We start from the raw sequence: 54,437 nt of genomic DNA, 5'->3' as shown, positions 1-54,437 counted from the left end.
CCAGCCAGACATGCCAGTCATCGCCCGCTTCGTTAAAAAAGTAATTGGCGATGAAGACCCCGGCGATCGACAGATGAAACAGTCGCACCAACGGGTCCCACAGGCGCAGGGATTCGCCTGGCATCAACCTTTGATCTCAGTCTTCATGGCCTTTCCGGTGACGGGGTCGTGGTAGATCTCGACCTTGCGCTTGTCTTTGTCGAAGCCGTAGATCTCGTAGCAGTTGCCGTCGGTGACCTTGAACTTGCTGATCGTGTAGCCCTCGGCCTTGAGCTTGTCCTGGAAGGCTTTTTCGTCTTGCCATTGCGAGCGCTCGGCGGTGGTGCACTGCGGGCCGGCGAGGGCCAGGGGGCTGGCGAGGACGAGGGACAACAGCAGAATTTTGCGCATGGAAAAGCTCTCAGCAGATGTGGGAGATTTCACAGTGCTAAACCAACCTTAGTGCAACCTTAGTTGGCAACGCGCCGTAACATCTTTGCCGGGGGCGCTCCGCTGAAACCCGGCATGATTTCGCCGTTTCCTACAGAGATTTCGCAATGCGCCTACTCCTTGTCGAAGATGATCGCGCCCTCGGCCAGGGGATTCGCGTGGCCTTGGGCGCCGAAGGCTACACCCTCGACTGGCTGCAAGATGGCGTGGCGGCCCTGCATGCGCTGCGCACGGAATCGTTCGATCTGCTCCTGCTCGACCTCGGCCTGCCACGCCTCGACGGCCTCGACCTGTTGCAGCAACTGCGCGCCGAACAGCACGACTTGCCGGTGCTGATCCTCACCGCCCGCGACGGCACCGCCGAACGCATCGCCGGCCTGGACGCCGGCGCCGACGACTACTTGGTCAAACCCTTCGACGTCGAGGAACTCAAGGCCCGCGTGCGCGCCCTGTTGCGCCGCAGCCAGGGCCGTGCGCAACCGCTGCTGGAACACGCCGGCATCCGCCTCGACCCGGCCACCCAGCAAGTGGGTTATCTGAATGAAGAGGTCATCGTCACGCCGATGGAATACCAATTGCTGCACCAACTGATGGTGCGCCCCGGCAAAGTGGTGACCCGCGAGCGCCTGTCCCGCGCGCTGTACGGCTGGCAGGACCGGGTCGAGAGCAATACCCTGGAAGTGCTGATCCATAACCTGCGCAAGAAGTTATCCACAGAGCTGATCCGCACCGTGCGCGGTGTTGGTTATGTGCTGGTGCTCACGCCATGAGCTCGGTGCGTGCGCGCATCCTCATCCCCGTATTGGTCCTGATCCTGCTCGGCGACGCGCTGATCAGCTGGCTGGTGCTGCGCGACAGCCATCACGAAATCGAAGAAGTCTACGACGCCCAACTCGCCCAAAGCGCGCGCCTGCTGCAAGGCGTATTGCGCCAACGCGACCCTGGCGAAGCCGACTGGAACAGGTTGCATGAGGCCTTTGACCAGGCCATGAGCCGCGTGGGTGAAGAGGGCGTGGCCCATCCCTATGAAACCCGTCTGACCTTCCAGATCTGGCGCGCTGACGGCCAACTGCTGGTGCGCTCCGCCGAAGCACCGGTGCTGGCCGCACCGCCCGCGACCCTCGGCGCCCACGACCTGATGGACAACGGCAACGACTGGTGCGCGTTCCTCCTCGCCGATCCGCAGCAAGGGCTATTGATTTGGGTGGGCGAGCGCGATGACATTCGCCAGGACGTGATCCAGCGCATCATGCGCCACACCCTCTGGCCCACATTGATCGGCGTGCCGCTGCTGGCGGTGTTGATCTGGCTGGTCATCGGTTGGGGCTTCAAACCGCTGCGCGCCATGGCCCTGTCGATTCGCGGGCGCAATACCGACACCTTGCAACCGCTGCACTTGGCGCCACTGCCCAGCGACCTGGAACCCATGCAAACCGCGCTGAACCGGCTGCTCGTGCAAGTGGACGACCTCTTGGAACGCGAACGCCGCTTCATCGCCGACGCTGCCCACGAACTGCGCACGCCGTTGGCGATCCTGCGCATCCACGCACAAAACGCACAAAGCGCCGAGACCCCGGAGCAACGCCGTGAAGCCCTGGAGTTTCTGGTCAACGGCGTCGACCGCGCCACCCGCATCGGCAGCCAACTGCTGACCATGGCCCGCATCGAACCACAACTGAACAACCCGGTGCGCAGTCGTGTGCAACTGACCGAGTTGGTACGCGAAGAACTGGCCGAACTGGCGCCGCTGGCCATGGAAAAAGGCGTGGAATTGGTGCTGGAGGGAGAGGAAGAGGTGTGGGTGGAGACCGAGCCTGTTGCGCTGGCGATTGCGTTGCAGAATCTGGTGACCAATGCGCTGAATTTTTCGCCTGCTGGTAGCGAAGTGAAAGTGGTGATTGGTGCTGACTGCCTGAGCGTCGAGGACCAGGGGCCTGGGATTGATGAAGCGGAATTGGGGCGATTGTTCGAACGGTTTTACAGCCGGGGGAATGCCAACGGCGCGGGGTTGGGGTTGGCGATTGTGGAGATGATTGTTGGCAAGATTGGTAGTCGGCTGGCGTTGCGGAATTTGGAGCGGGGTGGGTTGTGTGCCCGCCTGGAATTCTGACCCTGTGGGAGCGGGCTTGCCCGCGAAGGCGGCGTGTCAGTCGATACACGTGCTGGCTGCTCCCCCGCTATCGCAGGCAAGCCAGCTCCCACACGTTGACCTGCGCCAGGCTCGGGAAACGACTGCACCACCAATCCCCTGTGGGAGCGGGCTTGCCCGCGAAGGCGGTGTGTCAGTCGATACACGTGCTGGCTGCTCCCCCGCTATCGCAGGCAAGCCAGCTCCCACACATTGACCTGCGCCAGGCTTTAGAAATGGCTGCACCACCAATCCCCTGTGGGAGCGGGCTTGCCCGCGAAGGCGGTGTGTCAGTCGATACACGTGCTGGCTGCTCCCCCGCTATCGCAGGCAAGCCAGCTCCCACACTTTGATCCGCGCCAGGCTCGGGAAACGGCTGCACCACCAATCAACGGTGGTAGCTGTCGAGGCCCGGTGAAGCGGGCGATAGCGGGCTGATCGAATTTGGCGTGTGGCTTTGGGGCTTCGTCGCAAGAGCGTGCGCATAGATCACGCCGTTGAACGTGTGGGTGCTGTTGTCGTAAAAGGTTTGCATGCGCTCAGGTGTGAGTTGAGGGTTAACTTTTTGCAGCAGGCCAGCGCCGTCGACCCATAAGCCGCTGTAGTAACTGTTTTCATCCGTTCTCACGTAGTCCTGTTTGTCGCTTTCATGGAGCGCGACCATCCAGAAGATTGGATCGGGGCGATCTAGGCGCGCGTTGGCTTCGCTGAAAACCTGGTTCCATGGTTGGCCGACTTTGGACAGAAGAAAGCGATACAGCGGCGTGTAATCAAAACCGTGTGGATGGTGACTGTGCATTGAGCTGCGGTTGGACTGTGCGACCTTTTCGCTTTTGGTGTTTCGTTCGTACCGATAAGCGCGGTAGCTGCCGTGGCACACGCCATGAGTGCGGGTGTTGACTGAACGGTAGAGAAGGGGCTTTTTCATGGTTGGCCTCATGGGGTCTTGGGTTGCTTGGGTGGTGGTGGCCAGGCGCCTTGGTAGCGGAAAGAGATTTGGTAGTCGAAGAGGGTTGGGTCGATCACGTGTTTGAAGTGTGGTTGGAGCGTTGTTATCCAGCTTGGAAGAACGTTGAACACGTCGGCATAGATCGCGGTTTCCTCGCTCAAATCCAGCGCCTCAAAAAAACTATCGCCATCGTCGATGTCTGCTGAGTACTCATCCGCCTTCAAGTCATTGCTGTGCTTTTCGTACCATCGCAATCTTATTTTCATGACCATTTTTTGCTTCCTCTTTATCTGTAAATTCGGCGTTCCGGTTTTGCAGGACCTCGACGCTCTGCGGTGTATGGATCAAATGCGCCAAGGTGTTCCAAATCACTGTTTCGATAGACTTCCAACTCTCCTTTCTTGGCATCCCACTCAAATATTTTCCTTCCCTTTGCGTCTATCCAGCGTTCACGTAAACCTCCCCCACCTTTTCTTGGTGTCACAGGCCTTTGGGGAATCAATCCTGGGAAGCCCGTTATGTCTTCGATTTGGGGGGCCGGGAAGTAATCGTGGTCTGGGTTTCTGAGCCCTTTGCGAGGTGTGTTAACAACCACATACAACGGCCCAACCCCCGACTCCACCGGGAACACCAGAATAAAATCCCGATACTCCGGCGGATAAACCGGGTTCACCAAAATCTGCGCTGCCTTCTGCGTCGGCGGATAAATCCAGATCACCGGTGCTTGTGGCGCCGCCTCCAACGCCGGGATTCTCAAGGTGTCCCCCGGATCAACCGCAGGCGTCCAGATCAGCTCTACTCCCTCGCCCAAATTGGCCACAAATCGATCACCACGGCTTTGGAACTGCACCACCTCGATCATCTGCCAGTCGGCATTGCGGCCGGTGTAAAACCCATAGCCCTTGAGCGTGCCGTCCTCCAACTGCTCGATATGCAACCGCATCTGCGAACGCGCCCGTTGCATTGAGCGCAATTGCTCGTCGGTGTAGAGCGCGCTATCGCCCAACGCTGCTGGCCACGCCAGCCCGACCAATCCCGCTAGCAACCCACTCGCTACCGTGCCAGCCGCAACAGCCGCCGACTCCACCACCACCGCCCGCAATGCCAACGATCCCAAGCCGACAGGCAGTGCACTGCCGCTGATTTTGCTCAAGGCAACCGTGCCTTGGTCATCCACCTCACGGCCGCCCAACAGGCTGAAATGGCCGTACTCCTCGATCAGCTCTAGTGGCACGTAACCGGTTGGATCGTTGTAGTGAATAAGCCCGTCGGGCAGTTGGCAGGGCTTGAGGAATACGCAGCCGGGAGGTTTGGTGGGGGCAGGGGTTGTGGGTGGGAGAGGGGCGAGCAAGTCGATGGGCGGCGAATAGGGCATTCGCTTCGGCTGCGGGGTCAGGATGCGGCGTTTGAGCTGTTCTTCTTCGGTGATGGGGTAGGCGCGTTCTGACATGGCCGACTCACTTCCTTGTGTGGGGGGAGTGAGGCTACGAGGGGCAAGCAAGCGCCTGGAATCAGTGTTGTTCGATGGTTTTTGTGGGAAAGGTCAGCTGGCTTGTCGCGACGTTGAAAGTACGTATTTGAGTTCTCTCATCTGCATGTGGAAGGCCTGTGCGCTTTGGCCTTCAGGCAAAACCTGCACACGAGTAGGACCGCTCTGTTTTCTGTCTGCGCCCCTCTTTGGCGACAGGGCGTTTGCTACGGTCGCGTGAAAAACACGCGATGGAAATACTGAATGCTGACCTTCAATACCCTATGGAAAAACCACCCCGAAATTTTCGGCGACGCAGCCCCGTGCAGAAGCAACGGCGCAAAGAATTTCAGCGATCAATGCGCGATCAATTTAGGCGTAGCACTGCGCAGATCCGGCGCCGATCTGAGCCGCTTAGTCGACGTGCGCTATTGTTGGCAGCACCCCAAGAGTGAGGGGCACGTACTGGCAGCTGAGGAAATGGCCAGGGCATTAAGCCGCGCTAATATTCCCGGTTTAAGGGCGGTTATTAAGTTGAAGCCCGAAGACTTTGAGGAAGTGCTAGCCGGGCAGCAGGGCGTTATCTTCTTCAAAGACTTCTGGAGGCGAGGGAAAGAGACGTTTGGCAATCGTAGTGGTGACCATATCGATCTGTGGAATGGGCGACGGTTGACGGATTGGCTGAGCTACCCGCGTATTCAGATGGGGTTTTCGATTGAGGGGACGTTTTCGAGCTATCACGATTCCCGGGAGATTTGGTTTTGGAGGGTTTTATGACGGCGGTTAAGGGGATTGGGTGTGTGGTGTTGGTGGTTGCGGTGGCGCTTGGGGTGTTCAACGGGGTAGTGGTGGCGGTGTCTACGTATTTTGGGCCGTTTTATGAGAGTGATGCGGAGCAGAGTCGGAATTTTGGGCTTTGGTTGGTGGGGAATGGGGTGGTGGTTGTGGGAGCGGTAGTGGGCGGGACGGTCTGGTATTACAGATGGTTAAAGAGGGCGCGCGGAGTCGCGGGGGAGTAGATCGGGGCCGAAATAGTTAGCTTCGTTTCGAATATTGCGTTTTTCGTTTATTTCGTCTAGCTTTGGCCTCAACTGAACTCAGCAACACTGGAGCCGAATCATGATCACCAACCCCCTCCCAAAAACCATCCCTCCGCTGGAAAAGGAAGTTGAAGCCGCCGTGCAAGGCCAGCGTGAACTCGCCTCATTGCTGTCGACAAAATTTGAAACTCAGCGCATCGACATCTTCGACAAAGAAGACAAGCCCCACACCCTCGTACTCCCTACTTCGGCGTTGCGTTTATTGGTCGACATCCTCGGAGAGCTCGCCATCGGCAATGCCGTCAAAGTCGTGCCCGTGCACGCTGAATTGACCTCCCAGGAAGCCGCCGACTTGCTCAACGTTTCACGTCCGCATTTGGTCAAGATGCTGGAAGAGGGCGCTATTCCTTTCACAAAAACCGGTCGGCATCGGCGCATTCGTTTTTCGGATTTGATGGCGTTTAAACAGCAGCGTGATGCGCAAAGTCAGGAGGCGATGGAGGCGTTGGTGCGGCAGGCTCAGGAGCTGGGAATGGGGTATGACTTATGAGGTGTTCGCCATTCACGGCTGTATACGACGCTTGTGTGCTTTACCCGGCGGCGCTGCGGGATTTATTGATGTGGCTGGGGTTGTCTGGCCTGTATCGGGCGCGATGGACCCGTCAGATTCATGAGGAGTGGAAGCGCAACGTACTCAAGAATCATCCGGACTTGACCCCGGAACAAGTGGATAATACTTCTGCGCTGATGGACAAGGCCATACCGGATGGGTTGGTAATGGGGTATGAGGGGCTGTGTTCTAGCCTGGACTTACCGGATCCTGATGATCGTCACGTCCTGGCGGCAGCGATTCGGAGTAAGGCGGAGGTCATCGTGACCTTTAATCTGAAAGACTTTCCGGCGCATGTGCTGGCGGCTTATGACATAGAGCCGATGCATCCGGATGACTTTATCTCGGACCTTTGGGATTTGGATCAGGCGGCGGTATTGGCGGCGGCGCAGAAGCAGAGGCGGGCGATGATGCGGCCGTCGGTAAACGCGGAGGGGTATCTTGAGATGTTGATGCGGCAGGGGTTGGTGCAGACTAGTAAGGTGTTGGGGCCTTATGAGGTGATGTTGTAGTTTTCATACGGAACTGGAATGTGTGTTGACCGATAGGATCTTCCTCAACTGGCGTATTAGATTCATAAAGTAGCTCGCGATTATTGTTCCAACAATAATCGCGAGTCATTGCGGCTTTACCGCCTAATATTTGTGTGCGTAATCCTTTTTGACTACACCAACGATGTAGCTATTTAAGCCGCGTCCCGCGACGGCAAGGCGGCTCAACTCCGCAACTTTGGCTGCTCCTGGGGCGGTCGCGTCATAAACATAATTTCTATACGTGCCAGTGGCAAACTGGACAGTAATTGTCCCCGCTCCCAGTTGGTAGGCCACCACATTTGAGTCCCCAGTTAGGTTTCTATACCGCTCCATTTCTTTGCCTCGTCGTAGGTGGCGGATTGCCACTTGCTGACAGTAGGTACAAAAAACGCAGAGCGTTTTTTTAGTGTAAGCAAATATGAAGCTAGGGAGTTCCTATTACCTGAGTCGTTAACAAACGTCTGAGGGAGTACGCGACCAATACTCTCACTCTCTTTGGTGTGAAATCTTTAGGCACAGTCTGTGGGTTCCGGAATGTGGCTTGCTGAGCTATTTTTTTGCCGTCACCGCAAATTCAGTGACCGGGCCTGATAACCCGTGGAACAATAGGCGCTCAAGCGTCTCCAGCACCATGCCGACGCTTTTTTTGCGTCCGCACATCCGTGTTATGGCGGCTGTGCGCGGGAGGCCTTCGGGCCTGCCGGGTTCCTATTGTCCCGGTTTATCAGCCTGCGCACAGCTGCCACCCTTTCGCCTGATAACGAATGTGGCAGCTTCTCGACACTAGGAGCTAAAGCAATGACCGTTTCTGATAGGCGATACCCACGCAACACTGCAATCCACACCCCCACCCCGTGCGGAGGTGCCCAATGATCAACCCACCCCTCAACAAAACCCTCGGCATCATCACCTTCTCCACCTGCGGTACACCGCCCAATCATCACCACCTATTCCGTATCAATGCCGGCGTCCCCATCCGCGAAGCCCTGGAGCATGCCTCCGAGTTGTTGCACTGCTCCAAACTGCTGGCACTGGACGCGGCCATGGACAAAAGCGCCGACCGCTATGCCTGGGCTGCGCATTATTTGGGGGAGATGGCGAAGGCGGTGGTGGATGATTTGGCGAATGGGATGTTGCCGAATGGGGTTGCTGGGGAGGATGGGGTTGTTGTGTAAGGCTGGAGACTGAGGGTGTGAGGTCGGGCGTCTTCGCGGGCAAGCCCGCTCCCACATTTTGATCCGGTGCATTCGTTGGATCGTGTAGGCAAAAAAAGACCTTGGGGCGCCAAGGTCTTTTTTTTGCCCGCTGATCAGGCCAGCAGGTGCTTGGAAATCAACCGTGAAATTTCCACAATCGAAGTCTTGCCGGTGAATTCAAACTTCACTTTCCCCAACGAAGAAAAGTAAATCTCCAACTCCGAATCCAGGTCAAACGTCCCGGATGTTTCCACCGAGTAGGCGACGATATTTTTGTACGGCAGCGACGTGAAGTCTTTCTTGCTGCCGGTAATCCCCTGCACGTTCACGGCGATGATGCGTTTGTTGGTGAAGACCACACCGTCGCGCATGGATTTGTACGCGTCGATCACTGTTTCGCCGTCCAGCAGCAAGGCCGATACGCGTTCGGCGTATTCGTTGTTTTGTTTGAGTTTGAAGAAGCCTTTGTTGTTGAAGTCGATCATTTGGTGGGCCTTGTGGTGAGTCAGTGGCGGAGCGTTATCGTTGACGTCCATCGCGGGCAAGCCCGCTCCCACAGGGGGACCGCGTCATTGGATGGCTTTTAGGTAGGCTTTTAGTGCGTCGAGGGGGAGTTGCAGTTCCTCCAGCGTAGTGGCTTGCTGCACGTTGGCGGACAGCTTTTGCAGCTCACGTCCCAACACCGTGTCAGCCCCACCCACCGCCTCCAGCGCCTGCCCCACACACTCATCCACCTTCCCCAAAACCCCAGCCAAATCTCCCTGCCGCACCAACAACCCAAACACCTCCCGGTCATACCCGTCCATCACCAGATCATCACGCAAAACCGGGCTGCCACCGTCCACCTCATGCACCAGCTTAAGTGCAAAAAGCGCCACAGCTTCCAGCGTCAATTCCATGGTCTCGGTTCCTCAACAGTCGGGGGGAGGGCGATGATCACTGTTCTTCAGCGCAAAAAACAACCCCGGCCGTCACCGCTCCAGGATCAATTCCACCCGACGGTTACGCGCGCGGCCTTCAGCCGTAGTGTTATCCGCCAGCGGCCGGGTGTCGGCATAGCCGATGGCGGCGAGGCGTGCGGGCTGGATGCCGTTGGCTTGCAGGTAGCGCACCACGCTGCCGGCGCGGGCGCTGGAGAGTTCCCAGTTGGAGGGGAAACGGGCGCTGCGGATGTCTTGGGTGTCGGTGTGGCCGGCGACGACTAGTTTGTGGGGGACGCTGTCGAGCACCGGGATCAGTTTGTGCAACACGGCCAGGCCGCCGAGGTTGAGGTCGGATTGGCCGGAGGGGAACAGGATTTCGCTGCTGATGCGAAAACTCACGCTGCTTTCATTGGTGACCACTTCGATGTCGTTGCCCAATTGATCCAGCGGCAGTTCGTTGAGCAGGTCTTGTGTCGTCGGTTTCGCGGGTTCAGGTTCAACGACCACAACCGGCTCAGGCGCGGCAACCGGCTCTGGCTCTACAGCCGGTACCATCAGCAACGCCCCCGGAACCTCCACCGACGTCAAACCCTTCATCGTAAACACCGGCGGCCCACTGAACTCGCTGCCATGCCGCGTACGCTCATGCCCCTTGCCCGCCAACGCCAGCATCGCCATGGTCACCACCAGCAGCAACGTCATCATGTCCAGGTACGTCATCATCCACGTCTCACCCGCCGCGTCCTCCACCGGCGGCGTGCCGCTGGCAATCGCAGCGGCCTGGATACGGGTAACAGGCCTCACGTGCGCGGTTTCCAACTGAGCCGCAGTGGCGCGCGCAAAGGCTCATCCCGCAGTTCATTCTGGTAATGCGCGACAAAGGATTTAAGCGTCTCGCGCATCAAGCCCGGGCTACGTTTATTGGCCATCATCGCCACGCCTTGCAGCACCATGTTCATCACCACCACGCGCTGTTCGGTGCGCCGCTCCAGCTTCACCGCCACCGGTTTGCACAGCAGGTTGGCGAGCAGCACGCCGTACAGCGTGGTCATCAGGCCCACCGCCATTTGCCGGCCGATGGTCACCATGTCGCCGTCGCCGAGCACGAACATCAGGTTCACCAACCCCACCAGCGTGCCGAGCATGCCGAACGCGGGGGCGTAGCTGGCCATCACGCGAAACAGCTGCGCCTCGGCATGTTCCTTGGCGCGCAGGCGGGCGATGCGCCATTGCAGCAGGTCGAGGATGTCGTCCAGCGGGGTCTTGTCGATCACCAACTGCACGCCGGAACGCAGGAAGGGATTTTTCACGCCGTCGAGCACGTCTTCCACCGCGCGCAGGTCGCCGTCGATCCACAGCCGCGAAAGGCTCACCAACTCGTCGATGTCTTCCTGGGTGTACTCACGCTCATGCCGCACCACGGTCTTGATCAGGCTGAAGATGCGCAGCACTTCGCGCAACGGGTAGCTGATGAAGGTCGCGGCAAAGGTGCCGACCACCACAATGCCCAGCGCCGGCAGGTCGACGAACAGGCCGGGTTGTTGCGCGCTGAACACCAGCAACACGGCCAGCAGTAGCAGGCTGGCGAGCATGCCGATCAGGGTTGAGGGGTTCATGCAGCACTCCAGTTGTGGGCCAAGGCGGGCTTTATAACGCGCGGGGTGCGGATTCAAATCGGCTAATACAGGCACTTTCCCTGGCGAAATCGGGGGGCTGCGCAAATTTTTTCAACGGCTGCCTAAAGACGGCTAATCGGTTCGCCGATGTTCGCTTTGTCTGTACGGCAACGGCGTGGAATGTCCTCGGCGCCGGGCCCGAACTCTGTCCCAAGCGGCTCACCCACGAAAGGAACTGCACCATGTCAGTCATCAATACCAACATCACGTCCATGATCGCCCAGCAAAACCTGAACTCCTCGGAGAGCAGCCTGAGCACCTCGATCGAGCGCCTGTCGTCGGGCCTGAAAATCAACAGCGCTTCCGACGACGCCGCAGGCCAGGCGATTGCCAACCGCATGACCTCGCAGATCACCGGTCTGTCCCAGGCCAGCAGCAACGCCAGCGACGGCATCTCCCTGGCGCAGACCACCGAAGGCGCGCTGGACCAGGTGAACGACAACTTGCAGCGCATCCGTGAGCTGTCGGTACAAGCGGCCAACGGCACCAACTCCCAGTCCGACCTGCAATCGATCCAGGACGAGATCACCCAGCGTCTCGACGAGATCGACCGTATCTCCTCGCAAACCGCATTCAACGGCGTGGACGTGCTGTCCAAAGACCAGACCATCACCATCCAGGTCGGCGCCAACGATGGCGAAACCATCGACATCAAGCTCAGCGAAATCAACGCCGACACCCTCGGCCTGAGCAGCTTCAACGTGAACGGCTACGACACCACCCTGACTGCTAGCACCCTGTCGGACTCCGCAGGCACCGCGATCACCTCGACCAACACCAGCTACGTCGACAAGTCCGGCACCACCGTGACCGGCGGCACCCTGTCCACCGACGCCGATGGCGACTACTTCCTGACCGTCGGCGGCAAGACCTACGCGGCCGAAGTGACCCTGACCACCGACGGCACCACCACCTCGGCGAGCATCAGCATCGACACCGACAACGCGGTGAGCAAGAAGTCCACCAACACCCTGACCACCCTCGACAACGCCCTGAACACCGTGGACTCCATGCGTTCGGACCTGGGTGCGGTGCAAAACCGCTTCGACTCGGCGATCACCAACATTTCCACCACCACCACCAACCTGACCTCCGCGCGTTCGGGGATCCAGGACGTGGACTACGCCACCGAAGTGTCGGCCATGACCAGCGCGCAGATCCTGCAACAAGCCGGTACGTCGGTATTGGCCCAGGCCAACTCGATGCCGCAACAGATGCTGTCGCTGCTGCAATAAGTACCCGCCGGTACAGAAGGGGCCAGCGCACGCTGAGCCCCTTTTTTTGTGCGCGCAATCCCCGCTAATCACCCCGCCAGGGCAGGCTTATCCGGGCTTTGCCAACAGTCTTGTCGCGCTAGCATTTGCCCCAGACTATTTATCCACAAGGCGAATGCCCGTTCATGCCCAACCCCCAGCGCCCCAAGACCCCACAAGGGTGGAAAGACCTCGGCAACCAACAACTGCACAGCGCACCCGAGCAAGCCCTGGCCAGTTTCGAGCAGGCCTTGCGCCTGCTGCCGAACGAGCCCCAGGCCCTGGAACTGGTGGCCAAGACCGCACAAAAGCTCGGCCAGGCCGATCGCGCCCTGGAGCTGGTGCTCAAGGCGCTGGCGATAGAACCGGATTTCGCCATCGGCCATCACCGGCTGGCCACGCTGTATTTCGAGAAAGGCCAGTTCGCCCTGGCGCTGGCGCATGTGCAACAGGCACTGGAACTGGCGCCGCAGGATTGCCGCATGCTGTCGCGCCAAGGCTTGATCCTCAACCGCCTGGAGCGCCACGGTGAAGCCATCGCGGTGTTCGAAAAGCTGATCGAACGCGAGCCCGGCGACTACAGCCATTGGAACAACGCCGCCAACCTGTACAAGGACATCGGCCAATTGGGCAAGGCCGACACCTACTACCAAAAGGCCGTGGCCCTGGCCAAGCGCAAGGACGTGCTGCCGTATTCCAACCGCCTGACGTCATTGCACTACGACCCCGAGCGCAGCCGCGACTACATCTTCGCCGTGTGCAAGGAATGGCAATCGCGCTTCGGCCCCAAAGTCGTGCCGCCGCGCCCCCAGACCGACAAAACCGCCAACCGCCGCCTGCGCATCGGCCTGGTGTCCGATGGCCTGCGCCAGCACCCGGTGGGCAATATGATTGTCGGCGTGCTGGAAAAGCTGCCGCGTCACCGCTTCGAACTGTTCGCCTACAGCACCAGCCAGGTCTGCGACCACCTGACCCGGCGCATCCAGGCCAGGGTGCAGCAGTGGCTGGCGATCAAGCACATGGACGACCAGGCCCTGGCTCAGCGTATCCGTGAGGATCACATCGATATCCTGATCGACCTGTGCGGCCACAACGCCGGCAACCGCATGGGTGCCATGGCCTTGCAGCCGGCGCCGTTGCTGGTGAAGTGGGTCGGCGGCTTGATCAACACCACGGGCTTGGACGCCATCGACTACCTGCTTACCGACCGCATCGAATCCCCCGTTGGCGAAGATGCCTACTACACCGAAAAACTCATTCGCCTGCCCGACGACTACATCTGCTACGACCCGCCGCCGTACACGCCAGATATCCGGCCGTTGCCCGCGCTGGCCAACGGTTACATCACCTACGGCTGCTTCAACAACCCGACCAAGATCAACGATCAGTTGCTGGCGCGCTGGGCCGAGGTGATGCGCGCCACGCCGGATTCACGCCTGCTGCTCAAGGGTGGCGCGTTCGGCAACCGCGAATTGCGCGGCCATGTACACGGCTTCATGGCGGCCCAGGGCATTGCCGAAGAGCGTGTGCTGATCGAAGGCCCGGTGGGCCACAAAACCCTGCTCGACACCTACAACCGCATCGACATCGCCCTCGACCCCTGGCCGTATTCCGGTGGCCTCACCACCTGCGAGGCCTTGCTGATGGGCGTGCCGGTGGTGACGTTCCCCGGCCCGACGTTCGCCGGGCGTCACTCGGCCACGCACCTGATTAACGCCGGGTTGCCGGAATTGGTGGTGCACAGTTGGGAGCACTATCAGCGGCGCGTGATCGAACTGGCCAGCGACCTCGACAGCCTCCAGCGTATCCGCAGCCACCTGCGCGAAGTGCTGATGGGCTCGCCGGTGTGCGACAGCCAGCGTTTTGCCAACCACTTCGATACAGCCATGCGCGCCATCTGGCAGCGCTATTGCGAGAACAAACCGCGCGCCGCGTTGACCTTGGACGCGCAAGGGCAGGCCCGTTTCGACGGCGACGACGCTGCCGTCGAACTGCACCACCCGGCCGCGCCGCCAGAGGACGAAGGTTTCCGCTTCACCTTCCAGGGCAAAGTCGTGACCCTCGACCACGGCGGTACGTTGATCGCCTCGGCGCAGTTCGTGGCCCTGCAAAAAATGGCGGCGTTTTCCACCGTCGCCTTCGACCCCGCCAGCCGCATCAGCAATGCGCGGCAACTGGCCCAACTCGGTGAGTTGCACTACTACCCCCACGCCGCGCTGGGCAGTGGCCAGCCGGCCACGCTGTATGCCTGTCTCGATCCAGGCATGAGCGCCACGCTGGCACCGCTGGCGACGGCAAACGTGCTGGCCAAACTGGCATTGCCGACCCTTAAGCTGGATGCGATCAACGGCCTGCCCGCGGTGGATTGGCTCTTGCTCGACAACCTCAACGACAGCCTCGCCGTGATCGAACACGGCCAGCGCAGCCTCGCCGAGACGTTGCTGGTGCAGGCCCGGGTCAACTTCGCGCCGACCCATGACCAGCAGGCCGATGTGGGCTTGATCAGCCGCTGCCTGGCCCGGCGCGGTTTCAGTTTTTACCGCTTGAACAACTTGCAGCATCAACCGCAGACCTCCCACCTGGTGTGCGCCGACGCGCTGTTTCTGCCGGATGCCACGCGCATGGCCGCGCTGTCGGATAACCAGCGCCTGAAACTGGCGTTCCTGTTGCACACGGTGTATGCCGCCCACGATGTGGCGGGTGAGCTGCTCAAGGCCATCGACGACGACCTGGCTGCCCAGTACCTCAAGCACTGCCAGAACCCGCAGCTGCCGGAATTGCCCCGCGAGCCCATGGAGGAACCCCAGGTCACCTTCCCGGCAGACGTCGCCGCGTACGTCAAAACCCTCTACACCCAGGCCTCGGTGATCCTCGAATACGGCAGCGGCGGCTCGACTCTGTTGGCGGCAAACCTGCCGGACAAAACCGTGATCTCGGTGGAAAACGACGCCCATTGGGCCGCAGACATGCAAACCTGGATCGCCAACGCCACGCTGCCCTCACGGCCACTGATCTACCCGGTGAACGTGGGCGAAACCGGCAAATGGGCCCGCCCGAAAAACGCCCGGCACTGGAAGAAGTTTCACACCTACCCGTTGAAGGTCTGGGATGAGCCGTTCTTTGAGCAGCCGGATGTGATCCTCATTGACGGGCGCTTTCGCATTGCTTGTTTTGTGACGGCGTACTTGCGGGCTACCAAACCGATGATCGTGCTGTTCGACGATTACCTGGATCGGCCGCATTACCATGTGGTTGAACGCTTGGTGAAGCCCCGCGAATTTGTCGGGCGCATGGCGCGGTTTGATCTGCAACCGCTGACCCATCTGCCGCGTGAAGAGCTGACCTGGTTGGTGGCGAGCTTCAACGAAGTGGCCTACGCCGAAGCCTGATTTGAAATGCAATCCAAATGTGGGAGCTGGCTTGCCTGCGATGACGGTGGGTCAGCTAAATAGTTGTTGGCTGATACACCGCCATCGCAGGCAAGCCAGCTCCCACATTTTGATCTCTGGTGATCTTAAAAGTGTGGAGGGCCTAGCCCTTCATGCTGACATGCAACCGGGCGATGGCCTGGGCATGCAACTGACACACCCGCGACTCACTCACCTCCAGTACCACCCCAATCTCGCGCAAGTTGAGCTTCTCGTGATGACACAGCGCAAGCAGCAGCCGCTCCCGCGCGGGCAGGGCGTCGATGGCGCGGGTCAGGTCGGCGCGGTTGCGCTCGTTGAGCAGTTCGGCGAACGGCGTTTGCAGGCGCGAGCTGGAGCCTTCGCTGTGTTCTTCGTCGATATCGTCGAAGGGCAGCATCTGGCTGCCGTTGGTGTCGTCGAGTACCTTCTGGTATTCGGCCAGCGTCAGGCCCATGGCCGAGGCCACTTCGCGTTCCTTGGCCGGGCGGCCGAGGTTCTGTTCGACGCGGTGCATCGCCTCTTCCACCGCCCGCGCATTGCGGCGTACGCTGCGCGGCACCCAGTCGCGGGTGCGCAACTCGTCGATCATCGCCCCGCGAATGCGCTGGGAGGCGAAGGTGGCGAAGGTCGCGCCGACGTTCAAGTCATAGCGCGTCATGGCATCGAGCAAGCCGATGCTGCCGGCCTGGATCAAGTCGTCCAGTTCAATATTAGACGGCAACCGGGTCTTCAGCCCGAGCGCCTGGCGCCGGACCATGGGCAGGTACTGCTGGAGCACTTCCTGCTGGTTTATCTTGCCCTGTGCCGTATACATCGTGTGCGCCTGCGAAAGACAGAAAATCCACGGGATTATTACTGCTGGGGCGGGGGGGCTAAGCGCAGAACAGGTAGGCGGCAGGCCACATATTCCCTGCTTAACGCAATTCCAATGTGGGAGCTGGCTTGTGTGGGAGCTGGCTTGCCTGCGATGGCGGTCTGTCAGTGGATAAATGTGTTGCTGACCCACCGCTATCGCAGGCAAGCCAGCTCCCACACAAGCCAGTTTCCACAGTTAGGTTTCATTGATCAGGAGGAGGCGCATGCCCAGGTACCGCTGCGCGGCTTCGCGCAGATTGCTGAGCAAACCTTCCTGGGGCAAACCTGAGTGCAACGCCAACACCTGCCCCGGCCCGCCATAGTCATGCAACAGACTCAAGGTATTGAACGCCCGCTCAAACGCCCCTAAGTCGTTACCCACCCAAATCCCCCAACGCGACTGCGCCAAGTCTTGGTGATACTTATCCACAGCCCGCACCCGCCAGCGCGCCGGGTCGCCGACCCAGCGCTGGCCTTGCCGATGCCAGCGCTCTAACGCCTGCTGCGCCAACTGCGCTTCGGGCGCCGCGCCGAACAGCAGCAACGTGCGCTGATTGAGCTGGGCCCACTGGCGCAACCCGGCGGCCTGGTCATGCATGCTCGAAGTTGTCCATCACAGCGGCCAAGTGCAGCAAACCGTCAAGGATTTCCCGCGTCTGCCCACGGGGCTTTTTCGGCAATAAGCCGAGCAGTTGCGCACGCGCCTGGAACGCCCAGTCATCCGGGGCCTGGGCCAGCCGCAGGGCACTGGCGGCGAAGCCGGCGGCCAGGTAGTGGCGGGGTTCGGCGTGCAGGTGCGGGTGCAGGTCGAGCAGCCGCGTGGAACCGCGTGCGGTCAGGTCGGCCAGCTCGTCCTGTTTCAGTTGGTGCAGCAGTTCGGCGGCCTGTTCATTCAGCGCGTGTTGTTCCTCTACCAACCAGTAACGCTGGCTCAGATGCTGGCCGCTGTGACTGTCTTGCAAGGTGGCGAACCAGGCGCGTACAGCGGTGCCTTTAAAGGCCACCGGCAGATGGCTCAAGGTCACCCGGGCATTGCGGTTGCGGTAGCGCAATACGCGGATGCCGAAGCATTCGCCGCGTTTGGCAAGGGTGCCCAGGGGATGTCGCTGCGCTTCAAACACCGCCCGTTGGCTCGCCTTGCCAGGGGTGATCCACGCCGCGCTCGACGGCGCTGCGGGCTCACCGAGAAAACCCTCCCAACACGCCTGCGGCTGCGCCATCAACGGCCATAGCTGCGCCAGCAAGGCAAAGCCCTCGACGTGCGTGATCAGACTGTCGCGCAAGGCCAGCAGCACCTTGCGCTGGCCCAACAGGCTGCGTGCCAGGGCATCGAGGTGCGGGCGGGTGGCGCTGGCGGGAGGCGCCGCAAACCGCGACGGCCGGGAAATATCCAGCGCCTGCTGCAAGAAGTCCGACGCGCCGGGCAGTTGCAAATCTTCCGGCACCTGTTGGCCCGTCGATAAATAATTCAGGCGCAAGCGGTGGCGCATCACGGTCTCCAGCACCGGCCCCAGCCGCGCTGCCTCATCGCACTTGCTGATGATGCAATCGTCCAGCCGACACCCGGCCGCCTGCGCGGCAGCACGGTAGGTGTGCACCACTTCATCCAGGGTGTCGCCGTGGCTGGCGGCATTGAGCACCAGCATCAGGCGCACCCCGCGCAGTTGCTGGATATGCGCGAGCAAGCGTTGATCGCGCTGGCTCATGCCCACGGTGTCGATGATCACCAGGCGCTTGCCGGCCAATCTGCCCAGCAACGGATCGAGTGCAGCCTGCGGCTCCAGCGTGTGCAGTTCGACGCCCAGCAATTGCGCATAGATATTCAGCTGCTCATGGGCGCCGACCCGAAAACTGTCGGTGGTCACCAGCGCCACATGGCCCGGACCATGGCGCATCACATAACGCGCCGCCAACTTCGCCGTGGTGGTGGTCTTGCCCACACCGGTGGGCCCGACCAGGGCAATCACCGTGGGCGCCTTGAACAGCTCGGCTTCATCGCCCAACAGGTTCAATTGACTGTCGAGGCGTTGCATCAGCCAGGCCTTGAGTCGTGCCGGCGTGGCATCGGGCAAGTGCGCGGGGGTGCGGCCGAGCAAGTCTTCGCTGAAACCGGCGCTGAAGCCGGCTTCCAGCAGCCATTCAAGCAACGGTGGTGCGCTCGCGGTTTCTTCGCCCTGCGCCATGATCTCCACGCCGGCGTCGGTCATGCGGCTGGACAAGATCAGCGCGTCTTCCCCCAAGGCCGCGCGCACCTGGTTCATCGCCTCGCGGCTGTTGGCGCCGATAAAACGTTGCGCGCTCACTTAGGTTTGCCTCCAATCACGTGGGTCATGCGCAGGGTGCGGTCGTCGGGGATTTCGCTGAGGGCGATCACCGTCAGTTGGCGCAAGCGCCGGCGCAGGAAGCGCGACAGCACCGGGCGTAGCCTGTTGGGCACCACCAGCACCGCGGGTTCGCTGCTGTTTTCCTGGCGCTTGAGGGTCAGGCTGGTCTGTTGCATCAGGTTGTCGGCCAGGCTCGGTTCCAGTGCGCCGCCGTTGCCCACGGCCTGCATCAGCACCTGCTCCAGGTTGAAATCCAGGCCGATGACTTTCAGTTCGGCCTGGTTGCCAAACAGTTGGTTGACGATGGAGCGGCCGAGGGCAATGCGCACCACGGCGGTCAGTTCCTGCACATCTGGTGGTTGCAGCACGCCGCCGTGCTCGGCGAGGGCGTCGAGGATGGTGCGCATGTCGCGGATCGACACGTTCTCTTCCAGCAGGTTTTGCAGCACCCGTTGCAGCACCGTCAGCGTCACCAGCTTGGGCACCACTTCGTCGATCAGGCCCTTGCTGTCGGGGCCGAGCTTGTCCAACAGCTTTTGCACTTCGCCACGACCGAGCATGTCCTTGGCGTGCTGGTGCAGCAGATGGTTGAGGTGGGTGGCGGTCACGGTGCTCGCATCGACCACGGTGTAGCCGTAGATCTGCCCGTGCTCGCGCAGGTTGGCGTCGATCCAGATCGCCGGCAGGCCAAACGCCGGGTCCACCGCCGCCGTGCCCTCCAGGGTATGGGTGACCTTGCCTGGGTTGATCGCCAGCCACTTGCCGGGGAACACTTCGCCACGGCCGATTTCCACGCCCTTGAGGCTGATGATGTAGGTGTTGGCGGCCAGTTCCAGTTTGTCGCGCACATGCACCACGGGCGGTAGAAAGCCCACGTCCTGGGCGAATTTCTTGCGCAGGCTCTTGATGCGCGTGATCAGTTCGCCTTGCTGGCGGGCGTCCACCAGTTGGATCAGGCGGTGGCCGACGCGCAGGCTCAGGGTGTCGACCAACTGCACGTCGTCCCACGAGGCTTCGCTGCCTTGGGAGGCGGATTTGGGCAACAGTGTCTGCGTGGGCGAGCCTTCCGGCGCCAGCGCTTCCTGTTTGGAAAACCACCAGCCCAAGCCACCCAGCAGCCCGGTCAACATCAGGAACACCAGGTTCGGCATGCCCGGCACCAGGCCGAGCAAGCCCATCACCCCGGCGGTCATCATCAGCACTTTCGGGCGGCTGAACAGCTGGCCCATCATCTGCTGGCCGACATCCTGTTCGGTGTTCACTCGGGACACGGTCACGCCAGCGGCAATCGAAATCACCAGGCCGGGGATCTGCGCCACCAGGCCATCGCCGATGGTCAGCATGGTGTAGGTGTGCGCCGCATCGGCAAACGCCATGCCGTGTTGCAGGATGCCAATGGCCAGGCCGCCGATGATGCACACACCCATGATCACCAGGCCGGCCACCGCGTCACCGCGCACGAACTTGCTGGCGCCGTCCATGGAGCCGAAGAAGTCCGCTTCCTGGGCTACCTCTTTACGGCGTTGGCGCGCTTGCGGTTCGCCGATCAAACCAGCGTTGAGATCAGCGTCGATCGCCATTTGCTTGCCGGGCATCGAGTCCAGGGTGAAGCGCGCACCGACTTCGGCGATACGCCCGGCGCCCTTGGTGATCACCATGAAGTTGATGGTCACCAGGATCAAAAACAGCGCCAGGCCCACGGCAAAGTTGCCGCCCACCAGGAACTCGCCGAACGCCTCGATCACCTTGCCGGCCGCGTCGGGGCCGGTGTGGCCTTCCATCAGGATCACTCGCGTCGACGCCACGTTCAGCGACAGCCGCAACAGCGTGGTAAACAGCAGCACCGAGGGAAACGCGGAGAAATCCAGCGGCTTCTCGGTGAGCATGCTGACCATCAGCACCATGATCGCCAGGGCGATGTTGAAGGTGAACAACAGGTCGAGGATGAAGGTGGGCAGCGGCAGGATCATCATCGACAGGATCAGCACGATCAGCACCGGGCCGGTCATGACTTTCAGGTCGGTGGTGGCCAGCCAGGAGTCGGGGCCGAAGAATTCGGTGATGCCTTTCATGCGTTCGGTTCATCCTCAGGTGTCGGGTTGCGCGGGCCGCGCTGGTCCATGCCCGGCGGTACGCTCAGGTTCGCCGGGGTCGGCGGCAGGTCGCCGCCGTGTTCGCTGACGCGCTTGAGGCGGATCGCCCAGGCGACGACTTCGGCGACCACGGTGTACAGCTCGATGGGAATTTCACGGTCCAGATCGACGTGGAAATACAAGGCCCGCGCCAGGGGCGGCGCTTCCAGCATCGGCAGGTGATGCTCGGCGGCGATCTCGCGGATGCGCAGGGCCACGTCGTCCGCGCCCTTGGCCACCACGCGCGGCGCGCCGTTCTTGTCTTTCTGGTAGGACAGCGCCACCGCGAAGTGGCTGGGGTTGGTGACGATCACGTCGGCCTTGGGCACCTTGCTCATCATCCGCCGCCGCGCGCGGGCCTGTTGCACCTGGCGGATCTTGGCCTTGATATGCGGATCGCCGTCGGCGTTCTTGTGTTCCTGGCGTTGCTCTTCCTTGGACATGCGCAGGTTCTTGGCGTAGGTCCACAGCTGGTACGGCGCGTCCATGCCCACCACGATAATCAGCGCCGCCACGCACATCGCGCAGGCGCTGGCGGTCAGGCTCATCACCGTGGCCAGGGCTTTGGGGGCGGGCATGTTGGGCAAGGTGAGCAGTTGGTCGAGATGGCTTTTGAGGAAGAAATACGCGACGGTGCCAATCAGCGTGGCCTTGGCGACGGCCTTGGCCAACTCCACCAGCACCTGCACCGAAAACAAGCGCGCCAACCCGCTGATCGGGTTGACCCGCGAGAACTGCGGGCGCACCGCCGCCAGGGTAATCACCAGGCCGCCGAGCAAGGCCGGTGCAGCGAGCGCGGCAAAGGTCATCAAGGCAAAAAACGGCGCCAGCGCCAACAGGGTGTTCTGGCTCAGTTGCCAGAGCACCGTGAGCATGCGCGCGGTGTCGAACAGCTGCGCACGGTCAAACAGCAACGCCTGTTCCATCACCTGGCCGAGGCTGTCATACAGATGCCCACCCATCAGCCACAGCCCGCCGATGCCGGCCAGCAGCATGACAAAGGTGTTCATTTCGCGGGAACGCGGGACTTGCCCTTCTTCGCGGGCCTTTTCGATGCGGCGCGGTGACGCCGCTTCGGTCTTGTCTTCTTTGCTGGTCTCGGCCATGGCGCCATTGTGTGCGGGCGCGGGGGCGGGTGATTAGGCGAATACCGTGCACAATCCCCCGCTATTCTGTGGCGAGCGCTTGTTGTGGCGAGGGAGCTTGCTCCCGCTGGAGTGCGAAGCGCTCCCAACATTTTGGGGCCGCTACGCAGCCCAGCGGGAGCAAGCTCCCTCGCCACAGGTTTCTATCGCGCTTTATGGTGTGCCGAACTCATCCTGGGACAAGATCCGCTCCGCAACCCGACGATCCAGCACGATAATTTCAATCCGCCGGTTGGCCGCGTCGAAGGGCCCGGCACCCTTGAACGGAATGCGATCAGCCATGCCCGACACCCGCAGCAGCTTGTCGGAATCCAACCCGCCCGCCACCAGTTCCTGGCGCGAAGCCTTGGCACGGTCGGCGGACAAGTCCCAGTTGTTGTAGCCGGCATCGCCGCCGGGGTAAGGGTGGCTGTCGGTATGGCCGCTGATCTGGATGCGGTTGGGCAGCTCGTTGAGCACCGGGGCGAAGGTCTTGAGCAGCTTGCGCAGGTACGGTGCGACGTTGGCGCTGCCCAGTTCGAACATCGGGCGTTTGTCGGTATCCAGCAGTTGCACGCGCAGGCCTTCGGGGCTCAGTTCAATCGCGATCTGCTGCTTGAGCTCGCGCAGCTGCGGGTCGCGGTCGACGGCGGCGTCGAGGCGGTGCTTGAGGGATTCCAGGTGGCGGCGTTCCTCGCCGGACAAGCGCGGCGTGTGGCGCAGTTTTTCACCTTCGACGCTGCGCGGGTCGGGGCCGCCGCCGGGGATCGCGCTGGCGCTGTTGGCGCTGCGCTCGCCTTTGCTGATCGCCACCAGCAGCGGCGTGCTGAAGTAGTCGGCGATGGCTTCCTTGTCGTTCTTGCTCGCGTTGGACAGCACCCACAGCACCAGGAACAGTGCCATCAGCGCGGTCATGAAGTCGGCGAAGGCGATTTTCCAGGCGCCGCCGTGGTGGCCGTGTTTCGCGGCTTTTTTGCGGCGGATGATGATCGGGCGCTCACTCATGCGCCGCCACCGCCGCGCACGTAGGTTTCCAGTTCCAGGGCGCCGGGGCGTTCGCTGCTGTGCAGCGCCTTGCGGCCGAATTCCACGGCCAGTTGCGGCGGCATGCCTTGCACGCTGGCCAGCAGGGTGACGCGGATGCATTGCAGCATCTTCACCGACTCGGCGGCCTGGCGTTCGATGCGGCAGGCCAAGGGCGCGACCAAGCCGTAGGCCAGGTAAATGCCGAGAAAGGTGCCGACCAGCGCGTGGGCGATCATCTGGCCCATCAAGTCCGGGCCGACGTTGACCGAGCTCAACGCCTTGACCACGCCCATCACCGCCGCAACGATGCCAAACGCCGGCAGGGCGTCGCTGACTTTATAGAGCGCATCCGAGGGCAGGCTGGACTCGTGTTCGAACGCCTCGATCTCGTGCAGCATCAACTCGTCGAGTTCGTGGGCCTGCATTGCGCTGCTCACCAGCAGGCGCAGGTAGTCGGTGAGGAACAGGATGATCAACGGGTCGCTGACCAGCCGCGGATAGGGCGCGAACACCGCGCTTTGCGCCGGGTCTTCGATGTCCCGCTCCAGTGACAGCATGCCCTCGCGGCGCGCCTTGCTGAGCAGGCCGTACATCATCGCCATCAGTTCGAGGTACAAGCGTTTGTCGTAGCGGGTGCTGCGTTTGAAGCGCGCGATGGCGCCGAACGTGGCGCGGATCGCCTTGCCATTGTTGGCCGCAATAAAAGCCCCGACGCCGGCACCGCCGATCATCAACAGCTCCATCGGCTGGTACAGCGGGCCGAGGCTGCCACCGGACAGGACGAAGCCCCCGAACACCGACAGCAGTACAGCGATAAGCCCGGATACGATGAGCACGTGGTCGTTTCCTTAATTCATGCAATGGGTGACTTGCGGAATATCGGCAACGGAGGTGGGTGAATTGAGAGGTTTTTTCGGACGGGAAAACTGAAGGCACCACAGATCAAATGTGGGAGCGGGCTTGCTCGCGAATGCGGTGGATCAGACAGCACATCCGTGACTGATAGACCGCATTCGCGAGCAAGCCCGCTCCCACATTTTTGATCGGGTTCGGTCTCAGGCCTTGCGCATCGGCGGCAGGTTGGCGAGCAACTGCGCATCAATATCCCTGCGCTTCAAGGTCTTGCCCGCCCGCGACGGCGGCTGGCAGATGCCGCACACGTAGTGCTGTGCCGGCGCATGGGAGTGCGCCACAAATTCGCCGGAGCAACACGAGCAGCGGATCAACTCCAGCATGTCGCTTTCAAAGAACCGCACCAGGGTCCAGGCCCGGGTCAGGCCCAGCACCAGCTCGCCTTCCTGGTCGCCGACCTGTTCAAGGTACAGGCGATAGGCTTTGACGAAGGCGTCGATGCGATGCCCGCCAATTTCCATGAGGCTGCGGTAAATGCCGTAGAACAGTGACGAATGAATATTCGGCAGCCACGTCACGAACCAATCGGTGGAGAAGGGCAGCATGCCCTTGGGTGGAGAGGCGCCTCGTACTTCCTTGTAGAGTCGGATCAGGCGGCCTCGGCTGAGCGTGGTCTCCGTTTCCAGCACCTGCAGCCGTGCGCCCAGCTCAATCAGTTCGATGGCCAGTTGCACTTGCTGCATTTCGGTGACCAGGCTTTTGTCTGACATGGGTCAGCCTTCCCCGATGCGCAAATCGCCGGTGCGCTCAGCGGAAGCCATCAGCAGGGCAGAGTGGATCTCGACCATGCCCAGTTCGCGGGCGTTGCCCAGCACCTTGGACAAGCGCTCGGTTTCTTCAAACACCGGGCGACAGATCAACTGGTTGACCCGCGCCAGTTGGGTCATTTGCTTGCTGCTGAGTTTGGTCAGCAGGTCGGCCATGGGGTCGCTGAGTTTCAGGCGGAAAATCGCGATTTCGCGATCTTTGCGCAATAAATTTTGTGCCAGTAATAAATAGGACAGGTTCAGGTCCTGGATGTCTTCAAGCTCAGTGTTGGTATTTGGCAACTTTCTACCCCTCCCGTTGGGTACTACAGTTCGGCACGCCTAATGGCATGACCTCTGGCAGACAGTGCTGCAAATCGACAAGTACTAAAGTCAGGCGTGTTGGGGTGTACAACGAGTGCCTGGGTGTAGCGTTATTCGGTTATTCATGCTCCCGACCATCCGCTAGCTGGCCGTGAATACCGGTTTTTTTAATTTTTTCTAAAGTATTAAGTACGCCGTACGATAACAGACTGAGGAATGATATTTCTTGTCTGTTTTCAGTGTTTTAGCCTACCTCAAAGATATTTTCACACTTATGTGTCGCCCGTAGATGCAGCGTGTAGGTGTTTGTTATTTCTTTCGATACAAATAATGGCTTATTGGTATCACTTGATTGGAAGATGCACCGTAGGTGTTGTTTAGATTGCTCTTGCGCCGATTGATTTGCATCAACTCGCCGAGGTCATTTTGTCGCGCATGCAAGAACCCGTTAACTTGCTCTTCGAGCGCGAGGATCTGGCTGAGTAGTTCAAGTTTGTATTGCTGGCCGCTGGCATCCAGGTCAACTTGGTCTTGCGCGCGGCGCAAGTAAGCGGCGTCAATCAAGCCCTGGGACTTTAACGCGAAGATACCGTCCCAGTCGGCGTGTTTGGCGCACTCCAGCAAACGCTGCGATTGTTCGAGCAGTTGTTCGTAGGCCGCGATCAGTTGTGATTGCATCATGTCTACTGCGCTTCCTCGGTCTGCGTGCCAATCGCCCGCCAGGCTGCGGCGACATTCTCCAGCAACTCGGCGGCCGTGTTCAGCGCGGCATCGTCATTGTTCAAGTTCGCGCGCAGCAGCAGGCGAACCACGTAGTCGTAAAGTTGGTCCAGCTGTGCGGCAATCTCGCCGCCGTGTTCCAGGTTCAGCGAGCCACGCAAGCCTTGGCTGACCAGGTTGATCGCCTTGGTGATGGCCTGGCCCTTGGCTGCGATATTGCCGGCCTGCAAGTGCAGCCGCGCGATGCGCAGCGTGGCCTGGTAACTGTCGAACAGCATCACGATGTGCTGGTGGGGTGAGGCCGCCAAAATGCCGCTTTCCACGCCCACCTTGGCGTAGGCATTCGCGTCTCGATAGGCGTTCATCTCGTGTGCTCCGGGTGGGTCATCAGCTGTCGCTGTTCAGGGCGTCGAACTGGGTGGTGAGGTAGTCCGCAGTCGAGCTGAGCGACGCGATCAGGGTGTCGAGTTGGGTGAACTGCTCGGTCCAGCGCGCCATTTCGGAATCGATCAGCGCCTGTTTTTCGTCGTAGCGGTCTTCCAGTTGCTCCAGCTTGGTCGCCAGGCTGTCGGTGCGCGCGACGATCAGGCCGTCGTCTTCGTCCAGGTAGGTGTCGAGGTCGGTGGTCATCTGGCCGATGAAGCCGGACTTGCCATCGGTGCCGACAAAGAACTCGGAAACGCCATCGATGTTGTCGGTGATCGCGCTGGTCAGGGTGTCTTCGTCGATCAGCAAGGTGCCGTCGACTTCCAGGGAAATGCCCAACTGCGACAAATAGCTGAAGGTGCCGCTGCCCACCGCGCTGTACAGGTCGCTGCTCAGCTTGGTGCTGATGCGCCGCGTGGTCGAGTCGCCGAGTAATTCGCCCGCCGTGTCGGCATCGGCGTCGTAGGAGGTGAGGGTGTCGACGGTGGACACGTAGCTGTTATAGGCACTGACAAACGACTCGATGGCGTCGTAAATCGCATCGGTGTCCTGGGAAATCGTCAGGGTCTGCGAGCTGCCGACGGCGGTGAGGTTCAGCGTGACCCCTTGCAGCGCATCCTCCACGGTGTTGCTTTGGCTGGTGACCGCGATGCCGTTGATGGTCAGCTCGGCGTCCAGGGCTTCGACGGTCTGGGTCATGTTGCCCGTGCTGCCGTCGTAGCCGAACAGGCTGGAGGCAGTATCGCTGCTGTCGTCACCGCTGTAGGTCACGGTCATGGCCGACTCGGTGCCGGTGCTGTCGGAGGTCAAGACCAGGCGGTACGGCGTGCCGGTGCCGTCGTTGACGATGGACGCGGTCACCCCGGCGCCGGACGCGTTTATCGCCGTGCGAATACCTTCCAGGGTGTTGTTGCTGCTGCTCAGGGTGATCGACACCGCGTCGGCCGTGCCCACTTGCAGGGTCAGGGTGCCGGTGCCCAGGGCGGTGGTCTTGCTCGCGACGCCATCGGTGGTAAGGCTTTGGGCCTGGGCCAACTGGGTCACTTCCAGCTTGTACGTGCCGGCGACGGCGTCGCTGGTGGTGGCGGCGGTCACGCCGCTGCCGGACAGGCTGGTGGTCAGCGAGGTGTATAGGCTGGAGTCGGCCAGGGCTTCGGCGGCCGTTTGCAGTTTGGTCAGGGCGCTGGTCAGGGTGCCGTAGGCGGAAATCTCGGCTTTGACCGAGGTTTCCTGGTTGGTGATGGGCGTCAGCAGGCTGGCTTCCTTGGACTCTTCCAGGCTGGTCAGAATGCTGTCCAGGTCAAGGCCGGAGCCGACCCCGAGAGAGGTAATGGTTGCAGTCGACGAGGTGGTGGAGGTCGTGGTTGCCATGTGTGTGCCTGTCCTGGGGTGCGTTTGAACGCAACATCGGCCAATCGCGGGCCCGTCTTTAGGGGCGCGCCGATTTTTTTCAGACCTGCATCGCCATCACGTCCTTGTAGGCGGTGAGCAGGCGGTTGCGCACCTGCACGCCCATCTGGAACGCGACGCTGGCTTTCTGCGAATCGGCCATCACATCACTCAGCGACACCGATTCGCTGCCGGCCTGGAACGCGTTGGACTGGCGGGTGGCGGTCTGCTGCAACTGGTTGATGCGCTGCAGCGACGACTGCAACTCGCCGGCAAAACCACCGGCGGGCGCGCTGCGTTGCGCGCTCGCGCCTTCGGCCTGTTCGGCCAGCAGCGACAGTTGTTGCAAGGCATTGGTCAGGGCGGACGGGTTCATGGTGGCGGTTCCACAAGTTGCTATCAGGCCAGCAGGTTAACAAGCCTGGCCCCGGGCACATTCGCCCAATTGACCGCAAAAGCAGTGGCTTTTCCGGCCTTTGGCTTTGGCCGTTTTCGCCAGAATGGCCGCCTACTACTGTTACCGGACGCTGCAATGTCTTTCGCACAGGCCCTACCTTCGTGAGTACCGCAGTCCTGGCCAAAGGCGCGCAAAAAAACCTGGCGACCCCGGTCCCTGTCAAACCCCTGGATGCGTTGACCACGCTGTTCCGTCGCCAACCGCTGGTGCCGCTGTTGATGGCCGCCGCGGCGGTGATCGCGGTGGTGGTCGCCTTGCTGTTGTGGGCGCGCCAGCCGGAATACCGCGTGCTGTTTTCCGGCCTCAGTGAAGCCGACGGCGGGCAAATCATCAGCGAGCTGGACAAACGCGCCGTGCCCTATCGCCTCAGCGAAGGCGGCAATACCATCCTGGTGCCCAGCGACAAGATGAGTGCGCTGCGCCTGCAATTGGCCGAACAAGGCTTGCCCAAGGGCGGCAGCGTCGGCTTTGAATTGCTCGACAAGCAAGCCTTCGGCGTCAGCCAGTTCGCCGAACACCTCAATTACCAGCGCGGCCTGGAGGGCGAGCTGGCGCGCACCATCGAGTCCCTCGGCCCGGTGGCCAAGGCGCGGGTGCATTTGGTGATGGCCAAACAATCGGTATTTGTGCGCGACCGCGAAGCCGCGCGCGCCTCGGTGGTGTTGACCCTGCAACCCGGCCGCGAAGTCGGGCCGAGCCAGACCAGCGCGATTGTGCATCTGGTCACCTCCAGCGTGCCGGAGCTGAGCGTGGACGCGGTTACCGTGGTCGATCAGAACGGCCGCCTGCTGTCCCAGACCCACGGTGACAACAGTGGCGTCGACGGCTCGCAACTCGACTATGTGCATGAGATCGAGCGCTCCTACCAGCGCCGCATCGAAGACATCCTCACCCCGCTGCTGGGCAGCCAGAACGTGCATGCCCAAGTGGTCGCCCAGGTGGATTTTTCCAGCCGCGAAAGCACCGCTGAACGTTACGCGCCGAACCAGGACAGCAACGCCGCCGCCGTGCGCAGCAAGCAAACCTCCGAGCATGTGCAGGACGGCGACGATGCCGGCCGTGGCGTGCCCGGCGCGCTGACCAACTCACCGCCCAACACCCCGCCGCCGACCAAGGCCAACGCGCCGACCCCGGCGGGCGGCAGCGCTGCGACGCCGGAGGCGAAAACCGCGAAGAGCGCCAGCCAAAGCGAGCGCATGATCAACTACGAGGTGGACCGCAACGTCGAGCACGTCAAGTCCAGCCTGGGTACCCTGCAGCGCCTGACCACGGCGGTGGTGGTCAACTACCGCACGGTGCTCAAGGACGGCAAGCCCACCAGCGAGCCGCTGAGCAAGGACGAACTCGACAGCATCAACAACCTGGTGCGCCAGGCCATGGGCTTTACCGAAAGCCGTGGCGATGCCTTGCAAGTTATCAACAGCCCGTTCGTCGAGGCCGATACCAGCGTCGACGAACAGCCGTGGTGGAAAACCCCCGAGGCCTACAACCTGCTGAGCACCGGCCTGCGCTACCTCGCCGTCGCCTTTGCCGCGTTGGCGCTGTGGTGGATCGTGTTGCGCCCGATGCAACGACGCAACGCCGCGCACACCCAGGCGCTCTTGGCGAGCAACGCCGAGCCGGGCACGGCCTTGGTGCCGTCCAGCACCGGCACCAACCTGGTGGTCGCCGGCCAGGAAAGCGCCCCGCATACCTTGCCGCGCAAATCGGCGGTGTACGAACAGAACATGCAGAGCCTGCAACAGATCGCGGCCGAAGACCCGCGACTGGTAGCCATGATCGTGCGCGGATGGATGAAGAAAAATGACTAGCAAGATCAGCGGTTCGCGGCGCAGCGCCATCCTCTTATTGTCCCTGGATGCGGACAGCGCGGCAGAAGTGTTCAAGTTTTTGCCCAGCGAAGACGTCGAGGCCATCAGCATGGAAATGGCGCGCCTGAGCCAGGTGTCCCATGAAGAAATGCGCCAGGTGCTCGAAGAGTTCATGGACGAGACCGACCAGTATGCCGCCATCAATATCCAGACCAGCGACCATATCCGCGCGGTGCTGACCAAGGCCCTGGGCAGCGAACGCGCCGCCAGCCTGATCGACGACATCCTCGAAAGCACCAACACCGGTTCGGGCATCGACAAGCTCAACCTGATGGAAGCCTCGATGGTCGCCGAGATGATTCGCGACGAACACCCGCAGATCATCGCCACTATCCTCGTGCACCTGGAGCGTCACCAGGCCTCGGACATTCTGCAATTGCTGCCGGACCGCCTGCGCAACGACATCATCCTGCGCATCGCCACGTTCAGCGGCGTGCAGCCGGTGGCGTTGCAGGAACTCACCGAAGTGCTCGGCGTGATGCTCGATGGCCAAAGCCTCAAGCGCAGCAAAATGGGCGGCGTGCGCACGGCGGCGGAGATCCTCAACCTGATGAGCTCGGCCCACGAAGAACTGGCCATCGGCACTGTGCGCGAACACAGCGACGACCTGGCGCAGAAGATCCTCGACGAAATGTTCCTGTTCGAAAACCTCATCGACGTGGACGACCGTGGCATCCAGACCCTGTTGCAGCAGGTCGATCAGAACTCCCTGGCCATCGCCCTCAAGGGCTCGCCGCCGGCGCTGCTCGAACGTTTCCTGCACAACATGTCCCAGCGTGCCGGGCAGTTGTTCCGCGAGGACATGGAAGCGCGCGGGCCGATCCGCATGTCGCAGATCGAATCCGAACAGAAGGCCATTCTCGCCGTGGTGCGGCGCTTGTCCGACAGCGGCGACATCGTGACCGCACGCGGCAACGACACCTATGTCTGACCGTTGGCAACCCTGGCAGATGGACCCGCTGGGCAGCCCGGCGGCGGCCAGCGACGACCCCCACAGCAGCCACCGCGAACGCCTGCGCAAGCAAGCCTTCCAGCACAAGCTGGAGATGCAGGTGCTGCGCGAAAAAACCATCGCCGAGGCCCAGCAGGTCGGGCATGCCCAAGGTCTGGAACAAGGTTATGCACAGGGTCTGGACGAAGGTCGTAAAGCCGCTGCCGTGGAGTTGCAGCAGCAGATTGCCGTGACCCTGCAACCGCTGCTGGAGCTATGCCGCAATTTTGATCAAGCGCTGAAAGCCTTGGATACGCAGATCGCCCGGCAACTGGTGCGCATCGCCCTGGACGCCGCGCAACAACTGGCCGGCGAAGCCTTGAACGCGCAGCCGGAACAGGTGCTGGTGCTGGTGAAGCGCCTGCTTGACAGCGACGTGGAACTCACCGGCAAGCCTAAGCTGTGGCTCAACCCCGACGATGTGCAGCGCGTGCAGGACAGCCTCGGCGAGCAGATCGACGCGGCGGGCTGGGTGTTGCACGCCGACGCCGCGATGCAGGCGGGCGGCTGCCGGGTGGTCAGCGCGGGCGGTGAGCTGGATGCGTCGCGGCCGTCGCGCCTCGCGCTGCTCACTCGCAACGTCGAGCGCATGTTGGATGAGTTGCCATGAATCCGCATCTCGCGCGCTGGAGCGGTGTGCTCGATACGCTGCACGGCCAAGCCTTGCAGGTCGCGCCGCACCTGCGCAGCGGCCGTATCACCCGCGCCACCGGCATGGTCCTGGAAGCGGTGGGCCTGCGCCTGCCGTTGGGTGGGGCGTGTCGCATCGAGCTGGAAGGCGTGTTCGCCGAGGCCGAAGTGGTGGGGTTTGCCGGGGACACGCTGTACTTGATGCCGCTCGCGGAAATCCACGGCCTGCAACCCGGCGCACGGGTCTTTACGGCGGACGAAGGCGGTGGCAATCGCAGTTTTCCATTGGGCATGGCCTTGCTCGGGCGTGTGCTCGACAGCGGCGGCCAGCCGTTGGACGGGCGCGGGCCGTTGCTTGGCGCCCATCACGCCGGCTTGCATACCCAGCCGCTGAACCCGCTCAAGCGGGCGCCGATTGATCGGCAGATCGACGTCGGTATCCGCGCAATCAATGCCTTGCTGTGCGTCGGCCGTGGCCAGCGCCTGGGCTTGTTTGCTGGCTCTGGCGTGGGCAAGTCGGTACTGCTGGGCATGATGGCGCGCTACACCCAGGCCGATGTGATCGTGGTCGGGTTGATTGGCGAGCGGGGCCGTGAGGTACAAGACTTTATCGACAATATCCTCGGTGACGAGGGGTTGCGCCGTTCGGTGGTCGTGGCGGCTCCCGCTGACACATCGCCGCTGCAACGCCTGCAAGGCGCGCTGTATGCGACGCGGGTCGCCGAGGATTTTCGCGAGCAGGGCAAAGACGTACTGCTGATCATGGATTCGCTGACCCGCTACGCCATGGCCCAGCGCGAAATCGCCCTGGCCGTGGGCGAGCCGCCGGCGACCAAAGGTTATCCACCGTCGGTGTTCGCCAAGCTACCCAAGCTGGTGGAGCGAACCGGCAACGGCCCGCCGGGTGGCGGTTCGATCACCGCGTTTTATACGGTGCTCAGCGAAGGCGACGACCAGCAGGACCCGATTGCCGACTCGGCGCGGGCGATCCTCGACGGGCATATCGTGCTGTCGCGCCAGTTGGCCGAAAGCGGGCACTACCCGGCCATCGATATCGAAGCGTCCATCAGCCGCGCCATGACCGCCATCGCCAGTGATGCCCAGCAGCGCAAGGCCAACCAGCTCAAGCAGATGCTCTCGCGTTACCAGCGCAACCGCGACCTGATCAGCGTCGGCGCCTACGCCCAGGGCCACGATGTGCAACTCGACCGCGCGGTTGGGTTGTACCCGCATATCGAGCGCTTCCTGCAACAACGCATTGATGACCGTGCCAGCGTCGACGAGACCCTGCACGGCCTCAGTCTGTTGTTCCCCGGCAACTGACTTTTCGAGTAATCATCGATGGCTAACCAATCGCTGCACCTGCTGATCGAAATGGCCGCCAAGGCCCGCGACGTCGCGGCCCGCGCCCTGGCCCAGAGCCGCAACGCCGAGCAGCAGGTGATCAATCAGTTGCTCACCCTTGACCAGTACCAGCAGGAATACCGCCAGAACCTGCAAGTGGAATTGGCCAGCGATGGCATGAGCCCGTCGGCGTTGACCAATTACCGGGGCTTTTTGCAGTCGCTGGAAGAGGCGGTGGAGCGCGCGCAAAAGAGCCTGGAGCGGCATCGCAAGCAGGTCGCCCATCACCAGCTGACGTGGATGGCGCAGTGGCGCAAGGTCAGCTCGATTGAAGCGCTGCTGGCGCGGCGGGCCCAGCAGGAACAGGTGCTTGCGGGGCGGGTGGAGCAGCGTCACACCGATGAAATGGCTAGCCAGTTGCGCCGTCGAGCGGCGGCGTTTCCTTCTTCCATCGATAGCGGCCTTTAAGGAACAGCATGGATATTCTCGCGACGTTAGTGCCGACTGCTGCGCCCGCGCCGGTGGTGGACAGTGTTGCCGTGGAGGCGCCGGTGGCGCTGGCGGAGTCGTTTTCGGCGGTGTTGAGCCAGGTGGTTGCGCCGGTGCCGCAAGTGTTGCCGGTGGTGCAGACGCCCGTTCCGGTTGCAGTTCAGCCGCCTGTGGCAGTCGCCCCTGCCACCGTTGCACCGGTCGTCGTGCAAGCGCTGCCCGTGGAAGAGCCGGAGGTTGAGCTGCCGCCGGTGTTGCCGGATGAAGTGGTGGCTGAGGTCGAAGTGACAAAGCCAACGACCGCGGCTGACAGCACCCTCGATGATATCCGCCAGCGCATGGCCCTGATCGAAAGTGCCGGGCAACTGGACACGTCGGCGGTGATCGTCGCGCCGCCGATTCCGCTCAGCTTGCCGTTACCGCTCAACGTCACACCGACCGCGCCCGAGCCCGCGATCAGCAGCGCGACAACCCAGGCCCCGAGCCTGCCGGTCGCGGTGGATGATGAGCCCGACACGCCAGAACCGGTGGATCTGCCGGACGCCATGCCCGCGCTGGTCGCTACCGTGGCGCAGGCGCTCCCGCAGGTGCGCCCGCAAGCTGATGACAGCCAACCCGACAACCCTGATTCGCCTGGCGTGTTCAGCCTCGCACCGGCACCGGCCAGCCCGGTCGCCGCACCCGTCGCCGACAACGATCTGGTTGTCGCCGCCGCCGTCGGCAGCACCGACTGGGCCGCCGATCTGGGCCAGCAGATGGTCGATATGGTCAGCCGTGGCGACAGGCAAGTCGACCTGCATTTGCACCCCGCCGACCTTGGCCCATTGTCCATCAGCCTCGAACTGAACGACGGCACCACCCAGGCGCAGTTCCAGGTCGCCCATGCCTCGGTGCGCGCGGCGGTGGAGCAGGCGTTGCCGCAATTGCGCGAGGCGCTGGCGAGCCAGGGCATTGCGCTGGGGCAGGCGTCGGTCAGCGATCAGCCCTCGCGCGGCAGTGCGCAGCGTGATCCGCAGCCGTCGGCGTTCAGCCGCAGCGACACCTCGCCAGTGGCCGAACCGGTGGTGGTGCAACAGGTGCAGCTGGCCCGCTCGGCAATTGACCTGTACGTGTGAATCCCAAATCAAAACAGCGAGATACCGCCGTTACCCGTGTCTTATCGCGCCATGGGCGGGGCGGGGCGCTGGTCATACTGGCGCCCTGCCTGATCGTTTCCCTTCATTGCATGGTTCCCGCCAATGACCGCCACCCGCAAAACCCCCTGGCTCTTGATTGTGTTGCTGGCGCTGGCCGTCGTCGCCGCAAGTGCCGGTGGTACTTACCTCTACCTGAGCCAGGTGGACGTCGCCAAGGCCGCGCCGGTGGCGAACAAGCCCCAGGCGCCACGGTTGGTCACGGTGGCCCCGATGACGGTGAACCTGTCCAACGAGCGCGATGAACCGAGCCTGTTGTATGTGGGGTTCGCCCTGGAAGTCGCCGACGACGCAACCCAAGCTCAACTGACCGACTACATGCCGCAATTGCGCAGCCAGTTGCTGACCCTGGTCAGCGGCCAGAACAGCACGCAATTGATCACCCCCCAAGGCAAGGCCGCCTTGGCCGCGCGCATCCTCGACGCCCTCAAGCAACCGCTGGCGCCGCAGCAACCCGCCCCCGCGTTGCTGCGCGTGCTGTACACCGACTTTATCGTGCAGTAACCCATGGCCATCGACGATTTGCTCTCCCAGGACGAGATCGACATGCTGCTGCGCGGCAGCGACGAAACCGACGCCGCCCATGAAGAAGCCGGCACCCTCGACGCCGCCCGCGTACGCCCGTATGACCCGGCGACCCAGCACCGGGTGATCCACGAGCGCTTGCATGCGCTGGACATCATCAACGAGCGCTTCGCCCGTTATTTCCGCATGAGCCTGTTCAACCTGATCCGGCGCAGCATCGACATCACCGTCAAAAGCGTGCGCTACCAGAGTTACAGCGAATTCTCGATGCACATGCCGATGCCCACCAACATCAACCTGCTGGCGATGAAACCGCTGCGCGGCACGGCGTTGGTGGTGTTCCCTCCGGCGGTGGTGTTCATGGTGGTGGACAACCTGTTCGGCGGCGACGGGCGCTTTGTGACCAAGTCCGAAGGCCGCGAATTCACCCGTACCGAACAGCGCATCATCCAGCGTTTGCTGGGGCTGTCGGTGGACGCCTACAAGGGCGCGTGGAAGTCGGTGTACCCCTTGGAAATCGAATACCTGCGTTCGGAGATGCAGGCCAAGTTCGCCAACATCACCAGCTCGCCGAATGAAATCGTGGTGAATGCCACCTTCCACCTGGAGGTCGGCAACCTCTCCAGCGATTTCAATATCGTGATTCCGTACCTGATGATCGAGCCGATGCGCCAGTTGCTCAACGGCCCGCTGACGGACACCAATCCCGAGGAAGAGCGCCATTGGAACAAACGCATGGCGGGCGAAATCGCGCAGTCGGAGATTGAACTGATCGCCGACTTTGTCGAAATGGATGCGCGCGTCGGCCAAGTCATGGCGTTGAAAGTCGGCGACGTGCTGCCCATCGAACTGCCCGACATCATCAGCGCACGGGTCGATGGCGTACCGGTCATGACCTGTGAATACGGCAGCCAGAACGGCCTGCGCGCCTTGTTGGTAAAGGACCTGGTCGATCATTCCCTGAGCCTTTCTTCCTCTTCCTCCAGCCGATTCGTGAAGGGCCACGTCCCCACAGCCAAGGACTCCGAGCATGACTGATCCAACTGTTACCGAGCCCCAAGAGCCGGATGAATGGGCCGACGCCCTGGCCGAACAAACCATCGCCGAAGGGGCAGACGACCCGTGGGCGATTGCCCTGGCCGAACAAGAGGCGGCCGATGCGGCGCTGGAAAGCCCGGCGCCGAGCGTCGGTTCCAGCGTGTTCAAGCCGCTGGCGCCGGCGCCGCCCACTGCCGCTGCGCGTGAGCTGGAAATGATCATGGATATTCCGGTCAAGCTCAGCGTGGAGCTGGGCCGTACGCGCATCACCATCAAGCAGTTGCTGGAGCTGGCCCAGGGCTCGGTGCTGGCGCTGGATGGCCTGGCGGGCGAGCCGATGGACATCCTGATCAACAGCTACCTGATCGCCCAGGGCGAAGTGGTGGTGGTGGATGACAAGTACGGGATCCGTATCACCGAAATCATCACGCCGTCCGAGCGCGTGCAAAAGCTCAACCGATGAACAGCCCGAGCCCGGCGCCGCTCGGCGTGCCCACCGACAGCGTGATGAACCTGGCGCTGCTGGGTAAAACCGCCCTGGCCCTGGCCGTGGTGCTGGGCTGCGTGCTGGTGTTTGGCTGGCTCGCCCGGCGCATGGGCACGCGAGCTTTGGTGCCGGGCAAGCAGCTGCGCGTGGTCAGCAGCACGGGCCTGGGGCAGCGCGAGAAAGTGGTGATTGTGGAAGTGCGTGGGCAATGGCTGGTGCTGGGCGTGACGGCGCAGCAGGTCACGGCGCTGGCGCAGATGGACGCGCCGCAAGTGGAGCCCGAAGCGGTGGTCGCGGGCGGTTTTGCCGAGCGTCTGGCCAATGCCTTGACCCGCAAAGGGCGTGCTTCATGACCGGCATGGAGGGCCTCAGCGCCTTCACCGGGCAAGCCGGCGGCCAGCAATGGTCGCTGAGCCTGCAAACCCTGTTGCTGCTCAGCGCCATGGCGTTCCTGCCGGCGATATTGCTGATGATGACCGGCTTCACCCGCATCATCATTGTGCTCGGCTTGCTGCGCACGGCCATCGGCACCACCTCGGCGCCGCCGAACCAGGTGCTGTTGGGGCTGGCGTTGTTCCTGACGTTTTTCGTGATGTCGCCGACCCTGGATCAGGCTTACGAAAAGGCCTGGTTGCCGTTCTCCCACGATGAAATCTCGGTGGAACAATTCCTCAAGGACGGCAGCCAGCCGTTTCGCAAATTCATGCTGACCCAGACCCGCCAGGGCGACCTTGCCCTGTTCGCGCGGCTGGCGCAGATCGACGACCTGCAAGGCCCCGACGACGTGCCCATGCGCGTGCTGCTGCCGTCGTTTGTCACCAGCGAACTGAAGACCGCGTTCCAGGCCGGTTTCACCATCTTTATCCCGTTCCTGATCATCGACCTGGTGGTGGCGAGCGTGCTGATGGCGCTGGGCATGATGATGGTGCCGCCGGCCACGATTTCCCTGCCGTTCAAGCTGATGCTGTTTGTGCTGGTGGACGGCTGGCAATTGCTGCTGGGTTCGCTGGCGCAGAGTTTTTACACCTGATGAGGCGCCGCCGATGACCCCGGAAATGGTGATGGACCTGGCTTACAAAGGCATGCGCATGAGCATGATCGTGGCCGCGCCCGTGTTGTTCGTGACCCTGTTTATCGGCCTGTTGGTGAGCCTGTTCCAGGCCGCCACGCAGATCAACGAATCCACCCTGTCGTTTATCCCCAAGATCATCGGCGTGTGCGTGGTGCTGGTGATCGCCGGGCCGTTGATCATGGAAATGCTCGTGGACTACACCCGCGCCCTGTTCACCAGCCTGCCCACGCTGATCGGCTGACCCGCCGTGATCGAAGTCAGCTCGGCGCAACTGCAACTGTGGCTGACCAGTTTTTTCTGGCCGTTCTGCCGAGTGCTGGCGTACCTGATGAGCGACCCGATCCTGGGGCACAAGAACGTGTCGAACCAGGTCAAGGTCGGGCTGGCGATGTTGCTGGCGTTCCTGTTGGCGCCAAACCTGCCGCCGTTGCCCCAGGTGGCGCTGTTCTCCTGGCCGGGGCTCGGCGTGATCGTGGAACAAGTGCTGATCGGCATGGCGCTGGGCATGGTCATGCGCGTGACCCTGGCGGTGGTGGAGATGACCGGCGACATCTGCGGCATGCAGATGGGCTTGGCGTTTGCCACGTTCTTCTCGGCTGATACCAGCACCAACAGCCTGGTGCTGTCACGGTACCTGGGGATGATCACCGTGCTGATGTTCCTCGCGCTCGACGGGCACTTGATGGTGCTGGAACTGCTGGCCGGCACGTTCAAGACCTTGCCGATTGGCAACCTGCGATTCGACCCGAACGCCTGGCAGCTGATTGCGCGGTACGGCAGCACGATCTATTTGACCGGCTTGTTGCTGGCGTTGCCGATGGTGGGCACGTTGCTGATCATCAGCTTGGCCATGGGCATCCTCAACCGCGTGTCGCCGCAGCTCACGGTATTTTCGGTGGGCTTTCCGCTGACGTTATCGGTGGGGCTGATTCTGCTGATGGTGGTGATGGGCGACCTGGGGCCGTTTCTGGCGACGTTGCTCAGCAATACCCTGCATTTCATGCAGTACCTGGTGGATAACATGGCCCTTCCTTAAATGTGGGAGCGGGCTTGTTCGCGAAAGCGGTGTGTCAGTCAATGGATTTTTACCTGAACCACCGCATTCGCGAGCAAGCCCGCTCCCACAGTTTTTATCCGGTTCAGGCGGTTAGATGTATTCGAACAGGGACATCTTCTGAATGCTGACAAACGTCTGCTGCGCCGCCTGCAACGCCACTTGCAGCGAGGTGTATTGCGTCACCGACTCGGTGTAGTCCGCATCCACCAACCCCGACAACCGCTCCGTGTAGCTCAGCGCCAGGTCGTCGCCGATGGTGTCGAGCACGTCCAGTTGATTGAGCCGCGAACCCACCGAGGTCTGCACCGTCAGTACCGTGTCCTGGGCATTGCTCAGTTGGCGGCTGGCGGTGGAGAGGGTGTTGTTCAGGTTGGCTCGGTCGGCGTCGGTTTCCACGGGGGTTTGCAGTACGGAAATCAGGTTTTTCAGGGTGGCGAACAGGTCCGGGTCGGCGTCGGCGGCTTTGCTGACGGTGATGCTGTCACCGTCCACCGGGGTGCCGCTGAGGGTCAGGGACAGGCCGTTGACTTGCAGGGTGTCGCCCGAGGTGTAGGCCACCGGGGTGGCGCCGTCGAGGCTGTATTGCGCGGTGCCGTCGGCGGCGGTGCTGAAGGTCAGACTGAAGCCGGTGCCGTAGTTGGCGGCTGTGGTGTCGGTGATGGTCGGGCCGTTGAAGGTCACGCTGCCGCTGTTGTCGCCGGCTTCGGCGATAAAACCCGCCGAGCTGCTCACCGATTGGAAAATCGTCGCGCCGGTGTCGCCGCTGGCCATGCTTTGGGTGGAACTGACCAATTGCGTGACCACATTGCTGTCACCCTGGTAAACCATGTTGCCGTCGGCGTCCGCCGCGAACGCCGGGCTTTGGCTCTGGTAGCCGGAAAACAGGTAGTTGCCGTTGCTGTCGGTGGCGTTGGCCAGGGTGACAAGGGTGTCGTACACGCCTTGCAAAGACGTGGCGATGGACTCGCGATCGGCGTCGCTCAACGTACCGTTGTTGGCCTGCACGATCAGCGAGCGCGCGCTGGTGATTGCATCGTTGATGCTGTCCAGAGTGCTTTCTTCCTGGGACAACGACGTGCTGATGCTGCTGCGCGCATCGGCGTATTGCTCATTGGCGGCAATCGCCTGGCGCACGTTGACGGCTTGCGCAGCAGCCAGTGAGTCGTCGGACGGCGTAACCACCCGCGTGCCGCTGGCCACTTGCTGGGCGGCGGTCTGGTAGGCACTTTCCTGGGCCAGCATGGAGTTGAGGCTCTGGTTGTAAATCGTCGCACTGCTCAGGCGCATGGCGTGGCTCCGTTAGTTGATGTCGAGGATGGTGTCGAGCAGGCTGGTGCCCACTTCAACCACCTTCGCGCAGGCCTGGTAGTACTGCTGGTAGACGATCAGGTTGGCCGCCTCTTCATCCAGGTTGACCCCCGATTCGGACTGTTGCAGCGTGGTCAGTTGCTCGGTGAGGCTGGTCTGGGTTTCCAGTTGCCCGGCGACTTTGCTCGCGGTGCTGCCCACGTCGCTGACCAGCGCCGAATAGGTTTGGCTGAGGGTCTTGCTGCCGCCGACGATGCTGTCGGTTTGCAGGTTGAGCATGGCCAGGGCGTTGCTGTTGTCGCTGCTGCCGGTGGACGTGCCGGCCGCGATCAGGCTGCCGTCGCTGGTCAGGGTGGTGAAGCTGCTGGCGGCGTTGCGCGTGGGCAAGACCAGGAAGCTGTCGCCGTCATCCGCGGTGCCGCTGATGGCCACGCTCATGCCGGCGAAGGTCAGCGTGCCGCTGTCGTAGGCCGAGGTGACGCTGGCGCCGGTGTCGTTGCGGGTCACGCTGTAGCCGTCGCTGTCGGAATAGCTGACGGTGTAGTCGGTGGCGGCGAGGGCGCTGACGTCGTCGCTGAAGGTGGCGCTGAGGGTCGCGTCGCCGGTGTTGCTGGTGTTGCCGTAGACGCTTGGGTCATCTACCGAGAACAGTGCGGTGCCGCTGTCGCCATTGAGGTCGATGCCGGAGGCCTGCAAGGTGTTGAAGGCTTGGGTCAGGCTGACGGCGAGGATGCCCAGTTGGTTTTGCGCATCGCTCAGGCTGTCGTCGCGAAAGTCCATCAGGCCGCCGAGGGAGCCGCCTTCAAACACCGAGTCGTCGAGTGTGGTGGTGTGGCCGGCGGCGTCCACGTAGGTGACCACGGTTTGTGTCGGGTCGCTGGCCGAGACGGCGGTTTGCAGGTCGAAGCTGCTGTTGCCCGACACCAACGCCAGGCCGTTGCTCAGGGACACGGTGTAGCTGCCGTTGTCCTGGGTGGTGACGTCGACATCCACCAGTTCGCTGAGTTGGCTGACGAGCAAGTCGCGCTGGTCGAGCAGGGCGTTGGAGGTGGAACCGAGGGCGTCGCTGAGGCTGATCTTTTTGTTGAGCCCGGCGATCTGTTCGGTGAGGTCGTTGACCTGGCTGACTTGGTCGTCGATCTGGCTGTTGACGTCGTTGGCCATGTCGTCGAGGTAGCTGCCCAGTTGGGTGAACTGCGAGGTCAGGGTTTGCGCGGCGCCGATCACTTCTTCGCGGGCGGCGGTGTCGCTGGCGTCGGAGGTCAGGGTTTGCAGGGCCGAGAAGAAACTCTGCATCAGCGTGTCGAGGCTGGCGTCGCCGTCGGCGAGCAGGCTGTCGATCTGATCGACTTCAGTCTGGTAGGTGGACAGGGCGCTTTCGGCGCTGATGGAGCTGTTGAGCTGGGTGGTGACGAACTGGTTGTATTGGCGATCCACACTGGAAATCTGCACGCCGCTGCCCGAGGTGGACTCGGAGAAGTTCGCCACCTGCAAGGTGTAGCCCGCCGTGTAGGCGTTGGTGGTGTTGCTGCTGCTGGTGCTGAGGGCGATCTGCGCGGCGGTCAGGCCGCTGACGCCAATGGAAATAATGCTCATCGAGAAGCTCCTGGGCTACATGCTTGGCACTATCGGCCCGGCGAAGGGGTGAATTGACCCCTGGCCTATAAATCGTTGCGCGCTTGTGTGGTGGGCAAGGGGCCGATGGTGGCCATGACGGAAATCAGCTTCTGTGCATAACGCGGGTCGGTGGCGTAACCGCCCTGTTGCAGCGCGACGGCGGCTTGCGGTGCGTCACCGGCCGTGCGCACGGCGGCGTAGCCGGGGCGGCTGCGCATCAGGCGGGCGTAGTCGCTGAACGCGGCTTCGTCGCTGGCGTACACGCGGAAACTTTCCAGCTGCTTTTGCGCTGCAGCGTCGCTGTATTCGGTGGTCAGCACTTGGGTGGTCGCGCCTTGCCAGGTGCTGCCGGCCTTGATGCCGAAGAGGTTGTGGCTGTCGGCGCCCTGGGCGGTGGTGATGGTGCGTCGGCCCCAGTCGGTTTCCAGTGCGGCCTGGGCCAGGATCAGTTCGGCGGGCACGCCACTGTTGCGTGCGGCGGTTTGTGCCGGGCCGCTGAGGCGAGTGATGAAGGCCTGTACGTGCTCGGGTTGGTCGCTGTTGCTGGTGCTGACTTCGCGGCGTTTCCAGGCTTCGAAAGGCGAGCGTGTTGGCAGATCGAGGAATGCGGTGGTGGCGGCGCTCAGCTCGGGGTTTTGTTGGCTGGTGTAGCCACTCAATTGCCGGGTGAGCTGCTCAGCCAGGCCGATGCCCTTGCCCGACAGGCTCTGCGCCCATTGCTGGTCGAGCATTTCGGTGTACATCTCGGTTTGTGAGTTGCTCGACAGCTCGGACTTGGGCACCGCCGCGCGCATGCTTTTGAGCATCATCTGGATAAACACCGCCTCGAATTGCTTGCTGGCCTCCTTGAGTCCCGCCTGCGGGTCGAGGTGGGCGCGGTTGCGCAGGTGATCGAGGCCTTGCACATCCAGGGCGAAATGATCGGCGCTCTTCATCAGATGATTTCCAGTTCAGCGCGCAGCGATCCAGCGGCCTTGAGCGCCTGCAAGATCACCATCAGGTCTTGCGGCGTGGCGCCGAGGGCGTTGAGGCCCTTGATCACGTCCATCAAGTTGGCCGTGCCTTCGAGCAGGTGCAGGGAACCGCCTTGGGATTCGATGGAGATATTGCTCTGGGACGTGACGGCGGTCTGCCCGCCACTGAACGCGCCGGGCTGGCTGACGGTGTTGGTGGTGTCGATGATCACCGACAGATTGCCGTGGGCCACGGCCGCGCGGTACAGCTTCACCGAGCTGTTGAGCACGATGGAGCCGGTGCGCGAATCGAGGATGACTTTCGGTCGCGCCTGGATCGGCAGCACTTCGATGCTTTCGATACGGGCCATGAAGTTGGTGCGTTCGTTGGGCGACACCGGCCCCCGGATCTCGATCAGCCCGCCGTCCACGGCCGAGGCCACGGTGCGGCGCATGTCCAGGTTGATCGCATAGACCACGCGTTGTGCGGTGGCGGAGTCGGGTTCGTGCAGGGACAGGCCGAGCAGGCCGTGCTCGTTGTTCAGGTTCAGCGCCACCGCGCGTTCGATGATCGCGCCGCGGGGGATGCGCCCACCCGCCAGTTGGTTGACCGTTACGCTGGTGCCGTTGGCCGACGCGCCGGCGCCGCCCACCAGCAGGCTGCCCTGGGCCACGGCGTAGACTTCGCCGTCGGCGCCTTTCATCGGCGTCATTAATAACGTGCCGCCGCGCAGGCTCTTGGCGTTGCCGATGGACGACACCACCACGTCGATCTGCTGGCCAGGGCGCGACAGCGCGGGCAGGTTGGCGGTGACGATCACCGCGGCGATGTTGCGCATTTGCATGTTCGCGCCGGCGGGCAGGGTTACGCCCAACTGCGAGAGCATGTTGGTCAGGCCTTGTTCGGTGAACGGGCTTTGCGTGGTCTGGTCGCCGCTGCCGTCCAGGCCCACCACCAGGCCGTAGCCCACCAGACTGTTGGGGCGGATGCCGGCAAAGTCGGCGATGTCGCGGATCTGCTCGGCGTGTGCCGTTGCGCACAGCCACAACGGGCAGCTCAGCAGCAGGATTCTGACGGCTCTTAGGAACATGGCAGGGTCACTCAAAAAGGTGAAACGTTCAGCAGGATGCGATGCAGCCAGCCCATGCGCTGCGCTTCGTTGATATAGCCATCGCCCACGTACTCGATGCGCGCCTGGGACACCTGGGTCGAGGACACGGTGTTCTCGCCGGTGATGCTGCGCGGGTTGACCAGCCCGGAGAAACGGATGAACTCGGTGCCCTGGTTGATCGCGATCTGTTTGTCGCCGCGCACCCGCAGGTGCCCGTTGGGCATCACTTGCATCACCGTCACCGAGATGGTCCCGGTGAATGAGTTGTTCGCCTGGGAGCCGCCGGCGCCGATAAAGTCGTGGGTGGTGGAGGCATCCATGCCAAACGAGCCGACCTGGGATGCACGGGCGGAGGTGGTGGCGAACTTCAGCCCCATGGAGCCGGCGCGGCTGGCGTTGGACGAGGAGTTCTTGCTGGCGCTGACCTGTTCTTCCAGTTGGATGGTCAGGGTGTCGCCGACCCGGCGCGGGCGTCGGTCTTCGAACAGCGGCTGGGAGCCGAGGCTGCCTTGGTAGATCGAACCGTTAGCCTGGCGCAACGGGTAGACCGGCGCCGGCAGGTCTTCTTCGGGCACCACCGGTTTGTGCGGCAGTTGATCGCAACCGGCGAGGGCCAGCACGCAGGCGAGTAGATATTTGTGAGCCATGGTGGGGATCTCGCTCAGAGCTGGGTCAGACGCTGGAGCATCTCGTCCGAGCTTTCGACGGCCTTGCTGTTGATTTCGTAGGCGCGCTGGGTCTGGATCATGCCGACCATTTCTTCCACCACGTTGACGTTGGAGGTCTCCACGTAACCCTGGGACAAGGTGCCGCCGCCGTTCAGGCCCGGGGTGGTTTCGGTGGGCGAGCCGGAGGCGTCGGTTTCCAGGTAGAGGTTCTGGCCGATGCTTTCCAGGCCGGCCGGGTTGATGAACAGCGCGAGGTTGAGCTGGCCGACCTGGGTCGAGGTGGACGCACTCGGCGTGGTCACCGAGACGATGCCGTCGGTGCTGATGGTGATCGCGGTGGCGTTGGCCGGGATGGTCACGCCGGCCGAGAGTTTGTAGCCGTTGGAGGTGACCATCTCGCCGTTGGAGTCGAGCTGGAAGCTGCCGTCGCGGGTGTAGCCGGTGCTGCCATCGGGCATGTCCACCTGGAAAAAGCCCAGGCCGTTGATGGCCAGGTCCTTGGAGCTGCTGGTCTGTTCCAGGTTGCCTTGGGTGTGCAGACGTTCGGTGGCGACTTCGCGCACGCCGGTGCCGACCTGCAAGCCGGATGGCAGGCGCGTGTCGGTGCTGCTTTGCGCGCCGGGCTGGCGCACGTTCTGGTACACCAGGTCTTCGAACACCGCGCGCGAGCGTTTGAAGCCGTTGGTGCTGACGTTCGCCAGGTTGTTGGCGATCACGTCCATTTGCCCTTGTTGGGCTTCGAGGCCGGTCTTGGCCGTCCACAGTGAGCGGATCATCGTTCGGTTCCTTGTCGGTGCAACGGTGCGCTCAGCTCAGGGACAGCAGGCTGTTGGCGCTCTTGGCGTTTTCGTCGGCGGTGCTGATGGCTTTCATCTGCATGTCGTAGCGGCGCGAGTTGTCGATCATCGCGACCATGGCGCTGGTGGGGCTGACGTTGCTGCCTTCCAGGGCGCCGGGGGCGACGCGCAGGGTGTCGTCGGCGGGCAGCGGTTGGCTGTTGGCCGTGCGGAACAGTCCGTCGGTGCCGGGTTGCAAGGTGCCGGGCAATGCCGAGACCAGCTTCAACTTGCCCACCGGGCTCAAGCCACGCGGGCTCATGCCCAGTTCACGCACGCTGATGGTGCCGTCGCTGCCGAGGGTGACTTCGCTGCCCAGCGGCACGGTGACCGGGCCGCCGTCGCCGATCACCGGGCGGCCGCCCACGCTCATGGCGCCGGTGCCGTCCACCTGCAAATCGCCGCGCCGGGTGTAGGCCTCGCTGCCGTCGCCGGCCTGCACCGCGAGCATGACGTTTTCGCCCAGGGCCACGTCCAGTGCGCGGTCGGTGTGCACCACCGGGCCTTGGCTCCAATCGACGCCGATGCCGTTGGCCGCCACCGAGACGCGAGTCGGCAGGCCTTCGCCGGCAACGGGTGAAGACTGCATCTCCACCAGTTGCGCACGAAACCCCGGCGTGACGATGTTGGCCAGGTTGTTGGCGACCACGGCTTGTTGTTCGAGGGCCTGGTTGGCGCCGCTCATGGCGGTGAAAAGCATGCGGTCCATAGGGTCAGGAACCGATGTTCACGGCTTGCTGCAAGACTTCGCTTTGCGCCGTGACCGACTTGGCGTTGGCCTGGAAGTTGCGCTGGGCAATGATCAGGTTCACCAGCTCGGCGGTCAGATCGACGTTGGAATCTTCGGTGGTGCCGCTGAGGATCGAGCCCAACGAACCGCTGCCGGCGACGCCGAGCAAAGCCTGGCCGGACGAGGACGTGGCCAGCCAAGTGTTGTCGCCATTGGCCTTCAGGCCGTTTTCGTTGCTGAAGGTGGCGAGCTGGATCTGATCGATGTTCTTGGTCTGGTCGTTGGAGTAGGTGGCGACCACGGTGCCGGTTTCGTCGATGCTGAAACTCACCAGGCTGCCGGAGGTGTAGCCGTTCTGCGAGATATCGGACACGGCCGAGTCATTGCCGAACTGGGTGGTGCCGGTGAGGTCGAGGGTGATCGACAGCTCAGCCGCGCCGTTGGCCGGGTCGTAGGTGTAGGTGCCGGTTTCGCCGCTGGTGATCAGGCCGCTGGCGCTGAAGCCGACGGTCTGGGTCTCGGTGAGCAGGTTGCCGTCGACGGCGGTGTGCACTTCCCAGGTGTTGTCGGCGGTCTTGCTGAAATACAGGGTGCTGGTGTGGCTGATGCCGAGGGAATCGTAGAGCGTGGCGCTGGTGGAATAGGAGTAGGTGGACGAGTCGGTCTGGTCGAAGGTAGCGGTGATGGTGTCTTCGCTGGCGTCCAGGTTCAGTTCGGCATCCAGCTCGGTGCTGGCGCTGGCTTGCAGGCCGGTGGTGGGGATCTGGATCACGCCGTTGACGCCGAGCAGTTGGTCGCCGGCGGCGTTTTCCAGGTAGCCCTCGGCCGTCAGGGTCAGTTGGCCGTTGCGCGAGTACACGGTTTGCGTGCCGTCGGTGAAGGTGAAGAAGCCGTCGCCGTTGATCGCCAGGTCCAGGGAGTTGTCGGTGGTGGTCAGGCTGCCGGATTCAAAGTTCTGCACCACGCCGGAAACCTGGGTACCCAGGCCCACATCCGCGCCGGAATACACATCGGCGAATTGCGTGGTGGAGCTTTTGAAGCCCACGGTCTGGGAGTTGGAAATGTTGTTGCTGACCACGTTGAGGTCGGTAGACGCCGCCGACAGGCCACTGAGCGCTTGGGAAAAAGCCATGGTGTTTCTCCTTTATATAAGTAGGCGAGTCAGAGGACGAGGCTGATGTCGCTGAGGGCGACGTTGTCGTTGACGCCGCCTAGGTCCAGGGCGACCTGGTTGCTGCTGTCGGTGGTGACGCCGGTGACCAGGGCGTACTTGAGCGCCGTGCTGGTCACGGCGACGTCGCTGGCGGTGGCGCTGATGGCGAAGGTGTAGGCGCCGTCGGCGGCTGTGCTGCCGTCATCGTTCAGGCCGTCCCATGACAGCGCTTGGGTGCCGGAACTCATGCTGCCTTCATCAATCGTGCGCACCACCGTGCCGGTGCTGTCCTTGATGGTGACGGTGACGTCATCGGCGGCGCTGTCGAGGGTCACGCCAAAGGTGGTGGCCACGCCGTCACCGACCTGGATGGTGTTGCCGTCGATCAACACGCCGTTGCCCACCAGCGCCGAGGCTTGCAGGGTTTCGGCGGCGCTGATCTGACTGGAGATGCCTTCCAGCGTCGAGGTGACGTTCTCGATGCTGCTGATGGTGCTGATCTGCGCGAGCTGGGTGACCATCTCGCTGTTGTCCATCGGGTCGGTGGGGTCTTGGTTTTGCAACTGCGTGGTGAGCAGGGTGAGGAACTGGTCCTGCAAATCATCCGCCGCCGAGGTGGTGCTGTCGGCGGTGCTGCTGGTGCTGTTCATGCTCGACAGAACCGAGCTGGCAATCGTACTGGTCATGGTTTACGCCTCACCCAGGGTTAGAGTTTTGAGCATCATTTCCTTGCTGGTGGACATGACTTCGACGTTGGCCTGGTAAGAGCGCGAGGCGGAAATCATGTTGACCATTTCGCCCACCGGCTCGACGTTGGGCATGGTCACGTAGCCGGATTCATCGGCCAGCGGGTCGCCGGGACGGTATTCCTGGCGCATCGGCGAGCCGTCCTCGACCACCTGGCTGACGCGCACGCCGCCGATGTTGCTGCCGGCCTGGTATTGGGATTCGAAGACCACTTGGCGTGCGCGATAGGCTTCGTTGTCCGGGCCACTGGTGGTGTCGGCGTTGGCCAGGTTGCTGGCGGTTACGTTCATGCGCTGGGACTGGGCGCTGAGCGCGGAGCCGGCGATATCGAAAATGCTGAACATCGACATGGTGCTTTTCCTGGGTTATTCGGACTGCATGGCGGTCTTGAGCGACTGCAAGCGGCTGGTCAGGAACGTGAGGCTGGCCTGGTAGCGCACGGCGTTGTCGGTGAACTGCGCGCGTTCGCGGTCCATGTCCACGGTGTTGCCGTCCAGGCTCGGTTGGTCGGGCACGCGGTAGAGCAAGTCGCGGCTGGACAGGCGTGTGGATGAGGCTTGCAGGTGGCGATCCGAGGTGGTGGCCAGGGCCATGCCGCTGCCCATGTGCTGTTTTTGCAGGGAGCTGGCCAGTTCGCTGGAGAAGTCGAAGTCCCGCGCGCGGAAGTTCGGTGTATCGGCGTTGGCGATGTTGTTGGCCAATACCTGCTGGCGCTCAGCCCGCAAACTCATTGCGTCCTGCTGAAAGCGCAGCTCGTTGTCGAGCTTGTCGATCATGGTTGCGGACCTGTGCATCAAATAAATGAACGGCTCGCAGGTTAGTCCCAAGGCTGCTCGGGCAAAGGCCGAAACAGGCGGCTATTTGGCGACTAATTCCGGCCTTGCCCTGGGGGCAGGGCGACTAGAATTCGGCGCTTGGAAGCGCGGAGGGCGGGATGGATGAGGTGGCGATCAGGCGGTTGGGTGTGGTTGCTGTGCAGCGCCTTGGCCCAGGCGGACGGTCTGGAGGACAAGGTGCGCGCGGTGATCAGCCCGCGTTTGCCGGCGCATGCGCAACTGGTGGCGATGGACCTCGGCCAGCCGGCGGCGCGCATCGTGGAGTGCGCAGAGCCGCGACCGTATCTGGTCCATCCCGAGCCATACGCATTCGGCCGGGTGGCGATGGGCGTGCGCTGTGGCAGTGAGGTGGCGGGTTACCTGCAAGTCAGTGTGCGGGTGGTGGGCGACTATATAGTTGCGCGCCAACGCATCACGGCGGGGGAGGTGATCAAGGCGCCGATGCTGGAAACCAAACGCGGCCCGCTGGAGCGGTTGCCCAAGGGCGTGCTGTTCGACACCGGGCAGATCATCGGGCGTCAGGCCAGCCGCAACCTTAGCCGCAATGTGGTGCTGACCCAGAACAGCGTGCGCGAGCGTTGGCTGGTGGAGCGCAACCAGCAGGTGACGTTGCAGGCTGAAGGCGTGGGTTTCACCATCAGCCGCGAGGGCAAGGCGCTGGACAATGGCAGCCTGGGCAGCACCGTGCGGGTGATGGGCAGCGACGGCAAAATGCTCAGCGCCCAAGTGGTGGGCCAGAACGCGTTGCGGCTGCGCTACTGAGTTATTTCGATCAACGGTCAAAGTTTGCCTTTGCGATTGCCGATAGTTGACCCAACCCCACAGCAGATGAAGCCTCTAACGTGAAAATCATAAGTGCGAACCTGACCAACACCCCGGCGCCCGTCGACAGCCAAGCGCCCGGCAGCCAGCGCATCGAGTTGCTGGCGCTGGAAGCCACCGTCGATGACGGTGTGCAGGTTTCCAGCAGCAGTGCCGAGACTCGCGTTGAGAGCTCAGCGGATGTGGACATGGATAAAGTCGCCGCGGTGCGCCAGGCCATTGCCGGTGGGACTTATCAGGTCAGCGCCGATTCGATCTTCGACGGCCTCGCCGCCAGCGTGCGTGAAACCGTCGAATGAGCGCGGGCCGATGAGGTGCAGGTGCCTATGAGCCTGGGCAAACATCTGCAATTGCAGCAGCAGGCGATCGAGCAGTTGGTGCAGTTGCTGGAGCAGGAACGTTTGGCGTTGGCCCAGGCCAAGGTCGAGGGCGAACGCTTGCAGGAACTGACGGCGAGCAAGCAGGCGGCGTTGCTCAAGCTGGAGCAGCTGGAAGCGATCCGCAGTGGCGCGCAATCGAAGCTTGGCTATGGCAGCGGCCGCCAAGGTGCATTCAAGGCGGCCGAGGATGCCGATTGCCTGGCGGCGTGGCGGCAGGTGCAGGCGCTGGCGCAACGGGCGCGGCAGCTCAACCTGGCCAATGGTGGGGCGATCCGCCAGCGCATGGCGTGTAATCAGAAGATTGTCGGGTTTTTGAACAGCGTGGGGGGGGACCGGTTGTATGGGCCGGATGGGCGCACGCAGCGGGACAACGCTTAAGTCAGGCTGTCGGTAACTTTTCCCCGTTGTGGTGGTTATCTTTTCTTATTACCATTGGGAACAATTCTTATTCGTAGGGCTGCCCATGCCCCCGCTTCCCGAGCCCTCACCCTTTAACGTTGGCAGCTTGTATTCGGCCCACCACGGCTGGATTCAACGCTGGCTGGCGCGAAAACTCGGCAATGTCAGTGACGCCGCCGAGTTGGCCCACGATGTGTTTGTGCGCTTGCTGACCCATCCGCGCGAGTTCGGTAGCGACGGGCATGCGCGGGCGTATCTGAGCACGCTGTCGCGTAATGTCTGTGTGGATTTTTTCCGCCGCAAGCAGGTGGAGCAGGCGTGGCTGGAGGTGTTGGCGAGCCGGCCGGAGAACTGTGCGCCATCGGAAGAACACCGGGCGCTGGTGCTGGAAGCGTTGGTGCATTTGCAGGCGATGCTGGATCGCTTGCCGGTGAAGGTGTCCGAGGCGTTCTGCCTGGCGCAGATCGATGGCTTGAGTTACCGCGAGATCGCGCTGCGCATTGGCGTGAGTGAGCGCACGGTGACCAAGTACATCGGGCAGGCCATGTTCCAGTGCATGGTGCTGGAAGCCGAGCTGGATGGCGCCTTGTCGTGAGCACTCGTTCTGGTGGCCTGGACTATGCCGCGTTGCAACAAGCCGCTGACTGGTTTGCGCGCCTGAGTGCCGAGCCGGATGCGCGGCATCTGCATGACGCGTGGCGTCAGTGGCATGGGCGCAATGAGGTCAACCCGTTGGCCTGGAGTTATGTCGCGCGGGTGAGCCAGCGGTTTGCGCCGTTGCAGGAGGATGTGCCGGGGGCTAACCAGACGTTGGCACACCTGCGCGGTTCGCAGCGCTCGCGGCGGCAGGTGTTGCGTGGGTTGTCGATTGTCATGGGCAGCGCGTTGCTGGGCTGGGGCAGTTGGCAGCAACGGGGCGCCTGGACCCGCGACTTCCACACCGGTGTTGTGCCGATGGGCGAACAGTTGTTGGCCGACGGTACGCGTATCTGGCTCAACAGCGGCACGGCGCTGGACGTCAACTTCAGTGCCGGGCAGCGGGAATTGAAGCTCTACAGCGGTGAGATTCTGATCAACACCGGCAACGACAGTCGCCCGTTTGTGGTGGAGACCGCGCAAGGTCGCCTGCGGCCGTTGGGGACGCGGTTCAGCGTACGTGAACAAGATGGGCGTACGCAGCTCAACGTGTATGAAGGGCGTGTGCAAGCGGCGTGTGGTGACAGCGGCCAGACGCGCATCGTGCCTGCGGGGCAGGGTGTGGGCTTTGACCGCCACAGCCTGTCGGCGCTGCACCCCGCGCAACCTGGGCGTGAGGCGTGGGCGAAAGGTGTGTTGATGGCGAACGATATGCGCCTGGCGGACTTTGTCGGTGAGTTGGCCAGCTATCGCCATGGGCATCTGGGCATTGATCCGCAGGTCGCCAACCTTCGAGTGATGGGCACGTACCCGTTGCACGACACCGATCAGGCGCTGGCCATGCTTGCTCAGGTATTGCCGGTGCGCATCGAGCGGCCGTTTGCCTGGTGGGTCAACGTGGTGCCGCGCTGATTTTTTCATGTGTGCTTCCGGTTTTGCGTTCTCATTCGAATTAGAGAAGGACAACGGCTTGATGCCTCCTTCGACCGGAACTGTTTTATGCCTTTATTCCTGCGTAACGCCCCCCAACCTTTGGTCCTGGCGATTGCTTTGGCCTTGGCCGTGCCCGCCAGCTTGAGCTTTGCCCCGCTGGCGGCTGCCGCTGAACAGGCCAGCGTACAGCGCTTCGACCTGCCCGCCGGCGCCTTGGCCGATCAGCTCAATCAGCTCGCCGCCCAAAGCGGTGTGTATCTGGCGGGCAATGCTGCGCTCACCGCCGGCAAGACCGGCCCGGCGCTGCATGGCAGCTACTCGGTGGACCAGGCGTTGCAGGTGCTGCTGGCGGGCAGCGAGTTGACGGTGGTGCAGACCGGCGAGGGACGTTATCAATTGCAGCCGGGGGCGGGCGGTGCTGTGCAGCTGGGCGCGATTTCGATTTCCGGCATGGCGCCGGGTTCGACTACTGAAGGCACCGGCCTTTACACCACCTATTCGTCGAGCAGTTCGACGCGGCTGAACCTTACCCAGAAAGAAACTCCGCAATCGGTCACGGTGATTACCCGCCAGCGTCTCGATGACCAGCGGCTTACCAACCTCACCGAAGTGCTGGAGGCCACGCCGGGCATTACGGTGCTGCGGGTGGGCGTTGGCGCGGAGAACGATACTTACTGGTCCCGTGGTTTCCAGATCAACAACTTCGAGATCGACGGCGTGCCGACGTCGGCGCGTCTGGATAACACCACACAGAACACGGCGATGTACGACCGTGTTGAAGTGGTGCGTGGGGCGACGGGGTTGATCAGTGGGTCGGGCACGCCGTCGGCCACCATCAACCTGATCCGCAAGCGCCCGACTGCCGAAGCGCAGGCCAGTATCACGGGGGAGGCGGGCAGTTGGGATCGCTATGGCACGGGGTTCGATGTGTCCGGGCCGCTGACCGACAGTGGCAATATCCGTGGGCGCCTGGTGGTGGACTATAAGAAGCAGAACTCCTGGGTGGATCGCGTCAACACCGATTCGCAGATGGTGTACGGGATATCCGAGTTCGACCTGAGCGACGCGACGATGCTGACGGTGGGCTTCAGCTATATCAACAATCAGGTGAATGACCCGTTGCGCACCGGCTTCCCGATGTTCTACAGCAACGGCAACCGCACCACCTTCAGCCGCTCGGCCAACAGTGCGCCGGATTGGGCTTATAACGATCGCAAGCAGACCAATGTGTTCAGCTCCATCGAGCACCAGTTCGATAACGGTTGGAGCGGCAAGGTTGAAGTCAGCCACACCCAGAACCAGTTCGATGAGCTGATCAACTATATGAACGGCAGCATCGACCAGGATACGGGGGCGGGTGCTTACCTCTATCCCAATCGCTGGTCGGGCACGCCGCGTCAGAACAACCTCGATGCGTATCTGACTGGGCCGTTCAGTCTGTTTGGGCGTGAGCATGAGTTGATCGCCGGCGTGACGATGTCGCGCTACCACGAAAACACCCCAAGCCATGGCGGTTGGTTTGGCAGTTGGACCGGTTACGACGGCACCGTGCCGAACATCTTCAATTGGAGCGGTAGCGGCGCGAATGTTCCGGATACCACGCCGGTGGGCAAGACGCATATAGAAGAGAACCAGTATGCGGCGTACCTGACGTCACGTTTGCATGTGACCGACAATACGGCGGTGATCCTTGGCAGCCGTGTTACCAACTGGAAGCGCAGTAATGAAGTGGTGACCTACGCCGACCCGAGCCAGAACACGGAGAGCAAGGAAACCCGCAACGGCGTGTTCTTGCCTTATGCCGGTATCGTGTATGACTTGAGCAGCACCTGGTCGCTGTATGCCAGCTATACCAAGATCTTCAATCCCCAGGCCTACGGCATTCATGACGCGAGCTATAAGGCGTTGGACCCGCAGGAAGGCACAGGGTATGAAGTTGGGGTGAAGGGCAGCTTCAACGACGACCGACTCAACGCGAGCCTGGCGCTGTTCAAGATCGATCAGGACAACTTGCCGGTGTTTGTGGGTGACCCGGATATCTACCGTGCGGAGCAGGGCACTACTACCAAGGGTGTGGAGCTGGAGTTCAACGGTGAGCTGAGCGACGGCTGGCAAGCGTCCGCCGGTTACGCCTATAGCGTAAGCACCAATGCCGATGATCAGCGCATCGTCACCACCAGCCCGCGTCACAGCCTCAAGACCTTCACTACCTATCGCCTGCCGGGCGTGTTCGACAAGGTGACCGTGGGCGGTGGGGTGAATTGGCAGAGCAAGACCGGGATGGACTTGCATACGTTCGAGCAGGGCAGCTACGCGTTGACCAACCTGATGGCGCGGTATGACATCAGCCGTAATCTCAGTGCGACGTTGAACGTGAACAACGTGTTTGATCGCAGTTATTACGCGTATGCGGACAGTTGGAGTGTCTACGGTGCACCGCGCAATGTGATGACCAGCTTCAAATATACGTTCTGACCCAGCAATTGCGGGGCTACAGGGATGTGGCCAGTAGAAAGGTGAAAATAGAGGTTGACGGCGAATTGTAACTGTCTATAATTCG

Annotated in this window: 61 protein-coding genes (1 of these 61 running past the window's edge); 28 read left to right on the top strand and 33 right to left on the bottom strand. The window is 62.2% G+C overall.

Annotation, left to right across the window (positions count from 1 at the left end):
• Together DBR46_RS12315 and DBR46_RS12310 are read right to left on the bottom strand one after the other, a co-directional pair.
• Positions 1-124: the 5' end (the start) of a cytochrome b/b6 domain-containing protein gene (locus DBR46_RS12315; RefSeq protein ID WP_124526419.1), read on the bottom strand. The gene continues 422 nt to the left of window position 1, outside the view; 124 of the gene's 546 nt are visible here — the first part of the coding sequence; its start codon is at positions 122-124; its stop codon lies beyond the left edge, outside the window.
• Positions 124-390: a PepSY domain-containing protein gene (locus DBR46_RS12310; RefSeq protein WP_124526418.1), complete on the bottom strand. Its 267-nt coding sequence runs from the start codon at positions 388-390 to the stop codon at positions 124-126. Before DBR46_RS12310 ends, DBR46_RS12315 begins: the two co-directional genes overlap by 1 nt.
• Before the next feature lie 146 nt (positions 391-536).
• Here DBR46_RS12310 and DBR46_RS12305 point away from each other — a divergent pair, with 146 nt between their 5' ends.
• Complete coding sequence (locus DBR46_RS12305) at positions 537-1,199, top strand: response regulator (protein WP_124526417.1); 663 nt, start codon at positions 537-539, stop codon at positions 1,197-1,199.
• Positions 1,196-2,539: a sensor histidine kinase gene (locus tag DBR46_RS12300; RefSeq protein WP_124526416.1), complete on the top strand. Its 1,344-nt coding sequence runs from the start codon at positions 1,196-1,198 to the stop codon at positions 2,537-2,539. The genes DBR46_RS12305 and DBR46_RS12300 overlap by 4 nt, the downstream gene beginning before the upstream one ends.
• A gap of 406 nt (positions 2,540-2,945) precedes the next feature.
• On the opposite strand, the gene DBR46_RS12290 is transcribed toward DBR46_RS12300, so the two are convergent.
• The 3 genes from DBR46_RS12290 to DBR46_RS12280 are packed head-to-tail and all read right to left on the bottom strand — an operon-like array spanning position 2,946 to position 4,956.
• Positions 2,946-3,485 carry a hypothetical protein gene (locus DBR46_RS12290; protein ID WP_256659281.1) on the bottom strand — a complete coding sequence of 180 codons (540 nt, stop codon included), beginning with the start codon at positions 3,483-3,485 and terminating at the stop codon, positions 2,946-2,948.
• Between the two features lie 8 nt (positions 3,486-3,493).
• Positions 3,494-3,778: a colicin E3-like toxin immunity protein gene (locus DBR46_RS12285; protein ID WP_124526414.1), complete on the bottom strand. Its 285-nt coding sequence runs from the start codon at positions 3,776-3,778 to the stop codon at positions 3,494-3,496.
• Positions 3,779-3,792: 14 nt separating this feature from the next.
• Positions 3,793-4,956, bottom strand: coding sequence for an S-type pyocin domain-containing protein (locus DBR46_RS12280; RefSeq protein WP_124526413.1), 1,164 nt, complete (start codon positions 4,954-4,956; stop codon positions 3,793-3,795).
• 282 nt (positions 4,957-5,238) lie between these two features.
• On the opposite strand from DBR46_RS12280, the gene DBR46_RS12275 reads away from it, so the two are divergent.
• The 5 genes from DBR46_RS12275 to DBR46_RS12250 all read left to right on the top strand — a co-directional run bounded on the left by DBR46_RS12275 (position 5,239) and on the right by DBR46_RS12250 (position 8,332).
• Positions 5,239-5,751 carry a type VI secretion system amidase effector protein Tae4 gene (locus DBR46_RS12275; RefSeq protein WP_124526412.1) on the top strand — a complete coding sequence of 171 codons (513 nt, stop codon included), beginning with the start codon at positions 5,239-5,241 and terminating at the stop codon, positions 5,749-5,751.
• Positions 5,748-5,993 carry a hypothetical protein gene (locus tag DBR46_RS30530; protein ID WP_124526411.1) on the top strand — a complete coding sequence of 82 codons (246 nt, stop codon included), beginning with the start codon at positions 5,748-5,750 and terminating at the stop codon, positions 5,991-5,993. The genes DBR46_RS12275 and DBR46_RS30530 overlap by 4 nt, the downstream gene beginning before the upstream one ends.
• A 100-nt stretch (positions 5,994-6,093) precedes the next feature.
• Positions 6,094-6,564 (top strand): helix-turn-helix domain-containing protein, encoded by a 471-nt coding sequence (locus tag DBR46_RS12265; protein ID WP_124526410.1) that lies wholly within the window; start codon positions 6,094-6,096, stop codon positions 6,562-6,564.
• Positions 6,561-7,136, top strand: coding sequence for a PIN domain-containing protein (locus DBR46_RS12260; RefSeq protein ID WP_124526409.1), 576 nt, complete (start codon positions 6,561-6,563; stop codon positions 7,134-7,136). Before DBR46_RS12265 ends, DBR46_RS12260 begins: the two co-directional genes overlap by 4 nt.
• An 890-nt stretch (positions 7,137-8,026) precedes the next feature.
• The gene (locus DBR46_RS12250) at positions 8,027-8,332 is read left to right on the top strand and encodes a DUF3077 domain-containing protein (protein WP_124526407.1); all 306 of its coding nucleotides are present in this window, start codon (positions 8,027-8,029) and stop codon (positions 8,330-8,332) included.
• Between the two features lie 134 nt (positions 8,333-8,466).
• Here the strand turns inward: DBR46_RS12250 and DBR46_RS12245 are convergent, their stop codons facing one another.
• From DBR46_RS12245 to DBR46_RS12230, 4 genes are all read right to left on the bottom strand, one after another.
• Positions 8,467-8,838 (bottom strand): PH domain-containing protein, encoded by a 372-nt coding sequence (locus DBR46_RS12245; protein WP_124526406.1) that lies wholly within the window; start codon positions 8,836-8,838, stop codon positions 8,467-8,469.
• A gap of 84 nt (positions 8,839-8,922) precedes the next feature.
• A complete protein-coding gene (locus tag DBR46_RS12240; RefSeq protein ID WP_124526405.1) occupies positions 8,923-9,252 on the bottom strand; it encodes a hypothetical protein in 330 nt (109 codons plus the stop codon).
• 72 nt (positions 9,253-9,324) lie between these two features.
• Positions 9,325-10,080, bottom strand: a complete 756-nt coding sequence (locus tag DBR46_RS12235) for an OmpA family protein (protein WP_124526404.1) — start codon at positions 10,078-10,080, stop codon at positions 9,325-9,327.
• Positions 10,077-10,892, bottom strand: a complete 816-nt coding sequence (locus DBR46_RS12230) for a motility protein A (RefSeq protein ID WP_124526403.1) — start codon at positions 10,890-10,892, stop codon at positions 10,077-10,079. Before DBR46_RS12230 ends, DBR46_RS12235 begins: the two co-directional genes overlap by 4 nt.
• Before the next feature lie 242 nt (positions 10,893-11,134).
• On the opposite strand from DBR46_RS12230, the gene DBR46_RS12225 reads away from it, so the two are divergent.
• Both DBR46_RS12225 and DBR46_RS12220 read left to right on the top strand, forming a co-directional pair.
• A complete protein-coding gene (locus DBR46_RS12225) occupies positions 11,135-12,187 on the top strand; it encodes a flagellin (RefSeq protein ID WP_017736843.1) in 1,053 nt (350 codons plus the stop codon).
• Positions 12,188-12,351: 164 nt separating this feature from the next.
• On the top strand, positions 12,352-15,594 hold the full coding sequence (locus DBR46_RS12220) for a tetratricopeptide repeat protein (RefSeq protein WP_124526402.1): 3,243 nt from the start codon (positions 12,352-12,354) through the stop codon (positions 15,592-15,594).
• A gap of 142 nt (positions 15,595-15,736) precedes the next feature.
• Here the strand turns inward: DBR46_RS12220 and DBR46_RS12215 are convergent, their stop codons facing one another.
• The 13 genes from DBR46_RS12215 to fliE all read right to left on the bottom strand — a co-directional run bounded on the left by DBR46_RS12215 (position 15,737) and on the right by fliE (position 27,969).
• Positions 15,737-16,429: an RNA polymerase sigma factor FliA gene (locus DBR46_RS12215; protein WP_124526401.1), complete on the bottom strand. Its 693-nt coding sequence runs from the start codon at positions 16,427-16,429 to the stop codon at positions 15,737-15,739.
• A gap of 237 nt (positions 16,430-16,666) precedes the next feature.
• Positions 16,667-17,068, bottom strand: a complete 402-nt coding sequence (locus DBR46_RS12210) for a hypothetical protein (protein ID WP_124526400.1) — start codon at positions 17,066-17,068, stop codon at positions 16,667-16,669.
• Positions 17,061-18,773 (bottom strand): flagellar biosynthesis protein FlhF, encoded by a 1,713-nt coding sequence (locus DBR46_RS12205; RefSeq protein WP_124526399.1) that lies wholly within the window; start codon positions 18,771-18,773, stop codon positions 17,061-17,063. Before DBR46_RS12205 ends, DBR46_RS12210 begins: the two co-directional genes overlap by 8 nt.
• Positions 18,770-20,866 carry a flagellar biosynthesis protein FlhA gene (gene flhA, locus DBR46_RS12200; protein ID WP_124526398.1) on the bottom strand — a complete coding sequence of 699 codons (2,097 nt, stop codon included), beginning with the start codon at positions 20,864-20,866 and terminating at the stop codon, positions 18,770-18,772. Before flhA ends, DBR46_RS12205 begins: the two co-directional genes overlap by 4 nt.
• Positions 20,863-22,032 (bottom strand): flagellar biosynthesis protein FlhB, encoded by a 1,170-nt coding sequence (gene flhB / locus DBR46_RS12195; protein WP_124526397.1) that lies wholly within the window; start codon positions 22,030-22,032, stop codon positions 20,863-20,865. Before flhB ends, flhA begins: the two co-directional genes overlap by 4 nt.
• Before the next feature lie 192 nt (positions 22,033-22,224).
• Positions 22,225-23,055 carry a flagellar motor protein MotB gene (gene motB, locus DBR46_RS12190; protein WP_124526396.1) on the bottom strand — a complete coding sequence of 277 codons (831 nt, stop codon included), beginning with the start codon at positions 23,053-23,055 and terminating at the stop codon, positions 22,225-22,227.
• Positions 23,052-23,912: a flagellar motor stator protein MotA gene (gene motA, locus DBR46_RS12185; protein ID WP_124526395.1), complete on the bottom strand. Its 861-nt coding sequence runs from the start codon at positions 23,910-23,912 to the stop codon at positions 23,052-23,054. Before motA ends, motB begins: the two co-directional genes overlap by 4 nt.
• Before the next feature lie 219 nt (positions 23,913-24,131).
• Positions 24,132-24,698 (bottom strand): flagellar transcriptional regulator FlhC, encoded by a 567-nt coding sequence (gene flhC / locus DBR46_RS12180; protein ID WP_017735859.1) that lies wholly within the window; start codon positions 24,696-24,698, stop codon positions 24,132-24,134.
• Between the two features lie 3 nt (positions 24,699-24,701).
• Positions 24,702-25,037 (bottom strand): flagellar transcriptional regulator FlhD, encoded by a 336-nt coding sequence (gene flhD / locus DBR46_RS12175; RefSeq protein ID WP_124526394.1) that lies wholly within the window; start codon positions 25,035-25,037, stop codon positions 24,702-24,704.
• Between the two features lie 330 nt (positions 25,038-25,367).
• On the bottom strand, positions 25,368-25,739 hold the full coding sequence (fliT, locus tag DBR46_RS12170) for a flagellar protein FliT (RefSeq protein WP_124526393.1): 372 nt from the start codon (positions 25,737-25,739) through the stop codon (positions 25,368-25,370).
• A 2-nt stretch (positions 25,740-25,741) separates the two neighbouring features.
• Positions 25,742-26,143, bottom strand: coding sequence for a flagellar export chaperone FliS (gene fliS / locus DBR46_RS12165; protein ID WP_124526392.1), 402 nt, complete (start codon positions 26,141-26,143; stop codon positions 25,742-25,744).
• Between the two features lie 22 nt (positions 26,144-26,165).
• Positions 26,166-27,575, bottom strand: coding sequence for a flagellar filament capping protein FliD (gene fliD, locus DBR46_RS12160; protein WP_124526391.1), 1,410 nt, complete (start codon positions 27,573-27,575; stop codon positions 26,166-26,168).
• Between the two features lie 79 nt (positions 27,576-27,654).
• Positions 27,655-27,969, bottom strand: a complete 315-nt coding sequence (gene fliE / locus DBR46_RS12155; RefSeq protein ID WP_017735854.1) for a flagellar hook-basal body complex protein FliE — start codon at positions 27,967-27,969, stop codon at positions 27,655-27,657.
• A gap of 182 nt (positions 27,970-28,151) precedes the next feature.
• On the opposite strand from fliE, the gene fliF reads away from it, so the two are divergent.
• The 13 genes from fliF (at position 28,152) to fliR (ending at position 38,726) form a co-directional block, all read left to right on the top strand.
• Positions 28,152-29,861 carry a flagellar basal-body MS-ring/collar protein FliF gene (fliF, locus tag DBR46_RS12150; RefSeq protein ID WP_124526390.1) on the top strand — a complete coding sequence of 570 codons (1,710 nt, stop codon included), beginning with the start codon at positions 28,152-28,154 and terminating at the stop codon, positions 29,859-29,861.
• A complete protein-coding gene (fliG, locus tag DBR46_RS12145) occupies positions 29,854-30,852 on the top strand; it encodes a flagellar motor switch protein FliG (RefSeq protein ID WP_017735852.1) in 999 nt (332 codons plus the stop codon). The genes fliF and fliG overlap by 8 nt, the downstream gene beginning before the upstream one ends.
• Complete coding sequence (locus DBR46_RS12140) at positions 30,845-31,522, top strand: flagellar assembly protein FliH (protein ID WP_256659278.1); 678 nt, start codon at positions 30,845-30,847, stop codon at positions 31,520-31,522. Before fliG ends, DBR46_RS12140 begins: the two co-directional genes overlap by 8 nt.
• Entirely contained in the window at positions 31,519-32,865 is a 1,347-nt protein-coding gene (gene fliI / locus DBR46_RS12135) for a flagellar protein export ATPase FliI (protein WP_124526389.1), read from the top strand. Before DBR46_RS12140 ends, fliI begins: the two co-directional genes overlap by 4 nt.
• 18 nt (positions 32,866-32,883) lie before the next feature.
• Complete coding sequence (gene fliJ / locus DBR46_RS12130; RefSeq protein ID WP_124526388.1) at positions 32,884-33,354, top strand: flagellar export protein FliJ; 471 nt, start codon at positions 32,884-32,886, stop codon at positions 33,352-33,354.
• An 8-nt stretch (positions 33,355-33,362) separates the two neighbouring features.
• Entirely contained in the window at positions 33,363-34,490 is a 1,128-nt protein-coding gene (locus DBR46_RS12125) for a flagellar hook-length control protein FliK (protein WP_124526387.1), read from the top strand.
• Between the two features lie 123 nt (positions 34,491-34,613).
• The gene (locus DBR46_RS12120; RefSeq protein WP_017735847.1) at positions 34,614-35,072 is read left to right on the top strand and encodes a flagellar basal body-associated FliL family protein; all 459 of its coding nucleotides are present in this window, start codon (positions 34,614-34,616) and stop codon (positions 35,070-35,072) included.
• 3 nt (positions 35,073-35,075) lie between these two features.
• A complete protein-coding gene (gene fliM, locus DBR46_RS12115) occupies positions 35,076-36,131 on the top strand; it encodes a flagellar motor switch protein FliM (protein WP_124526386.1) in 1,056 nt (351 codons plus the stop codon).
• Positions 36,124-36,594 (top strand): flagellar motor switch protein FliN, encoded by a 471-nt coding sequence (gene fliN, locus DBR46_RS12110; RefSeq protein ID WP_124526385.1) that lies wholly within the window; start codon positions 36,124-36,126, stop codon positions 36,592-36,594. The genes fliM and fliN overlap by 8 nt, the downstream gene beginning before the upstream one ends.
• Positions 36,591-36,971 (top strand): flagellar biosynthetic protein FliO, encoded by a 381-nt coding sequence (fliO, locus tag DBR46_RS12105; RefSeq protein ID WP_124526384.1) that lies wholly within the window; start codon positions 36,591-36,593, stop codon positions 36,969-36,971. Before fliN ends, fliO begins: the two co-directional genes overlap by 4 nt.
• Positions 36,968-37,648, top strand: a complete 681-nt coding sequence (gene fliP / locus DBR46_RS12100) for a flagellar type III secretion system pore protein FliP (RefSeq protein WP_017735843.1) — start codon at positions 36,968-36,970, stop codon at positions 37,646-37,648. The genes fliO and fliP overlap by 4 nt, the downstream gene beginning before the upstream one ends.
• A gap of 13 nt (positions 37,649-37,661) precedes the next feature.
• A complete protein-coding gene (fliQ, locus tag DBR46_RS12095) occupies positions 37,662-37,931 on the top strand; it encodes a flagellar biosynthesis protein FliQ (RefSeq protein ID WP_017735842.1) in 270 nt (89 codons plus the stop codon).
• Positions 37,932-37,937: 6 nt separating this feature from the next.
• Positions 37,938-38,726: a flagellar biosynthetic protein FliR gene (gene fliR, locus DBR46_RS12090; protein ID WP_124526383.1), complete on the top strand. Its 789-nt coding sequence runs from the start codon at positions 37,938-37,940 to the stop codon at positions 38,724-38,726.
• Between the two features lie 111 nt (positions 38,727-38,837).
• Here the strand turns inward: fliR and flgL are convergent, their stop codons facing one another.
• From flgL to flgB, 11 genes are all read right to left on the bottom strand, one after another.
• On the bottom strand, positions 38,838-40,034 hold the full coding sequence (gene flgL, locus DBR46_RS12085; protein ID WP_124526382.1) for a flagellar hook-associated protein FlgL: 1,197 nt from the start codon (positions 40,032-40,034) through the stop codon (positions 38,838-38,840).
• Between the two features lie 12 nt (positions 40,035-40,046).
• Positions 40,047-41,651 (bottom strand): flagellar hook-associated protein FlgK, encoded by a 1,605-nt coding sequence (gene flgK / locus DBR46_RS12080; protein ID WP_124526381.1) that lies wholly within the window; start codon positions 41,649-41,651, stop codon positions 40,047-40,049.
• 65 nt (positions 41,652-41,716) lie between these two features.
• Positions 41,717-42,607 (bottom strand): flagellar assembly peptidoglycan hydrolase FlgJ, encoded by an 891-nt coding sequence (flgJ, locus tag DBR46_RS12075; protein WP_124526380.1) that lies wholly within the window; start codon positions 42,605-42,607, stop codon positions 41,717-41,719.
• A complete protein-coding gene (locus DBR46_RS12070; RefSeq protein WP_124526379.1) occupies positions 42,607-43,716 on the bottom strand; it encodes a flagellar basal body P-ring protein FlgI in 1,110 nt (369 codons plus the stop codon). Before DBR46_RS12070 ends, flgJ begins: the two co-directional genes overlap by 1 nt.
• A gap of 11 nt (positions 43,717-43,727) precedes the next feature.
• On the bottom strand, positions 43,728-44,384 hold the full coding sequence (locus tag DBR46_RS12065; protein WP_017735836.1) for a flagellar basal body L-ring protein FlgH: 657 nt from the start codon (positions 44,382-44,384) through the stop codon (positions 43,728-43,730).
• Between the two features lie 14 nt (positions 44,385-44,398).
• Positions 44,399-45,181: a flagellar basal-body rod protein FlgG gene (flgG, locus tag DBR46_RS12060; RefSeq protein WP_017735835.1), complete on the bottom strand. Its 783-nt coding sequence runs from the start codon at positions 45,179-45,181 to the stop codon at positions 44,399-44,401.
• Positions 45,182-45,212: 31 nt separating this feature from the next.
• Positions 45,213-45,950 carry a flagellar basal body rod protein FlgF gene (locus DBR46_RS12055; protein WP_124526378.1) on the bottom strand — a complete coding sequence of 246 codons (738 nt, stop codon included), beginning with the start codon at positions 45,948-45,950 and terminating at the stop codon, positions 45,213-45,215.
• Positions 45,951-45,954: 4 nt separating this feature from the next.
• Positions 45,955-47,103, bottom strand: coding sequence for a flagellar hook protein FlgE (flgE, locus tag DBR46_RS12050; protein WP_124526377.1), 1,149 nt, complete (start codon positions 47,101-47,103; stop codon positions 45,955-45,957).
• A 29-nt stretch (positions 47,104-47,132) separates the two neighbouring features.
• On the bottom strand, positions 47,133-47,810 hold the full coding sequence (locus DBR46_RS12045) for a flagellar hook assembly protein FlgD (RefSeq protein WP_124526376.1): 678 nt from the start codon (positions 47,808-47,810) through the stop codon (positions 47,133-47,135).
• Positions 47,811-47,813: 3 nt separating this feature from the next.
• The gene (gene flgC, locus DBR46_RS12040) at positions 47,814-48,221 is read right to left on the bottom strand and encodes a flagellar basal body rod protein FlgC (RefSeq protein WP_105697841.1); all 408 of its coding nucleotides are present in this window, start codon (positions 48,219-48,221) and stop codon (positions 47,814-47,816) included.
• 15 nt (positions 48,222-48,236) lie between these two features.
• Positions 48,237-48,647, bottom strand: coding sequence for a flagellar basal body rod protein FlgB (gene flgB / locus DBR46_RS12035; protein WP_124526375.1), 411 nt, complete (start codon positions 48,645-48,647; stop codon positions 48,237-48,239).
• Between the two features lie 162 nt (positions 48,648-48,809).
• Between flgB and flgA the strand changes: the two genes are divergently transcribed.
• The 6 genes from flgA to DBR46_RS12005 all read left to right on the top strand — a co-directional run bounded on the left by flgA (position 48,810) and on the right by DBR46_RS12005 (position 54,352).
• Complete coding sequence (gene flgA, locus DBR46_RS12030; protein ID WP_256659277.1) at positions 48,810-49,469, top strand: flagellar basal body P-ring formation chaperone FlgA; 660 nt, start codon at positions 48,810-48,812, stop codon at positions 49,467-49,469.
• Positions 49,470-49,549: 80 nt separating this feature from the next.
• On the top strand, positions 49,550-49,828 hold the full coding sequence (flgM, locus tag DBR46_RS12025) for a flagellar biosynthesis anti-sigma factor FlgM (protein ID WP_124526374.1): 279 nt from the start codon (positions 49,550-49,552) through the stop codon (positions 49,826-49,828).
• Positions 49,829-49,855: 27 nt separating this feature from the next.
• Positions 49,856-50,287 carry a flagella synthesis protein FlgN gene (locus DBR46_RS12020; protein ID WP_124526373.1) on the top strand — a complete coding sequence of 144 codons (432 nt, stop codon included), beginning with the start codon at positions 49,856-49,858 and terminating at the stop codon, positions 50,285-50,287.
• A gap of 85 nt (positions 50,288-50,372) precedes the next feature.
• A complete protein-coding gene (locus DBR46_RS12015) occupies positions 50,373-50,903 on the top strand; it encodes a sigma-70 family RNA polymerase sigma factor (RefSeq protein ID WP_124526372.1) in 531 nt (176 codons plus the stop codon).
• A complete protein-coding gene (locus DBR46_RS12010) occupies positions 50,900-51,856 on the top strand; it encodes a FecR domain-containing protein (RefSeq protein ID WP_124526371.1) in 957 nt (318 codons plus the stop codon). Before DBR46_RS12015 ends, DBR46_RS12010 begins: the two co-directional genes overlap by 4 nt.
• An 87-nt stretch (positions 51,857-51,943) precedes the next feature.
• The gene (locus DBR46_RS12005; RefSeq protein ID WP_124526370.1) at positions 51,944-54,352 is read left to right on the top strand and encodes a TonB-dependent siderophore receptor; all 2,409 of its coding nucleotides are present in this window, start codon (positions 51,944-51,946) and stop codon (positions 54,350-54,352) included.
• Positions 54,353-54,437 lie beyond the last annotated feature (85 nt).

This window comes from Pseudomonas sp. KBW05 (assembly GCF_003852405.1).
Classification (GTDB): domain Bacteria; phylum Pseudomonadota; class Gammaproteobacteria; order Pseudomonadales; family Pseudomonadaceae; genus Aquipseudomonas.
This window is presented reverse-complemented; position numbering and strand designations above follow the sequence as displayed.

What these genes read in the sequence shown, in the direction of transcription:
- DBR46_RS12215 (WP_124526401.1), bottom strand. Translation starts at nt 16,429, where the DNA reads ATGTATACGGCACAGGGCAAGATAAACCAGCAGGAAGTGCTCCAGCAG.
- fliT (WP_124526393.1), bottom strand. Translation starts at nt 25,739, where the DNA reads ATGATGCAATCACAACTGATCGCGGCCTACGAACAACTGCTCGAACAA.
- DBR46_RS12310 (WP_124526418.1), bottom strand. Translation starts at nt 390, where the DNA reads ATGCGCAAAATTCTGCTGTTGTCCCTCGTCCTCGCCAGCCCCCTGGCC.
- flgL (WP_124526382.1), bottom strand. Translation starts at nt 40,034, where the DNA reads ATGCGCCTGAGCAGTGCGACGATTTACAACCAGAGCCTCAACTCCATG.
- DBR46_RS12225 (WP_017736843.1), top strand. Translation starts at nt 11,135, where the DNA reads ATGTCAGTCATCAATACCAACATCACGTCCATGATCGCCCAGCAAAAC.
- fliO (WP_124526384.1), top strand. Translation starts at nt 36,591, where the DNA reads ATGAACAGCCCGAGCCCGGCGCCGCTCGGCGTGCCCACCGACAGCGTG.
- flgE (WP_124526377.1), bottom strand. Translation starts at nt 47,103, where the DNA reads ATGGCTTTTTCCCAAGCGCTCAGTGGCCTGTCGGCGGCGTCTACCGAC.
- DBR46_RS12245 (WP_124526406.1), bottom strand. Translation starts at nt 8,838, where the DNA reads ATGATCGACTTCAACAACAAAGGCTTCTTCAAACTCAAACAAAACAAC.
- DBR46_RS12275 (WP_124526412.1), top strand. Translation starts at nt 5,239, where the DNA reads ATGCTGACCTTCAATACCCTATGGAAAAACCACCCCGAAATTTTCGGC.
- DBR46_RS12015 (WP_124526372.1), top strand. Translation starts at nt 50,373, where the DNA reads ATGCCCCCGCTTCCCGAGCCCTCACCCTTTAACGTTGGCAGCTTGTAT.
- fliQ (WP_017735842.1), top strand. Translation starts at nt 37,662, where the DNA reads ATGACCCCGGAAATGGTGATGGACCTGGCTTACAAAGGCATGCGCATG.
- DBR46_RS12005 (WP_124526370.1), top strand. Translation starts at nt 51,944, where the DNA reads ATGCCTTTATTCCTGCGTAACGCCCCCCAACCTTTGGTCCTGGCGATT.
- flgC (WP_105697841.1), bottom strand. Translation starts at nt 48,221, where the DNA reads ATGTCGATGTTCAGCATTTTCGATATCGCCGGCTCCGCGCTCAGCGCC.
- fliS (WP_124526392.1), bottom strand. Translation starts at nt 26,143, where the DNA reads ATGAACGCCTATCGAGACGCGAATGCCTACGCCAAGGTGGGCGTGGAA.
- flgG (WP_017735835.1), bottom strand. Translation starts at nt 45,181, where the DNA reads ATGATCCGCTCACTGTGGACGGCCAAGACCGGCCTCGAAGCCCAACAA.
- DBR46_RS12020 (WP_124526373.1), top strand. Translation starts at nt 49,856, where the DNA reads ATGAGCCTGGGCAAACATCTGCAATTGCAGCAGCAGGCGATCGAGCAG.
- DBR46_RS12285 (WP_124526414.1), bottom strand. Translation starts at nt 3,778, where the DNA reads ATGGTCATGAAAATAAGATTGCGATGGTACGAAAAGCACAGCAATGAC.
- DBR46_RS12260 (WP_124526409.1), top strand. Translation starts at nt 6,561, where the DNA reads ATGAGGTGTTCGCCATTCACGGCTGTATACGACGCTTGTGTGCTTTAC.
- DBR46_RS12220 (WP_124526402.1), top strand. Translation starts at nt 12,352, where the DNA reads ATGCCCAACCCCCAGCGCCCCAAGACCCCACAAGGGTGGAAAGACCTC.
- fliG (WP_017735852.1), top strand. Translation starts at nt 29,854, where the DNA reads ATGACTAGCAAGATCAGCGGTTCGCGGCGCAGCGCCATCCTCTTATTG.
- flhC (WP_017735859.1), bottom strand. Translation starts at nt 24,698, where the DNA reads ATGTCAGACAAAAGCCTGGTCACCGAAATGCAGCAAGTGCAACTGGCC.
- fliD (WP_124526391.1), bottom strand. Translation starts at nt 27,575, where the DNA reads ATGGCAACCACGACCTCCACCACCTCGTCGACTGCAACCATTACCTCT.
- fliM (WP_124526386.1), top strand. Translation starts at nt 35,076, where the DNA reads ATGGCCATCGACGATTTGCTCTCCCAGGACGAGATCGACATGCTGCTG.
- fliJ (WP_124526388.1), top strand. Translation starts at nt 32,884, where the DNA reads ATGGCTAACCAATCGCTGCACCTGCTGATCGAAATGGCCGCCAAGGCC.
- DBR46_RS12140 (WP_256659278.1), top strand. Translation starts at nt 30,845, where the DNA reads ATGTCTGACCGTTGGCAACCCTGGCAGATGGACCCGCTGGGCAGCCCG.
- DBR46_RS12210 (WP_124526400.1), bottom strand. Translation starts at nt 17,068, where the DNA reads ATGCATGACCAGGCCGCCGGGTTGCGCCAGTGGGCCCAGCTCAATCAG.
- DBR46_RS12280 (WP_124526413.1), bottom strand. Translation starts at nt 4,956, where the DNA reads ATGTCAGAACGCGCCTACCCCATCACCGAAGAAGAACAGCTCAAACGC.
- DBR46_RS12055 (WP_124526378.1), bottom strand. Translation starts at nt 45,950, where the DNA reads ATGGACCGCATGCTTTTCACCGCCATGAGCGGCGCCAACCAGGCCCTC.
- DBR46_RS12250 (WP_124526407.1), top strand. Translation starts at nt 8,027, where the DNA reads ATGATCAACCCACCCCTCAACAAAACCCTCGGCATCATCACCTTCTCC.
- fliE (WP_017735854.1), bottom strand. Translation starts at nt 27,969, where the DNA reads ATGAACCCGTCCGCCCTGACCAATGCCTTGCAACAACTGTCGCTGCTG.
- fliI (WP_124526389.1), top strand. Translation starts at nt 31,519, where the DNA reads ATGAATCCGCATCTCGCGCGCTGGAGCGGTGTGCTCGATACGCTGCAC.
- DBR46_RS12045 (WP_124526376.1), bottom strand. Translation starts at nt 47,810, where the DNA reads ATGACCAGTACGATTGCCAGCTCGGTTCTGTCGAGCATGAACAGCACC.
- flgJ (WP_124526380.1), bottom strand. Translation starts at nt 42,607, where the DNA reads ATGAAGAGCGCCGATCATTTCGCCCTGGATGTGCAAGGCCTCGATCAC.
- DBR46_RS12230 (WP_124526403.1), bottom strand. Translation starts at nt 10,892, where the DNA reads ATGAACCCCTCAACCCTGATCGGCATGCTCGCCAGCCTGCTACTGCTG.
- flhB (WP_124526397.1), bottom strand. Translation starts at nt 22,032, where the DNA reads ATGGCCGAGACCAGCAAAGAAGACAAGACCGAAGCGGCGTCACCGCGC.
- DBR46_RS30530 (WP_124526411.1), top strand. Translation starts at nt 5,748, where the DNA reads ATGACGGCGGTTAAGGGGATTGGGTGTGTGGTGTTGGTGGTTGCGGTG.
- DBR46_RS12125 (WP_124526387.1), top strand. Translation starts at nt 33,363, where the DNA reads ATGGATATTCTCGCGACGTTAGTGCCGACTGCTGCGCCCGCGCCGGTG.
- flgA (WP_256659277.1), top strand. Translation starts at nt 48,810, where the DNA reads ATGAGGTGGCGATCAGGCGGTTGGGTGTGGTTGCTGTGCAGCGCCTTG.
- DBR46_RS12305 (WP_124526417.1), top strand. Translation starts at nt 537, where the DNA reads ATGCGCCTACTCCTTGTCGAAGATGATCGCGCCCTCGGCCAGGGGATT.
- flhA (WP_124526398.1), bottom strand. Translation starts at nt 20,866, where the DNA reads ATGAAAGGCATCACCGAATTCTTCGGCCCCGACTCCTGGCTGGCCACC.
- fliN (WP_124526385.1), top strand. Translation starts at nt 36,124, where the DNA reads ATGACTGATCCAACTGTTACCGAGCCCCAAGAGCCGGATGAATGGGCC.
- motB (WP_124526396.1), bottom strand. Translation starts at nt 23,055, where the DNA reads ATGAGTGAGCGCCCGATCATCATCCGCCGCAAAAAAGCCGCGAAACAC.
- DBR46_RS12300 (WP_124526416.1), top strand. Translation starts at nt 1,196, where the DNA reads ATGAGCTCGGTGCGTGCGCGCATCCTCATCCCCGTATTGGTCCTGATC.
- DBR46_RS12240 (WP_124526405.1), bottom strand. Translation starts at nt 9,252, where the DNA reads ATGGAATTGACGCTGGAAGCTGTGGCGCTTTTTGCACTTAAGCTGGTG.
- fliP (WP_017735843.1), top strand. Translation starts at nt 36,968, where the DNA reads ATGACCGGCATGGAGGGCCTCAGCGCCTTCACCGGGCAAGCCGGCGGC.
- DBR46_RS12265 (WP_124526410.1), top strand. Translation starts at nt 6,094, where the DNA reads ATGATCACCAACCCCCTCCCAAAAACCATCCCTCCGCTGGAAAAGGAA.
- DBR46_RS12290 (WP_256659281.1), bottom strand. Translation starts at nt 3,485, where the DNA reads ATGAAAAAGCCCCTTCTCTACCGTTCAGTCAACACCCGCACTCATGGC.
- DBR46_RS12070 (WP_124526379.1), bottom strand. Translation starts at nt 43,716, where the DNA reads ATGTTCCTAAGAGCCGTCAGAATCCTGCTGCTGAGCTGCCCGTTGTGG.
- DBR46_RS12120 (WP_017735847.1), top strand. Translation starts at nt 34,614, where the DNA reads ATGACCGCCACCCGCAAAACCCCCTGGCTCTTGATTGTGTTGCTGGCG.
- flgB (WP_124526375.1), bottom strand. Translation starts at nt 48,647, where the DNA reads ATGATCGACAAGCTCGACAACGAGCTGCGCTTTCAGCAGGACGCAATG.
- flgK (WP_124526381.1), bottom strand. Translation starts at nt 41,651, where the DNA reads ATGAGCATTATTTCCATTGGCGTCAGCGGCCTGACCGCCGCGCAGATC.
- DBR46_RS12065 (WP_017735836.1), bottom strand. Translation starts at nt 44,384, where the DNA reads ATGGCTCACAAATATCTACTCGCCTGCGTGCTGGCCCTCGCCGGTTGC.